The 57,671-nt window shown below is 43.1% G+C and carries 52 protein-coding genes and 1 riboswitch (2 of these 53 cut by a window edge); of the genes, 18 read left to right on the top strand and 34 right to left on the bottom strand.

Annotated elements, in window-relative coordinates; translation table 11 throughout:
- On the bottom strand, positions 1–1,695 hold the 5' portion of the coding sequence (gene glgB, locus M0C34_RS09265) for a 1,4-alpha-glucan branching protein GlgB (RefSeq protein WP_248715341.1). 516 nt of this gene lie to the left of the window's left edge; the window shows 1,695 of its 2,211 coding nt (coding positions 1–1,695); the start codon lies at positions 1,693–1,695; its stop codon lies beyond the left edge, outside the window.
- Positions 1,696–1,864: 169 nt separating this feature from the next.
- Entirely contained in the window at positions 1,865–4,060 is a 2,196-nt protein-coding gene (gene malQ, locus M0C34_RS09260; RefSeq protein WP_248715340.1) for a 4-alpha-glucanotransferase, read from the bottom strand.
- A 317-nt stretch (positions 4,061–4,377) separates the two neighbouring features.
- Here malQ and gap point away from each other — a divergent pair, with 317 nt between their 5' ends.
- Entirely contained in the window at positions 4,378–5,373 is a 996-nt protein-coding gene (gene gap, locus M0C34_RS09255) for a type I glyceraldehyde-3-phosphate dehydrogenase (protein ID WP_248715339.1), read from the top strand.
- A gap of 65 nt (positions 5,374–5,438) precedes the next feature.
- Positions 5,439–6,287, top strand: a complete 849-nt coding sequence (locus M0C34_RS09250; RefSeq protein WP_248715338.1) for a D-hexose-6-phosphate mutarotase — start codon at positions 5,439–5,441, stop codon at positions 6,285–6,287.
- Positions 6,288–6,348: 61 nt separating this feature from the next.
- Here M0C34_RS09250 and M0C34_RS09245 read toward each other — a convergent pair whose 3' ends face one another.
- The 4 genes from M0C34_RS09245 to udk all read right to left on the bottom strand — a co-directional run bounded on the left by M0C34_RS09245 (position 6,349) and on the right by udk (position 10,789).
- Entirely contained in the window at positions 6,349–7,398 is a 1,050-nt protein-coding gene (locus M0C34_RS09245) for a GMP reductase (RefSeq protein WP_248715337.1), read from the bottom strand.
- Between the two features lie 226 nt (positions 7,399–7,624).
- Entirely contained in the window at positions 7,625–8,098 is a 474-nt protein-coding gene (locus tag M0C34_RS09240) for a low molecular weight protein-tyrosine-phosphatase (RefSeq protein ID WP_256469362.1), read from the bottom strand.
- 50 nt (positions 8,099–8,148) lie between these two features.
- Entirely contained in the window at positions 8,149–10,014 is a 1,866-nt protein-coding gene (locus tag M0C34_RS09235) for an AsmA family protein (RefSeq protein ID WP_248715336.1), read from the bottom strand.
- 130 nt (positions 10,015–10,144) lie between these two features.
- Entirely contained in the window at positions 10,145–10,789 is a 645-nt protein-coding gene (gene udk / locus M0C34_RS09230) for a uridine kinase (protein WP_248715335.1), read from the bottom strand.
- Between the two features lie 203 nt (positions 10,790–10,992).
- Between udk and metG the strand changes: the two genes are divergently transcribed.
- Complete coding sequence (gene metG / locus M0C34_RS09225; RefSeq protein WP_248715334.1) at positions 10,993–13,044, top strand: methionine--tRNA ligase; 2,052 nt, start codon at positions 10,993–10,995, stop codon at positions 13,042–13,044.
- 34 nt (positions 13,045–13,078) lie between these two features.
- Here the strand turns inward: metG and M0C34_RS09220 are convergent, their stop codons facing one another.
- Together M0C34_RS09220 and M0C34_RS09215 are read right to left on the bottom strand one after the other, a co-directional pair.
- The gene (locus M0C34_RS09220; RefSeq protein WP_248715333.1) at positions 13,079–13,360 is read right to left on the bottom strand and encodes an acylphosphatase; all 282 of its coding nucleotides are present in this window, start codon (positions 13,358–13,360) and stop codon (positions 13,079–13,081) included.
- Between the two features lies 1 nt (position 13,361).
- Positions 13,362–13,961, bottom strand: a complete 600-nt coding sequence (locus tag M0C34_RS09215; protein ID WP_248715332.1) for a hypothetical protein — start codon at positions 13,959–13,961, stop codon at positions 13,362–13,364.
- A gap of 359 nt (positions 13,962–14,320) precedes the next feature.
- Between M0C34_RS09215 and moeA the strand changes: the two genes are divergently transcribed.
- A complete protein-coding gene (moeA, locus tag M0C34_RS09210) occupies positions 14,321–15,553 on the top strand; it encodes a molybdopterin molybdotransferase MoeA (protein ID WP_248715331.1) in 1,233 nt (410 codons plus the stop codon).
- Here the strand turns inward: moeA and M0C34_RS09205 are convergent, their stop codons facing one another.
- From M0C34_RS09205 to moaA, 15 genes are all read right to left on the bottom strand, one after another.
- Positions 15,554–16,591 carry an ATP-binding cassette domain-containing protein gene (locus tag M0C34_RS09205; protein ID WP_248715330.1) on the bottom strand — a complete coding sequence of 346 codons (1,038 nt, stop codon included), beginning with the start codon at positions 16,589–16,591 and terminating at the stop codon, positions 15,554–15,556.
- Positions 16,578–17,270, bottom strand: coding sequence for a molybdate ABC transporter permease subunit (gene modB / locus M0C34_RS09200; RefSeq protein ID WP_248715329.1), 693 nt, complete (start codon positions 17,268–17,270; stop codon positions 16,578–16,580). The genes M0C34_RS09205 and modB overlap by 14 nt, the downstream gene beginning before the upstream one ends.
- A 3-nt stretch (positions 17,271–17,273) precedes the next feature.
- Entirely contained in the window at positions 17,274–17,993 is a 720-nt protein-coding gene (gene modA, locus M0C34_RS09195) for a molybdate ABC transporter substrate-binding protein (RefSeq protein WP_248715328.1), read from the bottom strand.
- Positions 17,987–18,427, bottom strand: a complete 441-nt coding sequence (gene moaE / locus M0C34_RS09190; protein ID WP_248715327.1) for a molybdopterin synthase catalytic subunit MoaE — start codon at positions 18,425–18,427, stop codon at positions 17,987–17,989. Before moaE ends, modA begins: the two co-directional genes overlap by 7 nt.
- A complete protein-coding gene (moaD, locus tag M0C34_RS09185; protein WP_248715326.1) occupies positions 18,428–18,676 on the bottom strand; it encodes a molybdopterin converting factor subunit 1 in 249 nt (82 codons plus the stop codon). It lies immediately after the preceding gene.
- Positions 18,677–18,689: 13 nt separating this feature from the next.
- Positions 18,690–19,169: a cyclic pyranopterin monophosphate synthase MoaC gene (moaC, locus tag M0C34_RS09180; protein WP_248715620.1), complete on the bottom strand. Its 480-nt coding sequence runs from the start codon at positions 19,167–19,169 to the stop codon at positions 18,690–18,692.
- A complete protein-coding gene (gene moaB, locus M0C34_RS09175) occupies positions 19,166–19,684 on the bottom strand; it encodes a molybdenum cofactor biosynthesis protein B (protein WP_248715325.1) in 519 nt (172 codons plus the stop codon). The genes moaC and moaB overlap by 4 nt, the downstream gene beginning before the upstream one ends.
- Positions 19,681–20,268 (bottom strand): molybdenum cofactor guanylyltransferase, encoded by a 588-nt coding sequence (locus tag M0C34_RS09170; RefSeq protein WP_248715324.1) that lies wholly within the window; start codon positions 20,266–20,268, stop codon positions 19,681–19,683. The genes moaB and M0C34_RS09170 overlap by 4 nt, the downstream gene beginning before the upstream one ends.
- A gap of 78 nt (positions 20,269–20,346) precedes the next feature.
- Entirely contained in the window at positions 20,347–20,478 is a 132-nt protein-coding gene (locus M0C34_RS09165; protein WP_248715323.1) for a TIGR02808 family protein, read from the bottom strand.
- A gap of 14 nt (positions 20,479–20,492) precedes the next feature.
- The gene (locus tag M0C34_RS09160) at positions 20,493–21,068 is read right to left on the bottom strand and encodes a NapC/NirT family cytochrome c (protein WP_248715322.1); all 576 of its coding nucleotides are present in this window, start codon (positions 21,066–21,068) and stop codon (positions 20,493–20,495) included.
- A gap of 26 nt (positions 21,069–21,094) precedes the next feature.
- Positions 21,095–21,544, bottom strand: coding sequence for a nitrate reductase cytochrome c-type subunit (locus tag M0C34_RS09155; protein ID WP_248715619.1), 450 nt, complete (start codon positions 21,542–21,544; stop codon positions 21,095–21,097).
- Positions 21,545–21,628: 84 nt separating this feature from the next.
- Entirely contained in the window at positions 21,629–24,118 is a 2,490-nt protein-coding gene (gene napA, locus M0C34_RS09150; protein ID WP_248715321.1) for a nitrate reductase catalytic subunit NapA, read from the bottom strand.
- Positions 24,115–24,375, bottom strand: a complete 261-nt coding sequence (locus M0C34_RS09145; protein ID WP_248715320.1) for a chaperone NapD — start codon at positions 24,373–24,375, stop codon at positions 24,115–24,117. Before M0C34_RS09145 ends, napA begins: the two co-directional genes overlap by 4 nt.
- On the bottom strand, positions 24,372–24,860 hold the full coding sequence (locus M0C34_RS09140) for a ferredoxin-type protein NapF (protein WP_248715319.1): 489 nt from the start codon (positions 24,858–24,860) through the stop codon (positions 24,372–24,374). Before M0C34_RS09140 ends, M0C34_RS09145 begins: the two co-directional genes overlap by 4 nt.
- Before the next feature lie 169 nt (positions 24,861–25,029).
- Positions 25,030–26,004 carry a GTP 3',8-cyclase MoaA gene (gene moaA, locus M0C34_RS09135; RefSeq protein ID WP_248715318.1) on the bottom strand — a complete coding sequence of 325 codons (975 nt, stop codon included), beginning with the start codon at positions 26,002–26,004 and terminating at the stop codon, positions 25,030–25,032.
- Positions 25,993–26,133, bottom strand: a riboswitch (molybdenum cofactor riboswitch). (Overlaps the previous gene by 12 nt.)
- Positions 26,134–26,233: 100 nt before the next feature.
- Here moaA and M0C34_RS09130 point away from each other — a divergent pair.
- Genes M0C34_RS09130 through M0C34_RS09120 form a run of 3 tightly spaced genes read left to right on the top strand, consistent with a single transcriptional unit; the run spans position 26,234 to position 28,821 of the window.
- Positions 26,234–27,940, top strand: coding sequence for a type IV pili methyl-accepting chemotaxis transducer N-terminal domain-containing protein (locus M0C34_RS09130; RefSeq protein ID WP_248715317.1), 1,707 nt, complete (start codon positions 26,234–26,236; stop codon positions 27,938–27,940).
- Positions 27,937–28,572, top strand: a complete 636-nt coding sequence (gene narL, locus M0C34_RS09125) for a two-component system response regulator NarL (protein ID WP_248715316.1) — start codon at positions 27,937–27,939, stop codon at positions 28,570–28,572. The genes M0C34_RS09130 and narL overlap by 4 nt, the downstream gene beginning before the upstream one ends.
- Positions 28,573–28,587: 15 nt before the next feature.
- Positions 28,588–28,821, top strand: a complete 234-nt coding sequence (locus tag M0C34_RS09120) for a hypothetical protein (protein WP_248715315.1) — start codon at positions 28,588–28,590, stop codon at positions 28,819–28,821.
- A 259-nt stretch (positions 28,822–29,080) separates the two neighbouring features.
- On the opposite strand, the gene M0C34_RS09115 is transcribed toward M0C34_RS09120, so the two are convergent.
- The gene (locus tag M0C34_RS09115; RefSeq protein WP_248715314.1) at positions 29,081–31,222 is read right to left on the bottom strand and encodes an alpha-amylase; all 2,142 of its coding nucleotides are present in this window, start codon (positions 31,220–31,222) and stop codon (positions 29,081–29,083) included.
- 384 nt (positions 31,223–31,606) lie between these two features.
- On the opposite strand from M0C34_RS09115, the gene leuC reads away from it, so the two are divergent.
- The 3 genes from leuC (at position 31,607) to M0C34_RS09100 (ending at position 35,281) form a co-directional block, all read left to right on the top strand.
- Positions 31,607–33,010 (top strand): 3-isopropylmalate dehydratase large subunit, encoded by a 1,404-nt coding sequence (leuC, locus tag M0C34_RS09110; protein ID WP_248715313.1) that lies wholly within the window; start codon positions 31,607–31,609, stop codon positions 33,008–33,010.
- 49 nt (positions 33,011–33,059) lie between these two features.
- Positions 33,060–33,677, top strand: coding sequence for a 3-isopropylmalate dehydratase small subunit (gene leuD / locus M0C34_RS09105; RefSeq protein ID WP_248715312.1), 618 nt, complete (start codon positions 33,060–33,062; stop codon positions 33,675–33,677).
- A gap of 95 nt (positions 33,678–33,772) precedes the next feature.
- The gene (locus M0C34_RS09100; protein ID WP_248715311.1) at positions 33,773–35,281 is read left to right on the top strand and encodes an alpha-isopropylmalate synthase regulatory domain-containing protein; all 1,509 of its coding nucleotides are present in this window, start codon (positions 33,773–33,775) and stop codon (positions 35,279–35,281) included.
- Positions 35,282–35,326: 45 nt separating this feature from the next.
- Here the strand turns inward: M0C34_RS09100 and M0C34_RS09095 are convergent, their stop codons facing one another.
- The gene (locus tag M0C34_RS09095; protein ID WP_248715310.1) at positions 35,327–36,430 is read right to left on the bottom strand and encodes a M20 family metallopeptidase; all 1,104 of its coding nucleotides are present in this window, start codon (positions 36,428–36,430) and stop codon (positions 35,327–35,329) included.
- Positions 36,431–36,692: 262 nt separating this feature from the next.
- On the opposite strand from M0C34_RS09095, the gene M0C34_RS09090 reads away from it, so the two are divergent.
- The 3 genes from M0C34_RS09090 (at position 36,693) to M0C34_RS09080 (ending at position 41,675) form a co-directional block, all read left to right on the top strand.
- Positions 36,693–37,685, top strand: a complete 993-nt coding sequence (locus M0C34_RS09090) for an ATP-grasp domain-containing protein (protein WP_248715309.1) — start codon at positions 36,693–36,695, stop codon at positions 37,683–37,685.
- On the top strand, positions 37,663–38,862 hold the full coding sequence (locus M0C34_RS09085; protein WP_248715308.1) for an ATP-grasp domain-containing protein: 1,200 nt from the start codon (positions 37,663–37,665) through the stop codon (positions 38,860–38,862). The genes M0C34_RS09090 and M0C34_RS09085 overlap by 23 nt, the downstream gene beginning before the upstream one ends.
- A 146-nt stretch (positions 38,863–39,008) precedes the next feature.
- A complete protein-coding gene (locus M0C34_RS09080; RefSeq protein WP_248715307.1) occupies positions 39,009–41,675 on the top strand; it encodes a M14 family zinc carboxypeptidase in 2,667 nt (888 codons plus the stop codon).
- An 86-nt stretch (positions 41,676–41,761) separates the two neighbouring features.
- Here M0C34_RS09080 and M0C34_RS09075 read toward each other — a convergent pair whose 3' ends face one another.
- Positions 41,762–42,958: an MFS transporter gene (locus M0C34_RS09075; RefSeq protein WP_248715306.1), complete on the bottom strand. Its 1,197-nt coding sequence runs from the start codon at positions 42,956–42,958 to the stop codon at positions 41,762–41,764.
- 200 nt (positions 42,959–43,158) lie between these two features.
- Between M0C34_RS09075 and M0C34_RS09070 the strand changes: the two genes are divergently transcribed.
- Positions 43,159–44,049 carry a LysR family transcriptional regulator gene (locus M0C34_RS09070; protein ID WP_248715305.1) on the top strand — a complete coding sequence of 297 codons (891 nt, stop codon included), beginning with the start codon at positions 43,159–43,161 and terminating at the stop codon, positions 44,047–44,049.
- Between the two features lie 97 nt (positions 44,050–44,146).
- Positions 44,147–44,542 (top strand): carboxymuconolactone decarboxylase family protein, encoded by a 396-nt coding sequence (locus M0C34_RS09065; RefSeq protein ID WP_248715304.1) that lies wholly within the window; start codon positions 44,147–44,149, stop codon positions 44,540–44,542.
- A gap of 30 nt (positions 44,543–44,572) precedes the next feature.
- Here M0C34_RS09065 and M0C34_RS09060 read toward each other — a convergent pair whose 3' ends face one another.
- From M0C34_RS09060 to M0C34_RS09050, 3 genes are all read right to left on the bottom strand, one after another.
- The gene (locus M0C34_RS09060) at positions 44,573–45,151 is read right to left on the bottom strand and encodes a DUF6151 family protein (protein ID WP_248715303.1); all 579 of its coding nucleotides are present in this window, start codon (positions 45,149–45,151) and stop codon (positions 44,573–44,575) included.
- Positions 45,152–45,177: 26 nt separating this feature from the next.
- Positions 45,178–46,323 carry a GNAT family N-acetyltransferase gene (locus M0C34_RS09055; RefSeq protein ID WP_248715302.1) on the bottom strand — a complete coding sequence of 382 codons (1,146 nt, stop codon included), beginning with the start codon at positions 46,321–46,323 and terminating at the stop codon, positions 45,178–45,180.
- Between the two features lie 124 nt (positions 46,324–46,447).
- A complete protein-coding gene (locus tag M0C34_RS09050) occupies positions 46,448–46,921 on the bottom strand; it encodes a P-loop nucleotide/nucleoside kinase family protein (RefSeq protein WP_248715301.1) in 474 nt (157 codons plus the stop codon).
- A gap of 261 nt (positions 46,922–47,182) precedes the next feature.
- On the opposite strand from M0C34_RS09050, the gene M0C34_RS09045 reads away from it, so the two are divergent.
- The gene (locus tag M0C34_RS09045) at positions 47,183–48,805 is read left to right on the top strand and encodes a phospholipase A (protein ID WP_248715300.1); all 1,623 of its coding nucleotides are present in this window, start codon (positions 47,183–47,185) and stop codon (positions 48,803–48,805) included.
- 61 nt (positions 48,806–48,866) lie between these two features.
- Here M0C34_RS09045 and M0C34_RS09040 read toward each other — a convergent pair whose 3' ends face one another.
- The 5 genes from M0C34_RS09040 to M0C34_RS09020 all read right to left on the bottom strand — a co-directional run bounded on the left by M0C34_RS09040 (position 48,867) and on the right by M0C34_RS09020 (position 54,840).
- The gene (locus tag M0C34_RS09040) at positions 48,867–50,777 is read right to left on the bottom strand and encodes a methyl-accepting chemotaxis protein (protein WP_248715299.1); all 1,911 of its coding nucleotides are present in this window, start codon (positions 50,775–50,777) and stop codon (positions 48,867–48,869) included.
- A 257-nt stretch (positions 50,778–51,034) separates the two neighbouring features.
- Complete coding sequence (locus tag M0C34_RS09035; protein WP_248715298.1) at positions 51,035–51,649, bottom strand: bifunctional 4-hydroxy-2-oxoglutarate aldolase/2-dehydro-3-deoxy-phosphogluconate aldolase; 615 nt, start codon at positions 51,647–51,649, stop codon at positions 51,035–51,037.
- Between the two features lie 16 nt (positions 51,650–51,665).
- A complete protein-coding gene (kdgK, locus tag M0C34_RS09030; RefSeq protein WP_248715297.1) occupies positions 51,666–52,610 on the bottom strand; it encodes a 2-dehydro-3-deoxygluconokinase in 945 nt (314 codons plus the stop codon).
- 12 nt (positions 52,611–52,622) lie between these two features.
- Positions 52,623–52,958, bottom strand: a complete 336-nt coding sequence (locus M0C34_RS09025; protein ID WP_248715296.1) for a cupin domain-containing protein — start codon at positions 52,956–52,958, stop codon at positions 52,623–52,625.
- A gap of 115 nt (positions 52,959–53,073) precedes the next feature.
- Positions 53,074–54,840 carry a sodium:solute symporter family protein gene (locus M0C34_RS09020; RefSeq protein ID WP_248715295.1) on the bottom strand — a complete coding sequence of 589 codons (1,767 nt, stop codon included), beginning with the start codon at positions 54,838–54,840 and terminating at the stop codon, positions 53,074–53,076.
- A gap of 301 nt (positions 54,841–55,141) precedes the next feature.
- On the opposite strand from M0C34_RS09020, the gene M0C34_RS09015 reads away from it, so the two are divergent.
- Positions 55,142–57,280: a heparinase II/III domain-containing protein gene (locus M0C34_RS09015; protein ID WP_248715294.1), complete on the top strand. Its 2,139-nt coding sequence runs from the start codon at positions 55,142–55,144 to the stop codon at positions 57,278–57,280.
- A 2-nt stretch (positions 57,281–57,282) separates the two neighbouring features.
- Positions 57,283–57,671 carry the beginning of a heparinase II/III domain-containing protein gene (locus M0C34_RS09010; protein WP_248715293.1) on the top strand. 1,759 nt of this gene lie beyond the right edge of the window, so 389 of the gene's 2,148 nt are visible here — the first part of the coding sequence; the start codon lies at positions 57,283–57,285; the stop codon falls past the right edge of the window.

Here is a 57,671-nt window from a genome sequence, read left to right as displayed (position 1 = left end):
AGCGGTATATGCTCTTAAATTAGCGGCCTGTTGCCATTCGTCACCCGGCATTTTCCCTAATAACGAACCTTTACCGTGAACCACCTCATCATGAGATATCGGTAATACAAAGTTCTCGTCGTAGTTATAGACCATTGCGAAGGTAATTTCGTTGTGATGGTATTTTCTAAAAGCCGGATCTTTTTGCATATAAGTGAGAGAATCATGCATCCAACCCATATTCCATTTAAAGCCGAAGCCTAAACCACCAGTAAAAGTAGGACGTGATACCCCTGCAAATGCTGTCGATTCTTCAGCTATCGTCATCGCATGCGGGTACTGACGGTACACTTCTTCGTTAAACCACTTCAGCAAGCTAATTGCTTCGTAGTTGTGGTTGCCACCGTCAATATTAGGCACCCACTCTCCCTCTTCACGAGAGTAGTCCCAGTACAGCATCGATGCAACGGCGTCAACACGTAAGCCGTCAACATGAAATTTATCTAGCCAAATCAATGCACTAGCGACTAGGAATTGACGCACCGTATCGCGACCAAAATCATATATGTATGAGTTCCAATCGTTATGCCAGCCACGACGTGGATCTTCATACTCATACAGATGGGTGCCATCAAACTGGGCAAGACCATGCGAATCACTCGGGAAGTGTGCAGGAACCCAATCAACAATAACGCCGATACCATTTTGGTGACATTGATCAACTAAGAATTTGAAATCATCTGGGTTGCCAAATCGACTGGTTGGAGCAAACAAGCCAATTGGTTGATACCCCCAAGATCCGTCGAAGGGAAACTCTGAAATAGGTAAAACCTCAATGTGGGTATAGCCCATTTCTTTAATGTAATTAACTAACTCTACGGCAAGCTCTCGATAGCTGAGATAATTGTTACCGGTATCTTCTATTTTACGCTTCCAAGAACCTAAATGGACTTCGTAAATACTCATTGGCTGATAGCGTTTATCGGTTTTTTGAGACTCGATCCAGGCTTGGTCACCCCATTGGTATTGATCGTGATCCCATACTACCGAAGCAAAAGAAGGATATTGCTCAGAACTAAAACCCACCGGATCTGTTTTATGCGGTAGTGAATGACCGTGCCGATCCTTCAGTTCATACTTGTACTTAATGCCTGCCGATAAACCAGGTACAAAAAGTACCCAGTGGCCATCTAGAGAGCGTTGCATTGGCAAACAACGTCCGTCCCAGTGATTGAAATCACCAATCAAACTGACGCTTGAAGCACTCGGAGCGTAAACCGCAAACCTAACACCCTTTACGGTTTGTCCTTCAAACTCATAAGATTTAACTTGAGCGCCTAAAACCTCATAGAGATTTTGCGGGGCGTGGGTCATTGTTGCTAGGCCATCGTAGGCCTGTTCAGTAAATTGATAAGGGTCGATAACGGTGGTTTTGGTATCACCATAATCAACTTCAAGCTGATAAGTAAATCGTTGACGATTGTCTAGTTTGAGCTCGAATAAGCCCTGAGTCGACAATTGCTCCATGGTGCCTATAACTTCGCCAGCTAAGCTCATTACAGTGATGGCTTTGGCGTCGGGTTGCCAAACTCGAAGCAGCATACCCTTGCCATTTTTATCGTCTAATAAGCCTAAAGCATTGAAAGGCTCACCTAAGCGAACACTAGATAATTGTTGAACTAATTGAGAAACATGTGAAGACAAAGATCGTTTCATTGTTTACTTACCTTAAGATCCTGAGAATAAGGGGATTTGGTCATTAAACTTAGGTTAGCGCAACTGAGCAATGTTTTCTGCTTTTATGGCCACTAAAGTGAGATAGAAAACATTTTCATGGCAAAAAAAAAGCGCTCCGAAGAGCGCTTGCTTATATTATGAACAATAACTAACTAGCTTTGTTACGAGCATCGGTCAGTGACTGCATTAATTGTTGGACATCGTTACTCGCAAACAAGTCACTAAGATTCCAAGTTAGCTTACGTCGCCAGTTTGGATATTCAGCTGAAGTGCCAGGTACGTTAACAGGCTTGTCCATCTCCATCCAATCTTCTAATTGGACAGACAATAGGCTACAACTGCCCTTTGCCATATGCACTTGAATACCGAAGTTCAAGCCACGATCCATACCAACCCAATTTACATCATGTGAAATATAATCAGGAATGCTTTGATGACCATGTAAGGTATCTAGTAGCTTCTGTTTATTTTCATGGCGATCTTTATAAAGACTTTGCAATACGTCTTCGTCAGGGTAAATGCCTAACTCGCGACCTAGTGCTAAATCATCACAATGCCAAAAACCACGTAGGGTTGGCATATCGTGGGTTGTCACTGCAGACATCGCCTGAACTGGATAATGAGCCGGTGAAATGAAGCCACCATCTTCAGCTTGTTCAAAGAAGAATATACGGTAAGAGTGAACACCGTTCTCTTGAAGTATTTCAAATATGCCGTCAGGCACCGTGCCTAAATCTTCACCAATGATGAGACATTTATTTCTGTGGCTCTCTAGAACCAAAATGCCTAATAGATCTTGGATGGGGTAATAAAGGTAAGCACCTTTATCAGCAGAATCTTCATTAGGGACTAACCAAAGTCGTAACAGCGCCATTGCGTGGTCAATACGTAATGAACCACATGAACGCATGTTTGAGCGGAACAAATCAATCATGGGTTGATATTGCTGTTCCTCAAGCACTGCTGGGTCCATCGGAGGCAAGCCCCACTTTTGACCTAATGGACCAAGAATATCTGGCGGAGCGCCTACACTTGCGTCTAGCGAGTAAAGGTCACCATTTGCCCAAATCTCTACACTACCTTCACTAACACCTACGGCTAGGTCGCGGTAAAGGCCCATTGCCATACCAGAATCTTTAGCAACAGCATCAACCGCAGCTAATTGCTCATCAGCCATCCACTGTAACCACAGATAAAAATCTACCGCTTCCTGGTTAGCTTTAACCCACTCTGCGACTGCTGGTAAATGGTATTCTTTATATTCGTCTGGCCATGCTGGCCAACCCCAAGCGTTACCAATCGCGTCATACAAGTGAGCTTGTAATGCGTCGTAAGTTGCCTGAGCAGCTAAGCTTTCGCCGCCTTCTTTAACAAAAGAACGGAAAGCATTAGCGCGTTTAGTGCGGCCTTTTTGAACAGTTTGGAACTGTTTAAAGACAAGTCTAAGCGCTTCTAACTTGGCTTCAGTGACACCAGTGTAATCTACCCATTCGCTACTGCGAAGTTGCTCTAAGCGATTCTGAAAAGCACTGCTAGCGACTAATTCAGCCGCTTCAGAAGCTTCAAACTCGGCAATGGCTTTAACATCGATGTAAACTACGTTTAACCAGCGACGCGAAGACGGGCTATAAGGGCTAGCAGCTTCTGGGTTTGCTGGGTACAAAGAGTGAATTGGGTTTAAACCAACAAAGTCACCACCCTTTTCAGCAATATTTTTAACTAATACTTGTAAGTCACTGAAATCGCCAATACCCCAGTTTGTTTCACTGCGTAGACAGTAAAGTTGAACGCTAGGGCCCCAAACTTTTTTACCGTTGGCAATACTAGGTTGAATATATGCCGCTTGTGGCGCAACAATGTAACGTGTTTCAGCCAATACTTTGCGTCCGCCCTTTAACGAGATACTTAAAGAGTGGTAACCAATAGGTAATTCTAGCTCTAGTGGAACTTGATAAGCTTGGTATTCTGCTTCATTAATGGCATGAGCTTCGATAAGCTCACCATCAACAGGAACGATTTGCCCCTTGAATTCTTCACCCTGCTCAGTTTGCAGCTTCCAATTAAAACTCTTATTGGCTAGCTCAATAGGAACACGAATTTCCAGAGGATATTGCGGAGCGACTCTCACTACTTTTACTACTGGCATTACTTGTTGCCAGTAATTCAGTACGTCCTCTTCATAACGTTGGGCTAATTGCTCTGCGTTATCTACAGGGTAACCGAGTGCTTTCAATAATTTTAACTTGCTTTCAGGCACGACTTCAGCCGCATTACCCCAAGCATCTACGTAGCTGGTTTCGATGCCGCGAAGCTTTACCAACTGTTCAATGATTTGATCTGACATAACATTTCCCGAGTTATTGCTTTGTATAGAACTAATTATTATTTTTTTGCGCGTGTATTGTACTCATCCTAAAGCTTGTTTTATCGATCTAGCACAAACTTCACCAAATTAATTTTATCTGAGATTCACTGATATTGATTGTTTTTTTTTAAGTCTACGTCAATACTTCTTTCTGCAAATTGTAGCTTGTACATTTTTGAATCATTAATTGATGTTGCGCAAATTAATTGTCGATTCGACTTGAACAAATTTCAGAATGTTGTAAGTTTACAACCAAATTATACATCTGTTAACAACTAGGAACATTAGGTATCACTATGACAATTAAAGTTGGTATTAACGGTTTTGGCCGTATTGGACGTTTCGTATTCCGTGCATCTGTTGAGCGTAACGACATCGAAGTCGTAGGCATCAACGACTTAATCGACGTTGAATACATGGCTTACATGCTTAAGTATGACTCAACTCACGGTCGTTTCAACGGTACTGTAGAAGTAGTTGACGGCAACCTTGTAGTAAACGGCAACACTGTTCGTGTTACTGCAGAGCGTAACCCAGAAGAACTAAAATGGGATGCTATTAGTGTTGATGTTGTTGCTGAAGCAACAGGTATCTTCCTAACCGACGAGACTGCTCGTAAGCACATCACTGCTGGCGCTAAGAAAGTAGTATTAACGGGTCCTTCTAAAGACGCGACTCCTATGTTCGTAATGGGCGTAAACCAAGCGTCTTACGCTGGACAAGACATCGTTTCTAACGCTTCTTGTACAACTAACTGTTTAGCACCTATCGCTAAAGTACTAAACGACAAGTGGGGCATTGAATCTGGTCTTATGACTACTGTTCACGCTACTACTGCAACTCAGAAAACTGTTGACGGTCCTTCTGCTAAAGATTGGCGCGGTGGTCGTGGTGCTTCTCAAAACATCATCCCATCTTCAACTGGTGCAGCTAAAGCTGTAGGCGTTGTACTTCCTGAGCTAAACGGCAAACTAACGGGTATGGCTTTCCGCGTACCAACTGCTAACGTTTCTGTAGTTGACCTAACAGTTAACCTTAAAGAAGCTGCAAGCTACGAAGAAATCTGTGCTGCTATGAAAGCTGCTTCAGAAGGCGAAATGGCTGGCGTTCTTGGTTACACTGAAGACCAAGTTGTTTCTCAAGACTTCATCGGTGAAACTCAGACTTCTGTATTTGATGCAAAAGCTGGTGTTGCTCTAACTGACAAATTCGTTAAAGTTGTATCTTGGTACGACAACGAAATCGGTTACTCAAACAAAGTTCTAGACTTAATCGCTCACATCTCTAAATAAGAAATGTAGCTTTAAGCTAGACTAATAAAGCGACCTTAGGGTCGCTTTTTTTATAGGTGCAATTTATGGTCCTTGAAAGATTACAACTTAAAGTCGTTAAACAGCTAGATAACGCTGTATTTGAAGTGCGTAACGAAGAAGGTATGCTGTTTTATTGGGTCGATCATCCACAAGCAAAAGCACTTATTGCCCAGCAAGGGGCTCACTTAGTCAGTTACCGACCTAATCCCGGCAAAGAAAAATTATGGCTTAGCGACAGTAGCGAATTCACCAGGGGAAAAGCGATTCGCGGAGGCATTCCTATTTGCTGGCCCTGTTTTGGTACCTTGGGAGGTGACACCTACCCAAGACATGGCTTTGCTAGAACCAGCCAATGGTCACTAGATACCATTAAAACAACCGAGCAATACTGCCAACTGATACTTACCCTGTGCCATGATTCAACACCAGAAATTGCCTTAAGCTGTAAATTCACCCTCGGTGAACAAGCTAGCATTGAACTAACGACCACCAACAACAGCCCGACCGAATTTGAAATCACTGGCGCATTGCATAGTTATTTCATAACTGATGTAAAAAAATTACACATCGGATCACTTGGCGATCAATATATTGATTCTGTCAGCCAACAGACAAAATACGATGTAACACAGTTTGAACTAAGTGAAGAAACCGACCGAATCTACCTAAAGCCCAAAAATATTAGTCATTTAAGCTGGGATAATTCAACAGTAGAGATTGAACACCGCGGTCATGACAGCGTAGTAGTGTGGAACCCCGGTAAAAAATTAGCTGACAACATGGCTGACCTACATAGTGCTGACCACTTCATTTGCATTGAAACCGCTATCACTCAGTCACCCGTCAAAATACCGGCTAAGCATTCGCACCAGTTAATTCAAGTTATTCGCTAAATAAAAAAGACCCTAAAAGGTTTCCTTTAGGGTCTTGTGTTCATTTTGTGAACCCACAAATTTATACTTTGGTAATACCAAACACTTGATTTTCTTGTTCTTGAACTCGAATAAATGTGGTGCGCTTAGTTAACTCTTTAAGTTCAGACGCCCCTACATAAGTACACGCAGAACGAACCCCGCCCAATACGTCTTGTACGGTAAGTTGAACACTGCCTTTATAAGGAAGCAAAACTGTTTTACCTTCAGAGGCTCGATATTCTGCCACCCCACCGGTGTGCTTATCCATCGCTGTTTGTGAACTCATGCCATAAAATTTCATGAACTGCTGGCCGTTCTCTTCGACGACTTCGCCGCCATTTTCTTTATGCGCAGCCAACATTCCACCTAACATCACAAAATCAGCTCCGCCGCCAAACGCCTTGGCCACATCGCCCGCTTGAGTACAACCACCATCACCCACTATTTGTCCACCAAGGCCATGAGCCGCATCGGCACATTCAATAATGGCTGACAGCTGCGGGTAACCTACACCGGTTTTCACCCGAGTGGTACACACACTGCCCGGGCCAATGCCCACTTTAACAATATCGGCACCGCTTAAGATGAGCTCTTCTACCATTTCACCGGTAACCACGTTACCCGCAACAATAACCTTATCAGCAAAGGTGTCACGCATCTTACGAACAAAACTCACAAAATGCTCTGAGTAGCCATTAGCAACATCAACACATATAAACTGAAGATGCTTATTAAGAGCCAAAATTTGCTTAGTTTTTTCAAACTCTGCGTCTGAAGTACCGCAACTTACCATCAAGTATTTGATTTTCTCAGGCGCCATATTCGCTAGAAACTCAGACCACTGAGCAATCGAGTAATGCTTATGTACTGCCGTCATCATTTTATGTTCAGCTAAGGCTGCCGCTAAGCCAAAGGTTCCCACAGTATCCATATTTGCGGCAATAACAGGCACACCTTCCCATTGACTACCGGTATGTTTAAAGGTAAACTTCCGATCAAGTACAACCTGAGATCTACTCTTCAGTGTTGAACGCTTAGGTTTGATTAAAACGTCTTTAAAACCAAGCTTTATATCTGTCTCAACTCTCATCTATTTCTCTACTACTTATTAGGCACAAAACCCAAAGAGTATAGCAGCAAAGCCATAGTAACAAAACCATTAATAATCGATTGCTGTAACACAGAGCCGCATAGCTTTCTGACACGCGCTATCTCATTGGCTGATCAGGTAAATTTGTACCGTGCAATAAAATAGCCTTAAAAAGGCTTAGGACAAAATAGAAAGCAATATAGCGTTTAGCGAATTGGGGGGGATTTTAGGGTGTTAAGCGTTCAATCAAACCGTCACTTGCTTGTTCAATTAAATCCAGCACCGTTTTAAAACCCTGCACGCTGCCGTAGTAAGGGTCAGGAATTTCTAAGGTATCACTTCCACCTGATGGCAGATACAATGCCAGTTTGCTACTAAACTGATGAGGGCAGTGTTTCTCTAGGTAAGCTAAGTTCTTATTATCTGAAGCAAGTATCAGGTCAAATTTGGCAAAATCTTTAATCAAAACCTTTCGAGAGCGTATACCTTTAAAACTATAGCCTTTATCTTCGGCAACTCGAACCGCTCTGGGGTCGGGTTTATCCCCATGGTGGTAATCGGTGGTACCCGCAGAGTCCACTTTTATTTTCAGTTTTTTCTGCTTAAGCTTGGTTCTTAATACAGCTTCGCCTGTGGTCGACCTACATATATTGCCCATGCAAACCACTAGAATAGATTTAACTCCAGGTATTTTATTCACTATGCATCCTTCGCCGTAAAACAAAGGGGCCAACTAAAGCCCCATCATGTTTAATTGAAAAAACCACCTAAGCTATCCAGTAGCTTTTTACTATCTTCATTATCGCCTAACGCTTTATTTAATTCTTTATTAACCGCGTCTTTTGCTTGGCTTTCAAATAGCTTCTTCATATCTAGGTTTATTTTGGGTTCCGACCAAGTACCTTTTACATTGATAGGAATATCTAATCCTGCCAAATCATTGTCGGCGCCCTGCCCTTCTAAACTGGCAACGACTTTGGTGACGAAACTAAAGTCTAAACTTTCTTTAATAAGATGCGAGTTGCCTTTGCCATCAATACGTAACAGCGGCGAAGACATTTGCATTTGCTTTACACTAGCCAAGGAATTTCCCAACGTCGCCTTGACTAGCAGCTCACTAAAATCGGTTTTTTGTTCTTGCTGAGCTTGCTGTTTATCCCCACCTTTCATTGATGCTTTGGCACTACGGATCATTTGTGGAATATTCACTCCATACACTGCACCGTCAGTAAAGGTGGCGTTTATCGGACCAGAAATTTTTTGTTTTACCGCCGTAGGCGTTAAACCCACACCTTTCAGATTGAGGTCGACGTTTAAGCCTCCAGCAATAAATTCGAAATCAGCAGCATCTGTGAGCAAAGGCCTAGCTTGGACACCTGACAAAGTAGCCTTCATAGAATAACTGGCTACAGGTTTTTGGGCATTAATAACTGCACTGCTTGCCAATTTACCATCATACAAATCGGCGCTTAGCTCTTGAACACGTAAGATCCCTTTATCAATGCTCAACTGTTGCTTGATATTTTCTATATGCAATTTTTGATGTTGAAATTGAGTTATTCTCAGAACGCCATCCAAATTGATGGTGTTAAGCGCACTAAGGTCAGGTTCTTGTTCTGGTTCATTTTTTGGTTTGGCGGAATCATTACTGTCATTATTAGATGTTGTGTTATCAGTCTCAGCAATAAAGTTAGCGGTATCTAGTAATGGAATAGTTAGGTCGAATGAAATGTCGGGAATTTCATTTAACACGACCCGGCTACTGCCGTTTAGTTGAGTGTTACCATCGATATCTACCGCAAGATCGCTCAATTCGACAGTTTTTGCTTCAACAAGATAAGCAAGACTAAAATCGGTTTGAACTTTCATCGCACCATTAGGAATCGTTTCCCCTTTTAGTGAGATACTGTTACTGACTGCTTTTAAAGCTACTTTGCTAAAGTCACTTGCGACAAACAGTAAACCCTCAGCCTGTTGTTCTACCGCCAACTGGCCATCACTGAAGTTTAACGAAAAAGTAAATTTGTTATCTTGGTCGAGCTCCAAGCCTTCAAGGGCAAAGTTTACTGGGCCAAGCTTCTGCGTTTTGTTTTGTTTAAGATCGATGAGCTCGATATTGGCGTCACTGAGGGTAATACCTGACAGGCTAATGCTCCATTCGCTCGTAGCCGAAGAAGCTGAAGTGTCAGCTGTTTCCCCAGTTGTTGGCGCGGGTTGTGCGTCACCCTTAGTTAAATCATCAAGATTACTAGAGCCATCAGCGTTGGTTTGATGGCGTAAGCGTAAACCTTCAACTGAAATATCGCCAACTTCTACGTTTTTACTAAACAAAGGCATCAAAGCCACTGACATTTCGGCACTGTTAATACTAAAAGTATCACCATCGCCAAACTCAGGGTGATCAAGTAAACGTACTTCTCCAAGCTCAAAACCAATGCTTGGGAAGAACCGCCAGCCTAAATCACCTTCAATGATCAGCTCGCGCCCCGTTGCTTGTTTAGTTTTTTCTACAAGCAACTGCTTGATGTCATCGGTATTCACTAAGGAGACGGCTATAACCACCGCTAAAATAATTACAACAAATACAATGGCTAGTCCATATAGCAGCTTTTTCATGATCTTCCCTATTTATCAAAATCGTTGAATAATATGTAATTAATTTATAATAATCACATTCAGCTGGGTTTGCGTTGTTTTTCGCTTGATTAGATAAACTTTCTTACCCTGTAGCGTCTACTAAACAACTCTACGACGCCAGCAGATGTCTTATTTTTGCGTTAATGATGTCAATTGCAATTCGATTTTTTCCGCCTCGTGGGACGATTACATCAGCATACTGTTTTGAGGGTTCAACAAACTGTAAAAACATAGGGCGAACCGTATGGTGGTATTGAGACAATACTGAATCTAATGTTCTACCGCGCTCTTTAAGGTCACGTTGAATGCGACGCGCCAAACAAATATCGAGGGGGGTATCAACGAAAATGCTAATATCTAATTGGTCACGTATCGCCGGGTCGGTAAATAGAAGGATCCCCTCCAGAACTATTATTTTTGTGGGTTGAACGGTTTTAGTTTGTTCCATTCGGTTATTTACAGTGTAGCTATATTGAGGCTGCTCAATCGTAAGCCCCTGTTTTAGCTGTTTAAGGTGACTGACTAATAGCGCGTGGTCCATCGACTTTGGGTGGTCATAATTGGTTTTTTTTCGTTGCTCAGGGGTAATATGACTTTGGTCGTTGTAATAACTATCTTCATTTATAACGGCAATACAGCTATCACCAAGCTCACTACGAATGTCGTTTACAATGGTTTTAGAAAAAAGGCTTTTACCTGAGGCTGAAGCTCCAGAGATGCCGATAACGACAGTATTATGATCTTGATTTTTCATAGAATTAACCTAGTACTTTTGCGGCAATTATAGGTGCAAAGCCACTATTAGTCATTACTGGATTAGACTACAAATAAATATTTGATGCTGATTAGCCATAAGTTATTCAGCTGGCTACTCACCCACTAGGCATCAACAGCCGCTTAGGGTAAGATTGGCTCCCTAGAATCACCTGTTAATTGACTGAGCTTACAGTAGATCACATGACAAACGAACAACGAAAAATACTGGTCACCAGTGCCTTACCTTATGCAAATGGTCCTATTCACTTAGGACACTTACTGGAATATATTCAAACTGATATTTGGGTTCGTTTCCAAAAACTTCGTGGTAATACCTGCACCTACGTATGTGCCGATGATGCCCATGGCACTCCGATCATGCTTAAAGCTCAGCAAATGGGAATTTCACCCGAAGAAATGATCAATCAAGTTCACCTTGAACACAGTGCTGACTTCAAAGAATTTAATATTGAGTTTGATAACTATCACTCGACCCATAGCCCAGAAAACCAAACCTTATCTGAAGGCATTTACAATAAGTTGAATGAAGCTGGGCATATTAAAACCAGAACCATTTCTCAGTTATTTGACCCTGAGAAAAACATGTTTTTGCCCGACCGTTTTGTCAAAGGAACATGTCCCAAATGTGGCAGCGAAGACCAAAATGGCGATAACTGTGATAATTGCGGTGCAACCTATAGTCCAACCGATTTGGTATCGCCAAAATCGGTTATCTCTGGCGCTGAACCGGTACTGAAAGATTCAGAACATTACTTCTTTGATTTGCCTGCATTCCAAACAATGTTAAAAGACTGGACTGTTTCAGGGTCTTTACAAGACGAAATGTCAAACAAACTAAACGAATGGTTTGAGCAAGGATTACAACAGTGGGATATTAGCCGAGACGCCCCCTATTTTGGTTTCAAGATACCAGGTACAGAAGATAAATACTTCTATGTATGGCTAGATGCACCTATCGGCTATATGGGGAGTTTCAAAAATCTTTGTGACAAACGTGACGATCTAGATTTCGATAGTTACTGGAATAAAGACTCTGACGCAGAGGTTTACCACTTCATCGGTAAAGACATCATTTACTTCCACAGCTTATTTTGGCCAGCAATGCTCGAAGGAGCCGGATACCGCAAACCAACGAGTGTATATGCACATGGTTACGTCACGGTAAATGGCGCTAAAATGTCAAAGTCTCGTGGCACCTTTATTAAAGCACGCACTTACCTAGACCATTTAGACCCTGAATACTTGCGTTATTACTACGCGGCCAAATTGAACAACAGAATTGATGACTTAGATTTAAACCTAGAAGACTTTGCTCAAAGGGTTAACTCAGATCTAGTCGGTAAAGTAATCAATATTGCTAGCCGCACAGCTGGCTTCATCAGTAAGCGTTTCAACTCTACCTTATCAAATGAAGTAAGTAACCAAGCGCTATTAGATGAATTTATTGCAGCTGAGCAAACCATCGCCTCGTTATACGAAGGCCGTGAGTTTGGTAAAGCCATGCGCGAAATCATGGCGCTAGCAGATAAAGCTAACCAATACATAGCAGAAGAAGCACCTTGGCAATTAGCGAAAAATGAAGAAACCTTAGAACGTGCTCACCACGTATGTTCAATGGGTATTCACTTATTCCGCGTTCTGATCACTTATTTAAAACCGGTGTTACCAGAGTTAAGTGGCAAAGTTGAGCAATTCTTAAACATAGAGCTAAAATGGTCTGATATTGGTAATACCTTGGTAAACCATGAAATCCAAACTTTTAAAGCCTTAATGCAACGCATTGATATGACGAAAGTTGAAGCAATGGTAGACGCGTCAAAAGACAATTTGCTTGCTGCTCCGGCTGCAAACGAACAGAAACCTCAAATAGACAAAACTGAAAAAGCCGCGTTCGAACCTATCGCAGAAACAATTAGTTTTGACGAATTTGCAAAAATTGATTTACGTATCGCCCGTATCGTAAAAGCTGAACATGTAGAAAAAGCTGAAAAACTACTTCGTTTAGAGCTAGATATAGGCACCGAAACCCGCCAAGTATTTGCAGGCATCAAATCTGCCTATGCGCCTGAAGACTTAGAAGGTAAATTGACGGTGATGGTCGCAAACTTAGCGCCGAGAAAAATGCGCTTTGGCGAATCTCAGGGCATGGTATTAGCGGCGGGACCTGGAGGTAAAGAACTATGGATATTAAGCCCTGATGACGGCGCCCAGCCCGGTATGCGAGTAATGTAATTCAGCACTAAAAATGGCGCCAATGGCGCCTTTTTTAATAACTATTAAACTGACTAAACGTTAAGGTATCTAGCTTAATTAGCTCTTCAGTGACGATATCTTCAACCACCGAAGACGGAGAAGCTGTTTGCAGAAACCCCATTAAAACCATCACGTCTGTTTCATTACCTTCAGCGACAATTTCAACATCACCATCACTAAGATTTTTGGCATAACCGGTTATTGATAGCTGATTTGCCTTGAGCATAATATGGTATCTGTATCCTACGCCCTGTACTTTTCCTTTGGCTAAAACAGTTAAGCGGATTAACGACATATCACCCCATTAATGGTTTTGGTTTACCTAAAATAGAAAAGTCAAAGCCTATCGATTCAAGGGGTAAAGCGTCTAGAGGTACTTTGCAATGATCCAGCTCTAAACAAAAATATCGTTGCAATTGATATTGCGCATTGAGTTGCTCAACCTCTTCAAAGCCAAACTGACTCAATGTCCAGCGTAGCCTCTCATCTCGACAATTGCAGATTAAGCTAAGCAAACTATAACCTTGCTTTAATGCATAACAGCGCGCCCAGTCGACCATCAGCTTTGCTAGACCTTGCCCCGCACTATTACGGCAAACTGTAAGTTTATGCATAAATAGGCTTTCATTTTTTACTTCACTGTTTACTTCAATGGCTCCACAACGAGTATTCAAAATCATTGCTGCTACCGGCCTACCAGCCACATATCCCATAAACATTTCATCTAATCGATGATTAGCGAGTAAGGAATGAGGGGTTATTTGATTTAACTTCCACAGTGGCTCACCTCGTGATTCGAACCAGCTAGCGGCCTCCATAAGTAACTCACAAAATTGATATAACTCTATACTTGATATAGCACGAACCACCATGTGGCTTGTGGCTTTTGAAGACATATCAACTCCCTTGATAAACGCCCAAACTGTGACCAACACCCAGTTGTGAAGATTATGTTACACACATTAAGTATAAGTTAAAAGAACTGTGAGCTTAAATAACGTTGAGATTTGCTATTTCTAATATTACCAACTAAATGGGAAAATCAGTAAATTCAAGCTAAAACCAATAAAACGGCTAAGCTATGCTTATATTGCAGACTAAATGTGATGTCTGAGCGTACCTATAAAACGCAATCATCTGTCGTAAATATTGCATTTTGTAACTGATAATATTCAATAAAAATGTGATAATTCAGTCTTATATGTAGTAAGTGTCGCTATTAGTACCACTCAACAACACCGAGGTAACACACTCAATGGATTGCTGCAGTCAGCCAGGCCTTATGCCAATAGAACAAGCCAAATCAACGCTTACCAACAGCGTTAACATCAAAACAACACCACAAACAATTGGTGTAGATGAGGCCTTGGACAGAATTTTGGCTGAAGATATTGTTTCTCCATTAGATATTCCTCCATTTGATAACAGCGCAATGGATGGATACGCTATTTGCGTTGAACAATTACCAGAAGATAAGCAACTCCCTTTAAGCCACAAAGTATTTGCCGGCGATACGCGCAAACTTAGTGTAGAAGCCGGTCATTGTGTAAGGATTATGACAGGAGCCCCTTTGCCGACGGACTGTGATGCGGTCGAAATGCAAGAAAACACCGAAACAGTCGGTAACTTAGTTCATTTTAAACAGCCAATTACCAAGGGGAAAAACGTTAGGTTTGCTGGAGAAGATGTCAAGCAAGGGCAGGTCGTTATCCCTGCGAGAACACGCCTAAATTCAAGCCATATTGGATTACTTGCAACCTTAGGTATTAAAAATGTTGTTGTTCAAAGCCTGTTGAAAGTTGCCATATTTTCTAGCGGGGATGAACTAATCCAACCAGGGCTGCCACTTAAACACGGCCAGATATACGATAGCAATCGCTTTGCAATAAGAGCGCTACTAAATAAATTGCCTGTAGAAATCATCGATTTAGGGGTGATACCCGATGATAAACAGCAGGTAAACGAGGCTTTCATTAATGCTGATCAACAGGCCGATATTGTTATTTGTAGTGGCGGAGTATCCGTTGGCGAAGCTGATTACACTAAATTAGTACTGGATGAAATTGGCGATATTGGTTTTTGGAAATTAGCCATTAAACCTGGAAAACCTTTCGCATTTGGACAGTTAGCAAATTCTTATTTCGTCGGCTTACCAGGTAATCCAGTGTCAGCCTTCGTTACGTTCTACAAACTTGCGATGTTGGTGATAGCAAAAGCCAGTGACTGGAACTACCAAGAACCATTAAGTCTAAAAGCTACGTCTTTACAAAGTTTTAAAAAGTCTCCTGGGCGCACCGACTTCCAGCGGGGTTACGCCAGTATCAATGAACAAGGTCAGCTCCAAGTACGCTCAACGGGTGCTCAAGGAAGTGCCATTTTCACCAGTCTCACCGACGCCAATTGCTTTATTGTTTTAGAAGAAACCCGCGGTAAAGTGAGTGCTGGCGAACCAGTGAATATCGAAATGTTCGCCAACCCAATGACCTAGTTAAAACTGATTATGTAATTTTACAGCCTTATGCAGCAAAAACACCATTTGGTCTTTAGCCAAGCATAAGGTTTGTTGGGCTCTTGGAGAGATAGGTACAGAAAATACCAGCCCCTCTAAATCCACTTCGATTAAACATTCATTCGCTCGTTGACTAAGCCCCACAACCTTTGCTTGCCACTGGTTTTGCGCACTGCAGTTTTCTACAAAGTGACTAGAAATCACCAAATTTTTAGGTTTAAAGCTAACTAAATGAAAGCTTTGATCTAATAGCTGATCGCTCTCAGCGAGTAGGTATTGTTGTCCGAACTTAAACCATCGCCAGCCGCGATCGGCTTTTCTATCCGATTGAACCACCTTGATAACTAAAGCCTGTTGCTGCTGATCGTTGTATCGATTAATCATCTGTAAACTATCACCCAGTGCTACGGGCTTGTCCGCAGTTAACAGCAATACTTTGTCGCTGAAATAGACTAAGTCCTCCGGGTTATGCGATATCATTAAGCAATCAATGTGGCGAGCGGTTAACCACCTTTTTAAACCTTTGAGTAAAGCTATCGCGCTGCTCCTATCCAGTGCAGAGAATACTTCGTCTAGCAACAACAATTTGGGTTGGCTAGCTAACGCTCTCACTAACGCCACCCTCTGTGCTTGTCCACCCGATAACTGAGTCGCTTTTTTATCCAATAAAGGGACTAATTCAAATAAATTGATAAGCTGTAACAGCTCTTCATTATTGACGCGTTGTACTAATTTTATATTCGCTTTAACACTTAAATGAGGAAATAGATGACTGCCTTGAGTCACAAAGGCTATAGGTCGACGGTGGGGTGGGATATTACAGGAAGCGTTTAACCAGCTTTGCCCATTAAACTGTATCTCACCACGAGATGGCGATTCTAAGCCAGACAATATTCGTAGTAAGGTTGTTTTACCCACTCCAGAGGCGCCAAAAACGCCAGTTAAAGAGGGTAAATCTAATTTACTTGTTTCTAAAAGAAAATCTTCTCTGCGGTAAACTAGGCTAAAACTTAACACCGATGCTCCCTACTCGCTTGCTTTTAGCAGAGAAAAAATAAGTCATCAGCAAAGCAACAAACGAAAAACCTAGCAACACAATAGCGAGACGATGAGCAGCCGCAAAATTCAGGCTTTCTACATGGTCAAATAAGGCGATTGCAATAACTTGGGTTTCACCAGGAATATTACCGCCAATCATCAATACCACCCCAAATTCGCCTAAAGTATGAGCGAAGCCTAAAACCATTGCCACCAAAAACCCATTTTTAGCTAAGGGCAATTCTACTGCGACTAGTTGCTTCCACTTGGCCATTCTCAGCACTTTAGCGGCATCTAATACGCCAGGTTCTATTTGTTTGAATGCACTTTGTATGGGCTGAACCACAAATGGCAAGGAATAGAGACAAGAAGCAAATACCAAACCTGAAAAACTGAACGCGAGTTGATTGCCGGTCAATTGCAGCCACCATTGGCCTAGCATGCTATCTGGGGCGAAACCAATAAGTAGATAAAAACCGAGGACGGTGGGTGGTAACACAATCGGTAACGCGACAATCGCTTCCACAATATGCTTTAACTTAGATTCGCTTCTCGCTAGCCACCAAGCTAAAGGCGTACCAAGCAGCAGCAATATTAAACAGCTTAGTGAAGCAAGTTTAATCGATAATAGGATGGCTTGAAATTCTGCTTCGGTCATTGCTTAAGGTAATAAATATCCGTTGTCAGTAATAATAGTCTGCGCCTTAGCGCTCGATAAATATTGATAAAAGCCCAAAGCTTGTGGAGTATCTTCAAGCAATGCAACATGTTGAGCAAGCCTTTGATGAAAGTGGGTAGGCACCAACCAATAAGAACCATCAAACAACGCGTGCGTTGAGCGAGCGACAAAACCGCCCGCTACGTTACCGGTTACAATAAATTGATAAACCTGTGAGACATTGTTAGCGAGAATAAGCTTGCTGGTTAGGCCTTTTTGTTTCACTAATTGATCTGCTGCTAAGCCGTACGGCGCCAGTTTAGGATTGGCATAAGCAACACCAAATTGCCACTCTCGCCATAATTGTTCGCCCATTACAGGCTGCCCGTAAGCATTGGTATAGTTAGGGGCCCAAAACACTAACTGACCAACAGCGTATGGTTTCTGTGCTAATGCGTATTGGTTTGTAAACAGCAATTTGGCACGCTGCTCATCTGCTGAAAAAAACAAGTCAAAGGGCGCGCCATGCAGCACCTGATTATACAGTACACCAGTAGACGCACTGGAAATGCGGTAAACAAAATTGGAATTTACTGCTTGGTAATCTTTCGCTAGCAATTCTAGCGTGGCTTTGAAGTTAGCAGCAACCGCCATCGTAACCGGAGCTGCATTGACGATGTTAGCCATGACCATGAGTAACACAGTAACCAACAGTTTTACCATTTGTTCTTCGCTTTTAGATCAGACTCTCTAGCATCTAACCAAATATCGCCTTGTGAAGTACGTTCTTTTTTCCAAAACGTTGCCTGAGTTTTTAAGTAATCCATAATGAAGTGGCAGGCTTCAAAAGATGCTTCACGGTGCGCACTGTTAACCCCAACAAATACTATTTGCTCGTTAACATCTAAATCTCCCACTCGATGCACAACACTAGCATCTTGAATTGGCCACCGCGTTCGAGCTTGATCTACAATCCGAGCTAATTGTGATTCAGTCATGCCAGGATAGTGCTCTAGGTGCAAGCCTTGTACTTGTTCACCCAAATTCATGTCCCTGACTAAACCAACAAAAAACACTATCGCTCCCGCACTGGCTCGATTTCTTAAGCGTTGATACTCCTCGCCAACATCAAAATCTTGTTGTTGTACACGAATCATTTAGCCTCCTGTCACCGGGGGGAAAAAAGCGACCTCATCACCATTTTTAAGTCGCTGTACATCATTTATCTGTTGTTGATTTAGCGCAACAAGCACGGAATCATCAGCTAACACCGACCAAGCGGAGCCAGTGTTAATTAACTGTTCAGTTAAATTTTCAGTATTACTGCCTTCTACCAGCTCTATATTTATACTTGAGCAGCCAAGCTGTTCTTTTAGCCGAGCAAAAAATAGTACCTTGATTAACATAAGCTCACCTTAATTATTGGGCGCAAAAAGATCCTGATTTTCCACCATGCTTCTCCAGAAGCTTAATATCTTTAATCACAATATCTTTTTGGATCGCTTTACACATATCGTAAATGGTTAAAGCTGCAACACTGGCGGCCGTAAGTGCTTCCATTTCTACGCCCGTTTGCCCTTTTAATTTGGCTGTACTGATTACGGTGATAAGTCCTGCAGTTTCGTTCAAGTCCAACTCAACCGTGACTTTACTCAGCATCAAAGGATGACAAAGCGGAATTAACTCTGAGGTTTTTTTAGCCGCTTGGATACCCGCGATACGCGCACAAGCAAATACATCACCTTTATGTTGCTCGCCACTGATTAAGCTAGCCACTGTTTGTTGATTAATTTCAACTAGAGCTTGAGCCTTGGCTATTCGGCTTGTTTCTGACTTATCAGAAACATCGACCATAATCGCTTCTCCTGATGCATTGATATGGCTAAAGTCGCTCATTATTTTTGCCCTATGTGCGGTACGAAGTTACAGGGCTTGTGAGTGCTATTCAGTTGCTCTAACAGTATTTTTTGCCACGCTGTTTTACACGCATTGGTTGAGCCGGGTACACAAAAAATGACGGTTTTATTGGCAAAGCCACCCAAGGCTCTACTTTGAACGGTGGATGTTCCTATTTCGGTATACGAGATATAACGAAACAATTCGCCAAAGCCTTCAATGTCTTTATCAAATAACACACTCACCGCTTCAGGCGTATTATCTCTTGCTGTAAACCCTGTACCGCCGGTCGAAATAACGCAATCCACTTCAGGGTCTGCGATCCATTGACTCAACACAGCTCTTATTTTATACACGTCATCGATTACAATTTGCTTATCGGCTAAGTTGTGCCCAGCCTGTTGCAATGCACTGACTAAGTACTGTCCAGAGGTATCTGTTTGTTCATCTCGAGTATCTGAAACCGTCAGTACGGCAATATTTAGGAATGTTTGAGTATTATTCGCCAAATGGCTCATGAATTTTCTCCAAGTGAATTTACAACGAACTGCCATTGCTCGGGTGTATTGGTGTTTATCAAAGAAGCTTGCATAGCTTGGGGTAAATCTACGGCAGTTGCTTGAATAAGTGACAAAAATGCTTTAATTGACCGCTGTTTTTGCTCTGAATAATCAAGAACATCTTTCAGTAATTGAATATTACTAGCGTTCGCTTGAACGACTAAAGGGAAAACGCTATTCAAACAAGAATAGTTAGCTGGTTGGTCAGTGTAGTGCTGAACTAAACAGTCGATAACCTGATTACTTAGCAAAGGCATATCAACCGGTACAATCAAACAGGCATCGCCCTCTAAGGTTTCTAAACAACTTAATATACCGGATAGAGGACCATGTGACTCCCCTTTATCCGCGATGCAGCGAAACGCTGGATAATAACCACTAACATAACAGGGACTAGCCAGTACCGCTTCAAGTTGATTCACTTTCGTCGCCAATAGGGTTTTGCCCTTTAATGAGAGCATTGCTTTGTCGGTGCCCATACGGCGAGATTGTCCGCCGGCTAACACCACCCCATGAATGATTGTATGAATTTTTTTTTGCATGCTCTAAAAAGTAAAAACACTTAGTAGGCCAATAATGCCTACTAAGTGTTAGGATGAAAAGGCTTAATCAAGCCTAAGTTATTGGTCTTTATCCCATTTAGATAGAATAGCTAGAGAAATAACCGCAACTCCAACAAAACCCATCACAAAAATAGTCGGCATAGCGGCATAACCTAACACATGCCAAAAAACTGATTCTAAAGTACTCATGTGTTTTCCTTAATTTACTGCCAACCTTCAACGCCACTCATATCGGGTAAGCGGTGTGCAATTCCTTTATGGCAATCTACACAGGTTTTCTCTCCGCTAGCTAAAGCGTCTGAGTGTTGCGCCACGCTTCGGGGGCGTTGTTCAGAAAAGTCCATAAATTCAAACTCATGACAGTTACGACATTCCTGTGAATCATTTTCTTTCATACGATGCCATTCTCTGCCAGCTAAGTAACCGCGCCGTTCCTCAAATTTCTCTTGGGTGCTAATTGTTCCCATAGCAAAGGCTATCAACTCTTTACTGGCTTGTACCTTACGAACAATTTTATCGGTCCAATTATGTGGTACATGGCAATCGGAACAGATAGCCCGCACTCCTGAACGGTTAGAGTAGTGAATAGTTTCTTGAATTTCAGCAACAATCGGCGCATGACAACCTGAACAAAAAGCCTCGGTATTAGTGGCTTCCATTCCCGTGTTAAAGGCACCCCAAAATAGAATACCACCGGTAAAACCGAGCGCTAACACTACACCCACAGCAGCTTTGCTGGGTGTACTGAGTTTTCGCCAAAATGCTTTTAGTAACTTCATAATTTAGCCTCTGGTTAAACTTGTATTTAGCGTAATGACTCAACACGTTGGTAATCATTTTCTATCAACGGCGCGGCTTCATTTTGAGGCACATGGCACTGTAAACAGAAATAACGACGAGGAGACACATCCGCTAACACTTGACCATCTCGAGCTTCATAGTGAGTCACACTGATCTTAGTTGCTCCACTTTCGCGAGCATTCTTCCAACTATGACAAGACAAACATTTATTGGCGTTTAAACTCATTTCATAGTGACGTATTTGATGCGGTATCAACGGTGGTTGAAACACATAGTCACTTTCGTAAGGTTTATCCTGTTCTACGACATGTTTTAGATTGGCGGCCTGTTTCTGAGTATTTAACTCAGTATCACCTCTTAATGAGGCGACCCCACCATTACTTACGTAATCATTGGCTACAACGGCTCCGCAAAGCAGAAGGCTGGTTATAAAGCCGGACATTAATACTCGCATTTTCATAATACTCTCTCCGCCACCTTGGCAAACTTTTCTAACGAAGTATTAACAGCGAGGGGCTCTCAATACTTCTCAATTGCGTTAAACCTTCACTAACTTCACGGCACACTTTTTAAAGTCAGTCTCTTTTGAGAGAGGGTCTGTGGCATCTAAAGTGAGCTTATTGGTTAGCTGCTTGGCATCGAACCAAGGCATAAATACAAGGCCTTTTGGCGGACGGTTTCGGCCGCGAGTTTCAATACGTGATTTAACTTCACCGCGGCGTGATTGAATGAGTACTTCATCACCTCGTTTAAATCCACGTTGCTTTGCATCCTCTGGATGAATAAATAACACTGCATCAGGAAAGGCTCGATAGAGTTCCGGTACACGTCGTGTCATCGACCCAGAGTGCCAATGCTCCAAAACACGCCCCGTGCTTAGCCACAAATCAAACTCTTCATCTGGAGACTCTGCAGCAGGCTCAAAAGGCGTAGCAATAATGAACGCTTTACCATCTGGCTTACCATAAAAGTGTACTTCTTGACCTGGTTTTACATAAGGGTCTGAGCCTTCACGGAAACGCCACCGCGTTTCTTCTCCATTCACGACGGGCCAACGTAGTCCACGCACTTTGTGGTAGGTATCAAATGGGGCTAAGTCATGGGCATGGCCACGGCCAAACAAGGCGTATTCTTCAAATAACCCTTTTTGCAGGTAAAAACCAAAGTCTTTTGATTCATCATTTAACTTAGCATCAACCTGTTCGACTGGATATTGATCCACCACACCGTTACGGTAAAGCACATCATAGAGGGTTTTACCTTTATACTCAGGCTTCTTAGCTATTAGCTCAGCTGGCCATACTTCTTCTACAGTGAAGCGTTTCGAAAACTCAACTAACTGCCATAAATCAGATTTAGCGTCACCTGGTGGTGACACCTGTTGATGCCAGAATTGAGTACGACGTTCAGCGTTACCATAAGCGCCTTCTTTTTCAACCCACATGGCGGTTGGCAAAATCAAATCCGCGGCTTGAGCTGTCACCGTGGGGTACGGGTCAGAGACCACAATAAAGTTTTCAGGATTTCGGTAACCGGGTAAACCTTCCTCATTAATATTGGGTGCGGCCTGCATATTGTTGTTACACATGACCCAATATGCGTTAAGTTTACCGTCTTTCAGCATCCGATTTTGTAATACGGCGTGGTAGCCAGGTTTGGGCGGAATAGCACCTTCGGGAAGCTGCCAAATATCTTCTGCAATTTTTCTATGTTTGGGGTTATTCACCACCATATCGGCAGGTAAACGATGCGAGAATGTTCCCACTTCGCGTGCAGTGCCACAGGCCGATGGTTGCCCTGTTAACGAGAACGGGCTATTACCCGGCTCGGAAATTTTGCCCGTTAACAAATGAATATTGTAACAAGAACAGTTTGCCCAAACGCCACGGGTATGCTGGTTAAAGCCCATAGTCCAGAACGACGTCACTTTGACATTGGGATCGGCGTAATCTTTTGCTAACGCTTCGAGTTTTTCTGCTGGTACGCCTGACAGTTTAACCACCGCGTCTAGATTGTAGTCTTTTAGGAACTCGCGATATTCATCGAAACTCATATCGGTCATTTTTCCAGAATCGGGGTTCGCAGCGGCTTTCTGCAAGGGATGTTCTGGGCGTAAACCATAACCGATATCCGTTTCACCGCGTTTAAAATGAGTATGTTTGTTAACAAAATCCCAGTTAACTTTGTCATTCTCAATTATGTAATGGGCGATATAGTTGAGAATGGCTAAATCTGTTTGCGGGGTAAATACCATCCCGTTATCCGCCAACTCAAAACTACGATGTTCAAAGGTAGATAAGACATGAACTTTAACGTGAGGAGCAGATAAACGACGATCGGTTAATCGTGACCATAGAATCGGATGCATTTCGGCCATATTCGAGCCCCAAAGCACAAACGAATCAGCCGCTTCAAGATCATCGTAACAACCCATCGGCTCATCGATCCCGAAGGTACGCATAAAGCCCCCTACTGCTGAAGCCATACAATGGCGTGCATTAGGATCGAGGTTATTGGTTAAGAACCCCGCTTTATGTAACTTGGCGGCAGCGTAACCCTCCCAAACAGTCCACTGGCCTGAACCAAACATACCGACAGAGGTTGGCCCTTTATCAGCAAGCGCCTGTTTCCATTTTTCAGCCATAATATCGAAAGCTTGGTCCCAAGAAACCGGAGCAAACTCGCCATTTTTGTCAAATTTACCGTCTTTCATACGCAATAAAGGCGTAGTTAAGCGGTCTTTTCCGTACATAATTTTAGAAAGGAAGTAACCTTTAATACAGTTTAAACCTTTGTTTACCGGCGATTCAGGGTCACCTTGGGTAGCGACTACTTTGCCATTTTGCGAGCCGACTAACACACTACAACCAGTACCACAAAATCGACAGGCGGCCTTATCCCAGGTCACTTTTGTTTCTTCAGAAGTGGTAATTAGATTTGTCGCACTGGCCGGTATAGTGATACCGGCCACGGTGGCGGCGGCACTGACCGCATTCGCTTTAACAAATTGTCGGCGTGTCCATTTCATGATGCGTCCTCATTGGCTGATTCAAATTGGTGGAATACTAAATTACTGCTTAGCACCGCTTCCAACTTTCCGATATCTTCTAGGGTCGTTACGATGTTGTTGCGCATTTCACTTTCGATAGAGACAACAATTTTTCCCTCGGGGTTAAAACCATGTACCTCTAATCCAGCTAAACTGCTTATTTGGTCGATAACTTCAGTGATTCGGTCAGGCTGACACATCACCACTGCGCTACTAATGTGGTACTCGTCGTTCATCCAACTTCCTTAATTTCAATGGCATTGCTGGGGCATACAGAAATACAAGCACCACAACTATTACATTCTACCGAGTCGATATTGACCTCAGCTTTTCCGGCTAACAATGGTTTAATCGATATCGCTCGTTGATCACAGCTATCACTGCAAGTACGACAATAAACGCCATTTTGAGCTAAGCAGTTAGCGCCATTAACCACGACTGAATTAGTCCAAGCGGGGTGTTCTTCAAGATGAAACAAAGATTCAGGGCAAGATTCGGCACACTGGTAACAAAACGTACATTCACCTTTTGTAAAATCAATGGTAGGAAAACCACCACTTCCTTTGACAATAATCTTCTCTGGGCACGCTTTTGAGCATTCTCCACATTGGCTACAGCCCTTGTCGATTGCTTCGATTAACCAAGGCAAAGAGTGATGTTGTTTATTGTGAGCCGTTGGACTGCTTCCAAACATACGCCGTTTAGACAGATCTACCGACATCCTCGTTCCTTTCCAAACTGGGCTTTACCCAAACGACAAAACCCCTTAGGTTTCTATTGGAATAAGCGTAGAAGTTATTAACATTCAATAACATACCTCTAAAGAGGTGTTTGTGTGAATGATTGACTTAGATCAAGTATAGTGCGTGATTTCTATCACGCACTTAAACTTAGCCGCCGATAGAAGCGAGGTGGGGAGTAGCGCCGGTGTTGCCGTCGTGAAGGAAATGACTCACTTTTTTGGTTTGCAAGGCGGTTTCAATTCGTTGCATTAACTGATCTTGCTGGGCGCTATTTGACAATAAATCTCGTAAGTCGACGCCCTCTTCACCAAATAAACAAAGGTGTAATTTTCCAAGTGATGAAATTCTTAAGCGATTGCAGCTGGCACAAAAATCGTTAGAGTATGGCATGATTAAACCAATTTTACCGGCGTAATCGGGGTGATGAAAAACTTGAGCAGGGCCGGCATTGTGAGCTCTAATTTGCTGCTCCCACCCCTGTCGTAGCAAGAGAGTTTTGAAGCCATCCCCTGCTATATGGTGCTGTTCAAAATACTCTGGGTGATCACCCATTTGCATCAATTCAATAAAACGAACCTCTACGGGGCGGTGTTTAATCCACTCGAGATACTTTATAAAATTCGTTTCAGCCATGTGTTTAATAAGAACGGCATTAAGCTTAACCGCTTCAAACCCTTGATTTAAGGCTTCGTCTACTCCTCGCATTACTTTACTAAAGGTCTTAGTCCCAGTTATCAACTCAAACTGGCGAGGGTCTAAACTGTCAACACTAACATTCACATGGCTTAAGCCTGCTTCTTTCCATCGCTTGGCATGACTGGCCAATTTAAAACCATTAGTGGTCATGGCGAGTTGCTTAATACCTTCGGTTTGAGAGCAAATTTGCATTACCTCAACGAGGTCTTTGCGCAAACTAGGTTCGCCTCCGGTTAAACGGATTTTATTGGTACCTAACTTCGCAAAGCAACGAGCGAGTAGTTCGATCTCTGATAGAGACAAATTGGCATGGGGTGTTTCACAGTGATAACCGTCGGGCAGACAATAATCACACTTAAAGTTACAGACGTCAGTCAGAGAAAGACGCAAATAGAAAAACTTTCGGTCAAACGAATCCGATAACATAAATCAACCTTTCCAAATGCGGGAGGCAAAGCCATTTCTGAACTCTACCCTGCTTAGTCTATTGCTAAGGGTCTAAACGCCATATCATTCTGACTTAGGTCATTTTAGACTTCGGTGATAGGTTTAATGCTATGCAATAAAACCGGATTTGTTAAGTGCTTTGTGTTCAAGATACAATTATAAATCTTGATACTGCTAGCTAATCTCTCATAAATACAAGGATTTCAGCTTGAAACGTTTTTTTGGCAAACGCTCTATTGGCATAGCGATTATTCGCTTACTTAGCCTGATGATGTTTTTATTTGCATTGGTAGCGGTAAGTTCATTAACCACTTTGGTAAACAGTTTAAAAGATGCCGAAGCAATCAACGTTGCCGGCTCACTGCGCATGCAAAGCTACCGTATGGCGCACGCTTTAAATATAGGCGCTACCGATATTAAGCCAAAGATCAGCCAATTTGAAAACTCTCTAAACAGCCCTTCGTTGAAAAAAGTTGCCAAACAAGACGATACGATTTTGCAACATTATCAAGCCGTACAAGACAGATGGAAACAATTGAAGCCAGTGGTAAGCTCTCGCGATGTAGCCGCTTTTGATTTAGAAATCGTCGCTTTTGTCGACCTTATCGACGATTTTGTAGCCCAAACGCAATATAGCTCTGAACAAAAAGTGTTCTCTTTAACCTTGCTACAGCTCATCGCCTTCGCAATTATCACCATTATTGCTATTTATACCTTGTGGTATATGCGAAGAAATATCTCCAAGCCTATATACAAGCTAGTTGAAGCAGCTAAGCAAGTGCAAAACGGTGATTTTAAGTTAGATTTAGCAACCCGTTATGACAGTATCGAAATGGAAACTTTGTCTAAAGCCATCATTTCTATGTCTAAAGACTTAGAACGTTCTTACCAGAACCTAGAAAACCAAGTAAAAGATAAAACCAAAGAATTGAGGCACGCAAATCGCGACCTAAACTTCTTATACCAACTAGAACAAGAGTTGTTTAACAGCGACTTAAACCAACAGCATCTAGAGCGATCGTTAAAATTACTATGCGAAACCTTAGCGGTTAGTGATGCGAAGCTTTACTTAGAAAAATTGGATATAAGCATAGAAATTGGTGAAACGAATGAAAGCTTGGTATCGCCTAGAGAGTTGAGACTTGAAAACGAACATTACGGGTATTTACAGTTACCCGCTATTGCCCATAGCCAACAAGCTATTGTAAATAGCTACAGTCGAACCGTGACCAAAGTTTTAAGATTTGAACAGAGCTTACTGCAAAAACAAAAATTATTGTTAATGGAAGAACGTGCCACTATCGCGCGTGAGTTGCATGATTCACTCGCTCAGACTCTATCTTATTTAAAAATACAAACCAGCTTGTTACAGAGGCAACTTAAAAACCACCCTGCAGATGTCGAGCAAAGCTGGATCATCAGCGAAGAAATAAAAAATGTACTTGGCGCGGCTTACGCTCAGCTACGAGAGCTACTGTCCACTTTCAGATTGACCATTAAGAATGCCTTACTTACCGAATCTCTAAAAGTATTAGTGAAAGAGCTTAACAATCAGCACCCCCAAACCATTGTATTATCCAGTGATCTGAGTAATGACATGGTGGAAGCAGATAAACAAATCCATATTATCCAAATCGTTAGAGAAGCTATCATTAACGCTCTCAAACATGCTGATTGTGATACAATTTCAGTCACTTGTATTGGTGATACTGAACAAATAACCTTAGAAGTCTCTGATGATGGACTACGAGGAAATAAACTAAAACAAGTTAATGACCATTACGGGCTGCAGATAATGCAAGAACGAGCTCAACGTTTAAACGGTCAAATTAATTTCGATCAATCTTTAAGTGGCGGAGTTTCCGTTAAACTAAGTTTCCCGCTTCTCAGTAAACAAGGAACTACCGAACTATGAGCAATACTATTAGCATTCTTGTTGTCGACGACCACCCTCTTATGCGTAAAGGGATCGTACAATTTTTAAGTATTGAACCTGACTTCAATGTAATCGCTGAAGCAGGAAGTGGCGCTCAAGCAGTCGAGTTATGTAACGAATTAGAGCCTGATGTAATATTGTTAGACCTCAATATGAAAGGCCTGTCTGGCTTAGACACACTAAAGCTATTACGGGAAAAGCAAATATCATCTACCATCATTATTTTAACCGTGTCCGATGCAAAACAAGATGTGATTAAATTGATTAATGCTGGCGCCGATGGCTACTTGCTAAAAGATATGGAGCCAGAACAACTTCATGAACAGCTGAAGAAAGCCGCAGCAGGGCAACAAGTCCTTAGCGACGAATTACTCCCTTACTTAAATTGCTTGCACGAGAATGATGAATTTGCAGACAAATTGGCTACCGTAACCAAACGAGAACTGCAAACACTCAATGAGATAGCTAAAGGAGCGAGTAATCGAGAAGTGGCATCTAGCCTCAAAATAACCGAAGGTACTGTCAAGGTTCACGTAAAAAGTTTACTCAGAAAACTTAACGCTAAATCTCGGGTAGAGTTAACGGTTATGTACCTAGAGCACATGGCTTAAGCGGTTAAGGTGCTAATGAACAAGCTTATTTTAGGACTAGAAGTTGTTCTAGTTGCGCTTTCAACAGCGTGTTTCTTGCAAGCAATATATTGGCACTCTCAACGCCACCAAGAGTGGCTGCGACCTTTCTTGGTTTTTTTTAAACCTGTTAACGACCTCACTGCCAGAGAATACCAACGCATTAAATATGGCCTATGGTTAGTCATCGCGTTGGTGGTTATTGACCTACTGAGAAACGGCTTAATTTAGCAAAATCAACGGCCTTTAAGAAAACCGATCGTTTATTTACCCTCGGTTTGGCCGGTCCACCCCGGCTTATAGTGAGCCACAAGTACCCCTATCCCCCGTCTAATGATGCCCTGTTCGTCGCTACATCTATGGGGTCGCCCAGATCGAAATTTAGTCGACACGAACCCGTTGGCCTTAGTCTTACTAACAACCAAACACAAAAAAAGCGACGCTTGTTTTACCAAGGCGTCGCTTTGCTATTACCGTTTACTATTTGCTGTTATTGTTTATTACCTGCGAATACGACGACCACTTTATCGTCGCCTTTAACGCGGCTAAAGGCGTAAGGTTGGTCACTAATCTTATTATGCTCACCTGCGCCAATCGCTACGTGACGGTCGCGGAACTGACCTACTTTTTGCCAGTGTTTAACCAAGGCTTGGCGATCCGCTTCTTTTTCTATTTGCGCCCAGTTCATAAAAGAACGGGTCGGCGAATCGAAAGCGTCGGTTTGAGGGCCACGAGGCCTTGCGCTTTCATCGCCATAATACAACTGCACACCACCCGGCATCATCAACAAGGCGGTACCCGCACCCGCTTGTAGCGGAATATCTTCGTAGTTCGAGTAGAACAACTTAGTATCGTGTGAGCTAATGTAAGTTAACAAATTGAAAGTAGGGTCACTATTAATGTCTTTCGCATAAGTAGCGTACATATTTTCGTTTTGCGCTAAGCATTGTGAGCCTTTCAGTGCTGCACTGTCACCCGCGTACTCAAAGTTGATTAAGCTATCCATGCCATTGTCAAAGTAGAAGTCTCGATAAGCTCCGTGGTGCCATACTTCGCCTACCATCCAAAATGGCTTGTCATCTAAGGCTTTTTCAGGATTATTCTTCTTCCATTCTGCCAAGGCTTCAGTAGCAGTGTCTTTTAGCTGCGCCCACACTTCGGCTTCTACGTGTTTTACTGTGTCAGCCCTAAAGCCATCAATACCGTAATCTCGAACCCAGTTGGTATGCCACTCAACCAAATAATCTAAAACTGTATAACCTTCACGCTCTACCGCTTTAGTATCTTTCTTGTTTTTCAAGATTGGCGGCAAACCAACATGCTTAGTACTTTCTGTTAATAGGTCTGGTAAGCCCGCTAAATTCATGGTGATATCGTCGCCGCCAGGAGGAGTGTATCCAGCCATACCACTGCGCACCCAATCAGGGCCCCACCAATTTTCTACCCACTCGCTCGAGCTCCAGCGAATGAAGTTGTTATAACGATGCCAGTTATGGCCTTTATCAAAATCGGGTTGCCAATCAGTCCATTTTTTGGGCACTGGGGCACCAGGCGCCATAGCGTTAATACCAAACGTTTGCATGTCATCCATGGTTGGATAACCCACATGGTTTACCACTACATCGACCAATACGCGTATTCCACGCTTGTGCGCTTCATCTACAAATCGGCCAAAATCTTCTTCACTACCCAAATTAGGATCAATCTTAGTAAAGTCTAATGCCCAATACCCATGGTAGCCATAAAACGGAAAGCTGCCCTTTTCACCACCACCAATAAAGCCATGAATCTGCTCTACTATAGGGGTTACCCATATAGCGTTCATGCCAAGATCTTTAATGTAATCTAGCTTGGCTGTAATACCGCTAAAGTCTCCACCTTGGAAAGTTCCGGTTTCTTGCTTGCCATCTGCTTTACGGTTTAACGGAAAATCATTACTGGTATCGCCGTTATTAAAGCGATCAGTCATGATGAAATAAACGCTAGCGTTATCCCAAGAAAACTCACTGGCTTTAGCGTCGGCGGCTTCAAGCAACAACACGCCACCGCTGGCTGGGTCTGGTTGCATACTGACTTGGCCGTTAAGTACTTTTTGAGTTTGGCCTGAATAGAAGTCTTTAACGGTTTGGCCATCTTTAAAGGTAGAGCTCACATCAACAGTTACTGGCTTTCCATCCCAAGCGATACACTCAACCGCTGGTGGTTTACGTTTAAACGTCGAAGCTTGCGCCTTACGGGATACTTGTAACGTAGGTTTGTCGGCGTCAGAGTTATCCAAAATTAACTCATAATCACCCGCAAACCGAATATTCAACTCAAAAAACTTGTCTTTAGCACAATCATCAAGGCCTTGCGCTTTTGAGAAGCGAAGCTTGCTTTCGTCTACAGGGCCATAGCGTAAACCACATTGTTGCCCTTCATCTGAGATTTGGATGTTGTAGATACGTTTCTCTAAAGGAACCGTGATTTTATAGCGACTCTTACCTGCAAACTTTAAACGTTGTTCAACATTTACGCCGCTTTCAGCATAATTCATGTACAAAGGGGTTTTGATCATCGCTGCCGACACACCCGCCGAACCACCCGCCATAACTAGCGCCGCACTCAATAAACCTAGTTTAAAACCTTTCATTCAACCTCCATGGAATTTGTACATCGCAAACCGCGAGTAAACCCCTCGTTCAACTAATTGAATTGATGAAAACAAAAGCTACTGAAGTTTTCACTAACAAAGCATGATTATTTGTTAATTTTATGACTGACAGCGCTTTCATTTGGCAAAACAACAAGTTCGCCATCATATCGACACTGATTCCCTCGTGCCCCTTGCTGGACCTAAGATGTTGTTTTATGATGTTGGGTCTTAATTGTGGTTATTTGAGTGCTTAGTGTTGGTTCAGAAACCGTAATGTGCAAACAAATAAAAGAAACAGTTTACGATAGTAGTCGCTTAAATCTTGACAAAGAAATAGAAACAGCGCGAGTAGAGAGCAACAGACAGGGTGTAAAGGAAGCAATGAAAAAAACAATGTACGAAAAGATCTGGGACGCGCATGTAGTCCACGAACCAAAAGGTAGCGCATCTATCCTTTTTGTTGATCGTCACCTCATGCACGAAGTAACTAGCCCGCAAGCATTTGAAGGCTTGCGCATTGCTAATCGCCCGGTTCGCAACCCCCATAGCATTCTGGCAACAATGGACCACTGTGTGCCAACCAAAGCTGCCGACCGCATCAACTTGCCAGATCCAATCGGCAAGAAACAAATTGAAGTTATGGCGCAAAACTGTGCCGATAACAGTATTAATCTTTACGACATGAGCAGTGTCAACAACGGCGTTATTCACATCGTCGTACCAGAGCACGGCTTCGTTCACCCAGGTATGGTAGTGTGTTGTGGTGATAGCCATACAGCTACCCATGGTGCTTTTGGTGCCCTAGCCTTCGGTATCGGTACTTCTGAAGTAGAGCACATTATGGCTACTCAGACTATCCAGCAGCAAAAGTCAAAAACCATGTTAGTTAAAGTAGATGGCGAACTGTCGTCATTTGCTACCGCCAAAGACATAGTGTTAGCCATTATTGGTAAAATTGGTACTGCTGGTGGTACTGGGTACGTTATTGAATTTGCCGGTAGCGCTATTGAAGCCCTTAGCATGGAAGGTCGTATGACCGTGTGTAACATGGCTATTGAAGGCGGCGCACGTGCTGGCCTTATCGCTCCAGATCAAAAAACCTATGATTTCTTAGCAGGTAAAGAATTTGCGCCAAAAGGCGAGCACTGGGAACAAGCAGTTGCTTACTGGGAATCACTAACCACCGATGAAGGCGCAGAGTACGACGCAGTAGTAGAATTAGCTGCCGCTGACATCGCTCCGCAAATCACTTGGGGCACTTCGCCTGAGCAAGTACTTCCAGTGGATCAAGCCATTCCAGATCCAGCTCAAATCGAAGACTCTATCAAGTCACTCGCCGCTAAAAGCGCCCTTAACTACATGGGCCTAGAAGCTGGCAAGAAAATGACAGATTTCTCAGTTGATGTGGTATTCGTAGGCTCTTGTACTAATGGTCGCATCGAAGACTTCCGTGCAGCCGCTGAAATGACCAAAGGCAAAAAGGTTGCCCAAGGCGTACAAGCTATTGCCGTACCAGGGTCTTACCCAGTAAAAGAACAAGCCGAGAAAGAAGGTTTAGATAAAATCTTCATTGATGCGGGTTGGGAATGGCGTGAGCCAGGTTGTTCAATGTGTTTAGCTATGAATGGTGATTACCTTCAGCCTGAGCAACGTTGTGCTTCTACTTCAAACCGAAACTTCGAAGGACGACAAGGCAAAGGGGGTCGTACCCACCTTGTTTCACCAGCCATGGCCGCAGCAGCTGCCGTAGAAGGTAAGTTCGTCGATTTACGTACTTGGAAATAATGTAAACACATTGAGTTAATCGATGTGAGTTAAATTTTTGGAGTTAGATATGCAACCATATGATAAACACGATTCTATTGCCGCGGTAATGAACCGCAGCAACGTTGATACCGACCAAATTATTGCAAAGCAATTCTTGAAAAAGGTTGAGCGCACCGGTTTTGGTATCCACTTATTCCACGATTGGCGTTACCTAGAAGACGGTTCTGACAATCCAGAATTTGAGTTAAACCGCCCTGAGTTTAAAGGCGCAAAAATCCTAATCGCTGGTGATAACTTTGGTTGTGGTAGCTCACGTGAGCACGCACCTTGGTCAATTGCCGACTATGGTTTTAATACCATCATTTCAACTAGTTACGCTGACATTTTCTTTAGCAACTGCTTTAAAAATGGCATATTGCCAATTAAAGTTGATGCCGAAACACTGCAAGCATTAATGGATGAAGTAGAAGCTGCACCGGGAATTTCAATTACTATCGATCTAGAGAATCAAGTGATTAAAACCCCTGCCGGTAAAGAGATTGCGTTTGATGTTGACCCCTTCCGTAAAGAGACCTTGTCAAAGGGTCTTGATGACATCGGTTGGACTTTAAAATTCGAAGATAAAATTACTGAATTTGAAGCAAAACACAAACAACAACTACCTTGGTTGTGGCCAAGCGCCTAGTTGTAATTTAGACGCAGCTTAGGCTGCGTCTATTTTTTAGCAATTTTCATTACTGCGAGACATGGTTTATGGAGCAGAACCGCTCAATACAACTCATGGACACTACCCTTCGCGACGGCGAGCAAACTCAAGGTGTGTCTTATTTCCCCCAAGAAAAAGTAGCCATCGGCAAAGCCCTTCTTCAGTTGTTAAAAGTCGATCGTATTGAAGTCGCTTCTGCACGTGTTTCCGACGGTGAAAAAGCCGCCGTGCAACAACTCACCGCTTGGGCTAAAGATGCGGGCCACTTAAATCAAATTGAAATTCTTGGTTTTGTTGATAACACTAAAAGTGTTGACTGGATCGTACAATCTGGCGCTAAAGTGATTAACTTACTCACTAAAGGCAGCTTAAACCATTGCACTAACCAGCTCAACAAAACCCTTGAGCAACACATTGTCGATATTAAACAAACGGTCACTTACGCGAAAAAACAAGGTTTAAACGTAAATGTCTACCTTGAAGATTGGTCAAACGGTTACGCCAATAGCCCCGATTATGTCTATCAGCTAGTAGCAGCGTTAAAAGACTTAGGCATACAGCACTTCATGCTACCCGATACCCTCGGTGTGATGGCACCAAAAGAAGTGTTCGATAGCTTAAGCGACATGATAGCTCGTTTTCCAGGTATTCAGTTTAACTTTCATCCACATAATGATTACGGCTTAGCGACAGCCAATAGTATGGCAGCCGCCCAAGCTGGCGTAGCCGCTTTGCACTGCACCATGAACTGTTTAGGCGAGCGTGCCGGTAACGCTTCCTTAGCCGAAGTCTCGGTAGTGCTAAAAGATAAACTTGGCTTTAAGTTAAATATTGATGAGAAAGAAATTCACAATATCGCCAAATTAGTAGAGAGCTTTTCTGGTAAACGCTTAGCGGCCAACACGCCGATTGTGGGCGCCGATGTATTTACCCAAACAGCGGGAATTCACGCCGACGGTGATCAAAAAGGTGGCCTATATATCACCGAGCTTAGCCCAGAACGCTTTGGCCGTGAGCGCAGTTATGCTTTAGGTAAATTGGCTGGTAAAGCGTCGGTATTAAAAAACCTTGAAGCCATGGAGATAGAGCTGTCTGCTGAAAATCAGCAAAAATTATTGAAAAAAATCGTTCAATTAGGCGACCAAAAGGCCACGATTACCCAAGAGGATCTCCCCTTTATTATTGCCGACATTATGGAAAGCAACGACTTTGCCCACATTGAAATGCTAAACTGTTCAATAACCAGTGGCTTAGATTTAGAATCTTCGGCTAACATTCGTCTGCGTATTGGTGATGAAGTTTACAAAAGCTCCGGTCATGGAAACGGGGGCTTCGATGCGTTTATGAAAGCCCTAGCTTATCCCTTATCAGACGCTGATCTCTCTTTGCCAGAATTGATTGACTACGAAGTGAGAATTCCACCCGGTGGGCAAGCCAATGCCTTAACCGAATGTGTCATTCAATGGCGTGATGAAGGCAAACAATTCCACACTCGCGGGATTAACTCCAACCAAGTATTTGCCGGCATTCAAGCTACCCTACGTATGCTTAATGTGCGCTTACATCAACGTCAGACAGTTTAGTCCCGTTAAAACGGCAAGCTAAGACTTGCCGTTTTTATAAAAACCTTAAGCTGATACTTCAGCATTAAAGGCTAAGAGTATTTGGGTAACTTCGCCGATGCGCCTTACAAAACTCTGTTTATTCGCTCGCTCATGTATCGTATGGTCACCGTCGCCAAAAGGACCAAAGCCATCTAAGGTTGCCACCCCCACCGAAGACACTATGTTGGCATCACTCACCCCTCCTCGTTTTTCAGTCTTTAGTGGATAATCCAAGATCTCAGCAATGCTTGACAGCAATGCAGCTTGTTTAGCGGATGCCTGCATAACGTCTCGTTGAATGCCTCCTTCAAGCTCAGCGCTCACCCCGCGCACTTTAGGTGTAGCTACAATCTCTTTGAGTGCGGTTAACAAGCGATCTCTTTCTTTTGTTTGGGTATAGCGAACTTCAACCACTATCGAGGCTTTAGGGGAAATCGTGTTGGCACCGATGCCACCTGAAAATTTTCCCGCATTTACGGTGCTGCCCTGCGTTAGATCAGTGAGCTCAGTCAACGCTATAATCATATGGGCAGCCGCTAAATTCGCGTTACATCCTTGGGCATAGTGATTACCGGCATGCGCGGCTTTACCTTCTAATGAAATGGTAAAAGTGCCCACGCCTTTGCGCTCTATCACGACTTCATGGTCTGGCCCAGCGGCTTCAAACACTAAACAGATATCATACTCTTTGGCTAATTCGGCACTTAAGTACTTGCTGTCATCACTGCCACTTTCTTCATCACTCACTAATAACATATCAATGTTTGCGATGGTCCCACGTGTTTGTTTCACCGCTTTTAAGGCTTCCAATGCGACAATATTGCCTCCTTTCATATCGCAAACACCAGGTCCATAAACCCACTCGGCATCTTCACGAAAGCCTTCAAAGGTCTTTGGTGGAAATACGGTGTCTAAATGACCAAGCAGCAATACCCTTGGTAATTTGGGATTATATGCACTACGAAAATGTAAGTGATTACCAATATTTTCCCGGACAAATACTTCGGTGCAGTAGCCTAACTGCTCCATCCAAGAACGGAACATTGCACCATTTTGGTCCACACCCTGTTTATTTTTGGTATATGAGTTTAAATCAATGATGCTTTTTAGCTGGGTAAAGTTAACCATAGCGCAGTAACCCTTATCTCTATTCAATGCTTTCAAACTTAGTCAATACCCCTTATGAGGTAGCACAGCAGCGAGTTCCACTCCCTACAAACACATTATGCTGCAAGTGATTATTGCCACCGAACAACACAGTGGCGGTGCAAAAAGTGAACCAGTGAAATACTAACGACATCTGATGGCACTAATATTGCTGTTTTAGATACAAGGTTTAAAAGGGGTTAAGCCTTGTAACTACGAAATATTTTGGTCTTAAGGGGTGTGTATGAATAGAACGCTAATAGCTAATAGTGGCCCTACTATAGGGATGTGGATGTACCAAAATAGTGGCGGCGAAGATATTCAAAACCAAATAATTAGCAAGCTAGCCAAACGAGGCATTAGTGTCATTACCGGCTTAGATTTAGCCCACGCATCAGCAAAAAATGGAGAGATCATTTGTAACGGCATAGCCATGGAACAGCTCGATTTATTTTTTTCTTATAATGCTGGTGAACAAACACCTTATCAATTGTACTTATACCAAGCGATAAACAAGCTAGTGCCAACGATTAATAACTATGAAGCCTTCTCACTTTGTGAGGACAAGTTTCTAACCGCTTATGCACTTAACCAGGCGGGGATCCGCAGCCCCGATTATCGACTGTTTAACCGAGATGATATTTCAGGTTTACGTGAAACAGTAAGAGAATGGGACGGCCGAGTTGTCTACAAACCTACTGACGGTTGGGGTGGCACTGGCATTGTAAAAATAGAAGATGAGCGCTCTTTAGACGTATTAGTCCCCTTCTTAAATCGTTTAGATGTTCCGCATTTCTATCTAGAGAAGTACATTAATTATGATAAATCTGACTATCGAGTAGACATTGTCGATGGTCAGTATATCGGTTGCTATGGCAGAAAAGCCCCTACCGACAGCTGGAAAACAAACATCACCAGCGGCGGCAGTGTGATTACACGCCACCCATCAGATGATGTGATAGAACTGGCAATACAAGCGGCCAAAGTAACCGGCTTGGAAGTGGCCGGCGTAGATCTACTCTATGATCTTGATGCCGAAGAGTACGTGGTGCTAGAGGTTAACGGCATCCCCGCCTTCGCCACACCAGAACAAGAAAAGTTAGGTATTGATTTTAACCCGAAAAAAATCAACGCCATTGTTGAATTAATAGAGCGTACCGTGTTCACCAAAGCACAGCCTCTCCCCTTATTAGACCGAATAGAAGACAGCATATATGAGCAACAGCAAACTGCCTAAGTTAGGTTTACTTTACCTTGATCACGTCTTGCGATTTTTTGATAAGTCGAACTTCAAAGGATGGCCAAATAAAATTGAAACAGTGGTATATCACTGGGGCAATGACAAACAACGATTCATCGAAGAAGTAAAACAAAAGAATATTGAGGTATTAGTGGGTAATATCCCCGCTACAGCCTATGAAACCTTTCGAGAAATTGCTCGGGCTCTACCCGAGGTAAGATTTATCCCCTCTCTTGATACCCAATTTAGCAACAAGTCTAAAGAAAATGTGACTCACTTTTGCGAAAAGTACCAGATCCCAATCCCCCCTACTAACATTTTTTATGAACCCAAAGACGCGGATGCTTTCTTACAAGCAACCACCTATCCAAAAATCATTAAAAAATCTTACGGACCGTCTAATTATGGCGGCTATTTTGTACATAAAGTTGATAGCTACCAACAAGCAACCCAGTTGTTAGAACAGAAAAAGTATTACCCAGTCTACTTGCAAGACTTTGTGCCAATGAGCGCGGATATTAGAGTGATGTTAATTGGCCATAAACCAGTTTGTGCCTTTTGGCGTAGACCACCGGAAGGCGATTGGTTAACCAATACTAGCCAAGGTGGCAGCATGGACTACCAAGATGTTCCCAAAGCGGTATTAGATTTAGCCGTTAAGGTATCAAAGGCGGCTAACGCTGAATATTGGGCTTGTGATGTGGCAGTGGGTATAGATGGAAAATTGCGTATACTCGAATGCGCCACGGCTTTCGCGGCCTTCCCTTATATTAGAGATTGGATAGGCCAATATCTGATGTGGCATTTATCTGAGGGACAATTCAAGCTACCGAACATCCCCTTATATAACTGGGAAGAACTGGGCAAAATGAGCTCATCTATTCTACGAACCATGCGATATATTACCTTTGGAAAAGAAGTATTTCCAAGCTGTGATAGCGGTGAAACCTTTAACCAGCTTAGCGAAGACAATTACCCAATCGTTTCATTAGATACCGCGCCTGTTGATGAAGAATGGCCCAGTGAAACATGGAATAGGCAAGACAACTATCGGCTAATAAAGCCCCATAACCAGTCCACGGTAATGACCCAAATGGCTGAGAAACCAGACCAAGGAGACATACCCTCTCTAGAAGAAGCTGATGAATCAAGTCCTTTACATCCATCTAGCTAAAAAGTTAACTATCTGCTTCCCTTATTCTATAAAATAGGGGATGCAAAATAGTAAACCTAGCAACAGACAACTACGCTGCGCTAGGCCATGCGACATATTCAAGGAAAGAATACAGGCTTTGCGAAAATCCTGGCAATAGGCCAACTATGAAAAAACAATATACTTCTTACAAAGAAACCATGGCATTTCTCGATCAAGCTATGGCTGAATATCCCGACTTAATCCGGGTGCAAAGTATCGGAGAAACCTGGGAAGGTAGACCAATATTACTTGCAACGATATCTTTAGGCTTAGCCAATGCGGACAGCAAACCCGCGCTTTTGTATACTGGAACTATTCATGCGCGCGAATGGATAGGTATTGAGCTGGCCAACAGCTTTATCAAATACATCCTTGATAATCATCAGTTTAACCCTAAGTTACAACAAGCCCTAAGTCGCAATACTTTATATATAGTGCCCTGTCTTAACCCCGACGGTTTTGAGTTTTCGCGTACTCACTTCTCTTTTTGGCGAAAAAACCGTCGGAATAATGGAGATGGTACCTTTGGCGTAGACCTGAACAGAAATTTTGGCACACGCTTTAAACGCCGTAACGATACCAACGCCACCACCTACGGTGGTCCAGAGGCTTTTTCTGAACCAGAAACACGGGCCATTAGAGACTTTGTCGATGCCCATAGCAATATTACAGTGGCCTTAGATTACCACTCTCAAGGTAACGTATTTTTCCCAGCGCATAAGTTTAATCATGAAGCTGAAGTTGACACCACTGATCTGAATACCCTTTGCGCCAACATGGCCCACGAAATTAACAAGGTCTCGGGCACTAAATACGGTATTCATCGAGGTAAACCCCCCACCAATTTAATCAACGGCAGTGGTCGCGAGTATTATTATGATAAAGGCATCATCGCCACTGTTGTAGAAGTGGGCACCCGTAACATCCCCGACTACATGGAAAACATGGCGCAAAGTGTTAATGAGAATATCCCTGCACTGGTGCATGCTCTCGATTGTGCGATTAGCTATTCACCGCTAGCACCCGCTCGCGTAACCAACTTTACCATTAAAGACATTGCAGACAACCAAGCCACGTTGGAGTGGGAATATCCAAACGATGAGGACGTTTTCTTTGAAGTTTATCGTAATCAACAACATAAAAGCCCTTGCACCGACGACAACTTGGTGGGCTTAACCAAGTCTACCAGCTTCACCGATGTACAATTACAAAGTGGCAGTTACTATTACTACAAAATAAGAGCCGTTGATGCCAGGCAAAAAATCAGCGGACCTTATGCACCAGAAGTCAAACTAAAAACCAATCTTGCTCATCACCAATTTAGTAGAACCTTATTTCCACTGCGCAGCGATGTTGGCTATGTAGGAGAATATACCCTCGACAAAAACCGCGATCACTTTGGTAATAACTCTTTATTCATTGGCGTGAATAAATCGCGAGGCATTTGCTATGGGGTTATCGAGTTTAAATTAGACCGGATACCCGACGACGCACAAATCGAAGCCGCATCATTTTCGCTCTACCCACTTAATCGAGTAGGCGCAAAAATTGAGAACTATGGAGAATGGGGGATATCCATACTTGACCCTACAAGTGTCTCTGACATTCGCGATTTCGATGCGATCCAAAATGCGAAGGTATTACATACAGGCCAAGCAATTGAATCAGATAAACTCACCCAAGGCGTTTGGAGTAATTGGTCGTTTAACGGCGCAGAGCGTAAACTGTTCGAGCAGCAGATAGAGCAAGGCAGTGTGCTTATCCGTATTGATGGCCCCAACACCCTTCCGCGGGGTCATGAGTCGCAAATGATGCAATTTGACATCGGTTTTGGCCGCTTCGGATCAGGAATCCATTACCGACCAAGCATAGAATTGACCTATACACGACGCCCCCAAGTGGCTGAACTTTACCCCACAATGGTCAACAGTATTTACCAAGCTGGCACCGAAAGCGGAAAGTTGTCTGCGGGTTACGATCCGCAAGGTGAAAAAGTATATGGGCAATTGGCCTTTGCGATGCAAGCAATGCCAGATCCACAGCGCACCATAATTACTGATGCCTATTTACTGCTACAAAATACCAACTCTTTGGCGGCCAAAAAGGATATTCGTTTCACCGTAGAACTGGCTGAGTTCGATAACTTGAGTTATGAAGCGGTGAAACAACGCCAACGCATCCAGTACATTGGTTATGAAGTCAGCAATTCAGAGCTACGGGATAAAAAGCCGCAAGTGTTTAACTTCGACAGCTTTAGCCGAAGTGAACTAGAACGACTGTACAGTGAACATAGCCCTATTTGTTTTTTGATCCGCTCAACATCAGCGAGCAAAAAAGGCCAAGATGACTTAATTCACTGGTTAAATAAGCCCAGTAAACAACAGCAACCCAAGCTGGTCATTGAATATATAGAAAGACCTAAAACACCCTTAGACGCGCCCACTAGCTTCACTGTTAGCCTAGAGAAAAACTTGGCAAAACTGACCTGGAAGAACCCAGATGACGCGGATTTTGTCGGTGCTTTTGTTGTTCGAAATCGATTTCATCCCCCTAGATCGCCTCAAGATGGCGTTAAAATTTACGGTGGTAAAGACGAATATACCTTTGATGATTTTGGTAACCCGAATATTCCTAAGTACTATTCAGTATTCTCTTATGATGGCGTGCCATTATATTCAGCCCCAGCTTGCATTTTCTTTAGTGCCAACCAAGCAGTGCCAGTAGTGGAACTGGATCCCGAAGATTGGGAACCACAACAAGATGAGTATTTTCAAAGCTTAGATAATCCATAACTCAATCCCCCTTTAAGCCAAGAACCTTAAAGGGGGATTGAGTTCGCGTTATCTAGCAGTCAATCGACTGAAACCTTTATCAAAAATTAAGCCTGAGGGCAAAGCTTAGAGGCGTTTAGCTGCTTAGCCCGTTTATCCAATGCCCCGCTGACCAGAGTCAATAACAAAGCCACTAACACTATTAGTGAACCCGCCCATGGCGTGTGCATGACGCCAGCGTTGGCAACAATCATCCCTCCCCCCCAAGCACCTAAAGCAATCCCTACATTAAAGGCCGCGATATTCAATCCCGAAGCTACATCAACGGCGTTCGGTGTATATTGCTCTGCCAGTTTTACCACATAGACTTGTAGGCCAGGAACATTGCCAAAAGCAAAGGCACCCCATATTAAAATAGTAGCGACTGCGGCTACTGGGTTATAAGCAGTAAAATTAAACACCATCAACACCATAGCCAAACCCAAGAAAATCCAACTAAGCGCTTTAACCGGGCCAAGTTTATCAGCCATTTTGCCCCCCCAAATATTGCCCACCGCAACCGATACACCGTAAACCAACATAATTAAGCTAATCGCGCTGGCATCAAACCCGCTGACATCCTGCAAAATTGACGCTAAAAAGGTAAACGCCGTAAACGACCCGCCATAACCTATGGCTGTAATTGCATATACCAATAACAATCGCGGTTGCGTTATTACACTGAGCAGATCCTTGAGTTTGGTTTCAGGCGCTTGCTTTAGGTTATTGGGTACCAAAAAAGCACTGCCTATCAAAGCAATAAGGCCGAGTATAGCCACCACCAAAAACGTAGTTTCCCAGCCAAAATTTTGACCGATATAAGTACCTAGTGGTACCCCAGTGACTAAGGCAACCGTTAATCCGGTAAACATAATTGCGATCGCACTCGCCGCCTTTTCTTTCGCTACTAATCCCGTTGCTATCGTTGAACCAATTGAGAAAAACACACCATGAGCTAAACCGGTAAGAATTCGCGCCCCCACCAAGGTTTCATAACTTGGCGCCTGCCATGCTAACAGGTTACCGGCGACAAACAGGCCCATCACCGCCAGTAGTACATGTTTTCGATTCCACTGACCTGTCAGTGCAGTTAACACCGGCGCACCAATCGCCACGCCCAAGGCGTATAAACTCACCAATAATCCGGCGGAAGGTACCGATACGCCAAGGTCTTGAGCCATGGTCGGTATAAGCCCCACAATAACAAACTCAGTGGTCCCTATGGCGAAAGCACTTAAGGTCAGTGCAAATAAAGCTAATGGCATAATAGTAATCTCTACTCATCTCTAGGTTAATGTTGCTATCAGCAACCATTGAAGGTAAACATTATTTGCCAAAAAACCATTGTAAAAAATAGCGGTTAATACAAAATACTTTTGTATAATTTATAGGTAATCGTAAAAGCTTGGCCAAAAAGGTCACTGGCTCCCCTTAAAATTGACCATACATATAAATAGGAAGTGAGATGTTCTCTCTCAAGAACCGTTCAGATGAATTGGAAATATTACTCGCAGTGGTAGACCACGGTGGGTTTTCTGCTGCTGCTGAAGCGTTGGACATTCAAGTCGCTAAAGTTTCACGGGCAGTGAAAAGAGTAGAGGTAAAGTTAGGCACCAGCATTTTAAATCGAACCACCCGCCGGATTGAGCAAACCGACGAAGGTCGTCACTTTATAGCAGCGGTTCGCCAAGGACTCGCGCACATACAGCAAGCGGAAGAAGACATCATTGCGCGCGGAGAATTACCCAAAGGTAGCTTACGAGTCGATGCCGCCAGCCCCTTTATACTGCACCAACTAATACCGCTAATCAGCGAATTTAAACAAACCTTTCCAAACATCGACCTCGTGCTAAGCTCGAATGAAGGTTATGTAGATTTATTAGAAAAGAAAACTGACCTTGCTATTCGTATCGGTAAATTAAGCGATTCGACCTTACATGCCCGCCCATTAGGTACTAGCCCCTTATACATAGTGGCGTCAGCAGACTACTTAAGCAAACGAGGCCTTCCTCTTCGCGTTGAGCAGCTTAGTCAGCATGATTTAATTGGTTTTAGCGGTGCGAAGGTACTTAATCAATGGCCGCTAAAAGGCTTTAGTGCGTTTACGCCTAGCATCAGTGCCAGTAACGGTGAAGCGGTTCGCCAGCTAGCCCTAAGCAATAATGGCGTTGCGTGTTTATCTGGCTTTATGGTGAAGCAAGATATTGCTCAAGGTCGACTCATTTCATTATTAGAAAACCAACAACTCACCCATACCAGCCGCGAACAAATAAATGCGGTTTATTACAAGTCTTCTGCTGTAGCCCGTAGAATCAGCGCCTTTATAGAATTTATCCAGCCAAGGTTAAGCCTATAATTTGTAAGCGAAGCAAGCCGACCAAAATCTGGCTTGACTGGGAGTAAGCTCCAAGGTTTACACTATTTATTTAGTCAATAAATAGTAGGACGTTATTATGCAACAAACTAGATACCAACAAGGCCTAGATAAACTCAGTGAAATTGACGGAGATGCAGGCCATAAGGTGATAGAAAGCCTCGCTAAAATATCTCCAGACTTGGCCAAATATACCATCGAATTTCCGTTTGGCGATATCTATAGCCGCCCAGAGCTTGACTTAAGATCCCGAGAAATAGCAACGGTAGCGGCCCTTACAGCGATGGCCAATAGCGCCCCGCAACTAGCAGTACACATACATGGCGCGCTTAATGTAGGCTGTAAGCCTACAGAAATAACCGAAGTGATACTTCAAATGGCGGTATACGCAGGTTTTCCTGCTGCGATTAACGGCATGTTAGTCGCCAAACACGTTTTTGAAGAAAGAAACATCGACCTAGCTGACAACCGCTAACAGCGTCAGCCAGGATAGGAAGTGATCTAACTATTGTTTTTCAAGCACTATCGGCTTAACAATGGCTTTACCCGAAGCTTGATAAAATGGGCTTGGTTTACCTTGCCCTGTTAGTTTCCACAAAAATAACTTGGTAAGCACTTTAGCTTTTAGCATGAACGATGAGGTGGTCACTTGTTGCTCGCTCGGGATCGGGGTGAGAGCTTGTTCAGGGTACAACATGCCAATTACCGGTCCCAAAACCTCCTCTGCATTCGGCTCAGAAACAATAAAGTTATGATAAATGGCTACAAAAGGCACCTTTAAGCCAACCGTATTGGCAATAGGAGTATTACAACAAGCACTATACCAACGATAAATGCCCTTACTGGTTAACCTTGCGCACCTCAGTTGTTCAATACCGTGCTCGATGTGTATAGAGCTCGGAGCGAGTTGATAAACCTCTGTACCGCCATAAGCATCTAAAGTCGTTGTTTCACTGGATAGGTAGTGAGCAAACTTTTGACAATCTTTGCAATAACATACTATTCGGTTGCAACAGCTACGTTTAACCTTGCTCACCGAACCGGCCACTTTTCCACATTGACACTGTAAAGATAAATCCGTCATTAGTACCCCATTTTTATGAATGTTAGTTAACTGCTCACAGACTTGAATGGCAGTAGCTGTAAACATTGCTGTTTATATTGGAAAATTTGTTGCTTTTCTTGCTGACAAAAGTTGTTAATAGCTGCAGCAAAATCAGGCTGCTTAATATAGTGAGCTGAATAAGTGGTGGTCGGCTCAAACCCCCTATACAACTTATGCTCCCCTTGCGTACCAGGATTAAAGCGTTTAATTTGGCGTGATATGGCAAACTCTATCCCTTGGTAAAAACACAATTCAAAATGCAACATATCGATGTCTTGTATACAGCCCCAATAGCGCCCATATAGGTTGTCTTTGTCAAAGAAAAACAACGCTGACGCAATGGTTTTTTGGTTTTTCTCAGCGGTGACTAACAACATGGAGTCGCCCATCCGTTTACTTAACTGATCAAAAAACTCAAAACTTAGATAGCCTTGCTGCCCGCGCTTCAAATAGGTTGATTGGTAACACAGATAAAAGGCCTCTAAAGAGGTCTGGCATATATCCGCACCTATTTTCCAGTGTATTTGGTCAACACTAGCCTGAGCTATACGTCGCTCTTTATTGGTGTTTTTTCGTTTGCGAGAGGTAAAGGTTGCAACAAACTGGTCAAAATGTTGATACCCCTTGTTGTACCATTCAAACTGCACACCATGGCGAATCATACAACCTGACTCTGCCAACTCATTCGCCAGTTGTTGGTGAATGAAATTACAATGCCAAGAGCTGAGTTGCTGTTGCTCACAGATAGCAAACACACTGTCAGCCCAAGCTTTTATGGCTTTACTGTTTAAAGTTGGACCAAAGTGCTTAGCATTGGTGATAGGGGTGAACGGCTGCATCGTCACCAACTTGGGATAATACTCTAGTCCATGCCGCTGATAGGCATCTGCCCAGGCCCAATCAAACACATACTCTCCATAACTGTGGTGCTTCAAATAGCTGGGAATAACAATCTGATGATCGGGTAACTCAATATGATTGGCAACCCATCCGCTATTTTCACCTACACACCTCTGCTCTTCTAAAGCGATAAGAAAAATAGGGTTACTAAACGGAGAGCTAGGCTCAACTGACTGAAGCGCGACGCCACTTAGATTAGCGTGCACCTTAAAATCACTTGCTTGGGCGGTGTCGTTAGGTTGTTTAAGCATCAAAGTCGTTTTCTAATCAGCAGCAATACAACTAAATTACAACATCTGTAACATTAAAGCTAAATGTCTGTATCGCTGCTTTGTAAAACGACATGAATGTCGCTTATGTCCCGAAGCTTACGGCTTATAGTTCAAGCCAAGTTATTTTCTCATTGGCAGAGGGTTTTTCAAATTTATCCCAAAACATGGCCATCATTTCAGGGGTCATTTCGTAGGCTTGGTCGCCCCTTTTTAAGTTGCGGGAGTAGGCTCTTTCACAACACGCCTGATAACTTACATCAAGATAAATCATCTCATACTCCACATTAATTGACTTAGCCCAGCAAGACATCGCCCGCCTTTCAGCCTCGCCCCACAACCCAAAGTCAAAAATTACCGAGGTCCCTAAACCGAGTAGTTCTTCGGCCGACGCTTTGAACAACGCAGTGAGAGTGTCAAAACGCGCGTCAAACACTTCGCGTTCCATATGTTCACCATAAAGGGGGATCATCCACTCATCGATGGTAAAGCGAAAAGCCGGTTGTTGTTTCGCTAGTTTTTTAGCGTAAGTGGTTTTGCCTGATCCAATAAATCCACAGATAAAATAGATTTTTGCCATTATGTCCTTAAAACGTGAGTTGTTTGATAAGCGCTAAATATAAGGGTTAGTCAACGCTAAGAATTAACCCTCCTTCATGATACGCTCTTTTTACTCTCTATGACTTGTGGTCTTAGCAAGATGAGCGATAAACTTTATAAGCTTAGGTTTTCTCGCTTATTTGGTTATATATCGCTAACATAAAATAAAACAAACGCGCGATGCAAAAAACATTTCGTTGAGTAAACGCCATGTAAGGCTTATTAAGTATTTAGGGACGATATGAAAAAATGCTATTTAGCACTGGCTGTGTTTGGTTCCACTTTGGCTCTCTCTGTTGAAGCCGCGGGACCCAGACTGGTAGCTCATCACGACACCTATATTCTGCTGGCGAAATACAACCCTAACCCTCCTTCTTTAAGTGAGTATTCAAGCGTTTTTGCTACGAAAGATGGCAGTGACGGTCAACGACTAGATAATCTTGAAGCAGAATTTCAAATTAGTGGTAAATTGATTGTCGCCGAGGGCATGTTAGCTAATCGTGATTATTTAAGCTTTGCTTATACCCAACAAAGCTTTTGGCAAGTCTACAACAAGCCATTCTCTTCTCCTTTCCGAGATACCAACTACGAACCCGAGCTTATTTATACATGGCGCCCTTCAGAGTTCGCGATAAGCCAAAATAAATTACACTTCCGTGCTGTTAGCATTGGTTATAGCCACAAAGCTAACGGCTCATATGATGAATTCGACCGCTCATGGGACAGAATTTACGCACAGTTAGATGCCAACTATGATAGTTGGCTTTTTCGCGTGAAACCTTGGCTACCCGTTGGTCCAGAAATCAACGCTGGCGAATCATTCACTGACTATTATGGCTATGGAGAGGTGTCTGTCGCTTATCTGTTTGGCGACGACCAGTGCAACCACGCGATTAAAGCGATGGGGCGCAACAACCTCAAGTCTGATAACAAAGGGGCGATTGATCTGCGCTTCTCCTACTGTATGTCTCCAACTATTTCGCTGTATGCTAAGTACTTCAACGGTTATGGCGAATCAATGATTGATTACAATATTCATAATCAATCTTTTGGTTTAGGGGTATCCTTAAATCGAATCGGCGACAGGCGAGAAATGGCATCGCAAAGCAGCAAATGGACCTTTGCCGGCATGAGCATATTTAGAGACAATTATATACTTCCCGTAAAGTACAACCCTTCACCTGCAGCGCCAGATCTAGCCGGAGGGCTTACAGGTGACACGCCCGAGAAAGTTGAGCTTGAGTTTCAGTTGAGTTTTCGACTCACGTTTCCTTTTACCCTATTTACCAGCAGTGACAATCTAAGCTTCGCTTATAGCCAGCAAACATTCTGGCAACCTTATGGCCGCGATGGAGATGCCATTAGAGAAACCAACTACGAACCAGAATTGTTTTACCAGTGGAATGCCCAGCAACAGCAGCAGGACAGTTCCGTGTGGCTTCCAGAATGGGTAAGGTTTGGATTCGTACATGAGTCAAATGGTCAAACTCAGATACGTTCGCGCTCTTGGAATCGTATCTATACCGAACTTAGCTTTGATGCCAAGCCGGTCACTATTGGCATTAAACCTTGGTACCGACTAAAAGAAGATGCCAGCGAAGACGACAACCCTAATATTGAAGATTATTATGGCTACGGAGAATTAACCGCAAATTGGCAAATAAACGACAATCATCGCTTAAGCTTGATGGCTCGCAACAATCTAAAAACAGATAATAAAGGTGCTATTGACGTGAGGTGGGCCTACCCAATCACCAAAGAACTGGCCTTATACTTAAAATATTTCAATGGTTACGGTGAATCGCTGATTGACTACAACAAACACAACCAAAGCTTAGGTATAGGCTTTGCGCTAAATAATTAATCGCGAAATAAACAAAGCCTATGTGTAGCAACATTCACTACACATAGGCAGTTGTGATTTTTTATAGTCTGAATTTTCCGATCATGTCGCTTAAATCACGATTGATTGTGGCGATATTTTCAGTTTCAACGCGTTGTAAGCTCCCTTCATTATTCAGTTTTTCAACCATGTCATGGATTTGGTGCATGCTTTTGTTGATGTCTTGAATAACCACATTTTGCTCATTAGCTGAGGTTGATACTTGTGAATTCAGTTCGTTGATTTTAGTAACAATAACGCTCATTTCCTGTAAATTATCAGAGGTATTAGCCGCCTCTCCTACCGTGTCGTTACAAGTGTGCTCAGTGCTACCAATAGAAGAGACAACTAACGACGCTTCATTTTTAAGTTTTGAAAGTGCGGTTTCAATCTCACTAGTGCTGGTTTGAGTGCGGCTTGCCAATGCACGAACCTCATCTGCAACTACCGCAAAACCACGGCCTTGATCGCCCGCTCTGGCCGCTTCAATGGAAGCATTCAAGGCCAATAAGTTAGTTTGTTCTGCAATACTACCGATCACCTCAACAATACTTTGAATACTGCTGGTCTCATTGTTCATGTTCTCAATGTTGCTAGAAGTTTCATGAATTTGTGCTGCCAGCGCTTGAATTTTTTGCTGGGTAGATTTGATAGTATCAATTGACAACTCACCCGTTTGATTGGCATCACTGGTATATTGCGCTGCAGAGCTGGTATGTTCGGCAACCATCACCGCGGTGTTTGATAACTCCTCTATGGCAGTCACAATTTGTGTTGTTTCACTAGAGTGTTGTACCAAAATTTGCTCACTACTACGACTATACTGTTGAAGTGTATTAACGCCATTAGACAGTTTTAATGTGGCATTATTGATATCAACTAACATGGTTTGTAATTGAGAAATAAAGTTGTTGATGCCCGACGCTATTTTGCCAATATCGTCGTCGTTATTGACCTCTAGTCGCTGTGTTAAATCGGCATTACCTTGGCCTAACTCAGTCACTAAGTCTCTCAGTTTATTTATCGGCTGATAGAGTTTATTCATGACAAACAGCAAAATTAACACCGATACGATCACTGCTAAAGCGATGATCATCGCTAACTTATAGGTTGCAGCCGTTAATGGAGCAAACGCCACGGCTTCATCTACAACCGTAACCACATACCACTCGTTGTCGCCAAGTAATGGTATTTTCTGACTAGCGATCAAAGTGGCAATGCTTTCAATTTCAACGGTCTCAAACGATTCATCTCTACCAACCACCGCAGAAAACACATCGAGCAAATTTTCACTTTGCTTAATATTGTCTTTCTGGTTTATAAAACGGGTATTCGAAGCGAGTACCAAGCCCTGCTTGTCGATGATAAAGCCAGTGGCACCCTCAATCTCACTTAAAGAATCTAGTTGCTGCTGTAATTGGTCAAAGCGCAGATCAGCCATGATAATCCCATCTTGAATCGGGTGCATTACGCCCACCATCGGGATCCCCTCTGAGCGAGTGAAAAAAACATCGCTCAAAGACAGTACACCATTACGTTTGCCTGCTTGGTACCAAGGTCTTGAACGAGGATCGTATTTACTCGGAATGCCAACGCCATCAGGAAATGACTCAGAAGCTTTAGATACAAAAGACGAACCATCATCAAAACCTATAATAACTTTAACTACTCCGCCTAATTTTGCAGTGTATTGAGTCATCTTTACATGGTCGTTGCTATGTTCACCTTGCTTATACAAAGCTGCTAGCTCAGTTACCGCAGCAGTGGTTCTACTAAAGGAGGCCTGAATCTCACTCACCTTAGTATCAATTGTATGATGTATATCATCTGTTAAGCCGAGTGTTATTTGCTGTTTTAATAGACTATAAGACAAATAACTACTTACTAAAAGCGATAAAATCATCAAACTGGTTATTGCGGTTAATAGGCTAGCCTTAAATCCCAATTGCTTCATACACCCTCACATTTGTATTATTATATATCCAGCAATTGTATATCGGATAACTGTTGAAATACTGCTAACTTGCTCAATAAAATGACATTACACAACGATGATTTTTAAACATTCTTTGACATTGTTAACATAATGTCAGCTTAATAATCACCACACCTAGCCAAACAATGTGTGGGTACATGAAGCTCAAACGGCAGATATGAAAAAGCTCTAAAGGGCTAACCTTTAGAGCTTCTGAAAACGAAGAATTAGCGTTGTTAACTTAAGTCGATAGCTTTAACCAACTCCGCAATGGCATCCCAGTTTTGTTCTTTAATTAAATTGGCCGGTACCATCCACGTACCACCGCAAGCAAGAACTGCATTAATGCTTAAGTAGTCGTTAATGTTTTTTACTGATACTCCGCCCGTAGGCATGAACTTAACAGGATAAACCGCAGTCAATGCTTTCAACATGCCTACGCCGCCAGAAGGCTCAGCAGGGAAAAACTTCAAGGTATCTAAGCCCATTTCCATCGCTTGCTCAACCAACGAAGGGTTATTTACACCTGGAATAATTGGCATATTTCGTTGTTGGCAGTAAAGAACGGTGGTCGGGTTAAAACCTGGGCTTACAACAAAATCTACACCCGCATCAATAGCTTGGTCTACTTGCTCACTCGTTAACACCGTACCAGCACCGATTAACATATCAGGGTAGGCTTCACGCATATTGGCAATGGCTTGGGCTGCAGCAGGAGTTCTAAACGTAATTTCGGCACAAGGTAAACCGTTATCAACCAAAACTTTTGCTAGCGGTACTGCATCATCGGCGTTATCAATGGCAATAACAGGAATTACTTTAAGCTTCTGAAGTTGTTCATTTAATGTCATTTTTCTATCCTAATAGTTATACCGCATCTGCGGTAGATAATAGCTGAATGGTAGGCATGTGCTTAGCATCAATAATGGCACCTTTATGCTGTATAACGGTTCCTGCCATTTTATGGCCGGTTAACGCTGCTTGTTTAGCGTTAGCACCTTGCAGACGAGCCGCCAAATAACCAGCTGCAAAAGAATCCCCTGCTGCATTAGTATCCACTACATTGGCTACCTTGGTGGCAGGCACACTAATAGCACCCTCTTCAGTGACAATTAGGCAGTCTTTGCTGCCACGCTTTATCACCAACTCACTGACACCTAGCGCTAAGGTACGTTCAATACATTGTTCTATGTGTTCATCACCATAAATAGCTTGCTCGTCATCAAAGGTAAGCATCGCTGTATGAGTACAAGCTAAAATTTTTGCGTAAGCATCAATCGCCTGTTGCTTACTTTGCCAAAGTGCTGGTCTGAAGTTGTTATCAAACATTACTTTAGCTCCATTAGCTTGGCACTGAGCTAAAACATGGTAAAGTTTCTCGCGCATCCCTTCAGAGAGAATAGCGACACTGATCCCCGATAAATACACAACATCGTAAGCATACAATTGTTCTAACAATGCATCACTTACATTATCCAGCCAGTATTTGGCCGCAGAATCATTTCGCCAGTATAGAAAGCTACGCTCACCGGTCTCATCAACCTGCACCATGTAAATACCAGGTAATTTGTCACCCAACCTCTGTACCAATTGAGTGTCAATTTGCTCTTGATGCCATATAGCAAGCATCTGGTCGCTTAATTGATCGGTACCTAAGGCAGTAACATAACTCACGGTAGCACTGTTCACTAACCGCGAAAAATACACCGCTGTATTTAAGGTGTCACCACCAAAGCTTTGGCGTAAGCCCTGCTGTTGCTGTTGTAACTCAACCATGCATTCGCCAATAAAAGCGACTTTTAACTCAGTCATGAATGTTTCCTCTTAAGCCAAGAAATCCTCACGCGGGGGTGAGAAACAATCTACTAGTACACTGCCTTCTTCAAGCGCCACGGCCCCATGCATAAAGGTTTTTGAAGCGATATAGGCATCGCCTTTTTTAACAATTTTCTTTTCGCCGTTAACTTCAGCTTCAAAGCTGCCTTCAGCAACGTAACCAATTTGATCATGTAGTTCATGAGCGTGAGGTACACCAATGGCCCCCTTCTCAAAGCGAACATGAACAACCATTAACTGCTCGGTATAACCGACAATTTTACGGGTGATGCCATCGCCAAGGTCGTCCCAAGTGGCTTCTGCTGAATTAAAAAATGCTGTCATAGTGTTTCTCGTTATTATCTAATTGTACTTACTGCCTATCAATAGATAGACGGCTATCTAATTATCGAATCGCAAGGCCGCGCGCGACCTTGCTGCTCGATTGTTGTTAATTGAATTATTCAGTTGCAGGTTCAACGGTTAAGGTTTTATTAGGTTTACGTGCTGCTTGAACCAACAGTATCCCCGCCGTTAACACGATAGTTCCACATAATACGAATAAAGCTCTGCCTGATATATCGTTTGGAATCAAAGCCATCGCGATAATTCCGAAGCCTGCTACGCTAATGAGGTTGCCCAACATTGAACGTTGGCGAGTATCAAGGTTTTGTTGCTCTTCGCTTTCTGCATAAACCGGCGTATTCCAATCACGAAATAGTTCATCAACCTCAGCTTGACGCTCAGGGGTGCGGCCACGGTAGAACTTGGTTGTTGCAAGGAAGAATCCACCGGTAACAATTACGTGTGCAGCCAAGCTTAAGCCAACTTTAAGGTCTGCCCATTCGCGGCTTGTTAGTTGCTGCTCTAAACCGAACCAGTTTTGGATATCATCTGCTGTAAGTGCCACACCGAATACGTAAGACACCACACCACCAACTATCAAGGTGGCCCATCCAGCCCAATCAGGCGTGTTACGCACCCACATGCCTAATAACACAGGAATTAACATTGGGAAGCCAATTAGAGCACCAATGTTCAACACAATATCGAACAAACTTAAATGACGTAATGAATTTATAAACAAGCCTATTGCGATAATCACAAAGCCCATAAATATCGTGGCTAACTTACTCGCTACAATCAGCTCTTTTTCACTGGCCGCTTCTTTTCGTACGATCGGCGAATAGAAATTACGTATAAAAATGCCTGCATTACGGTTTAAACCTGAATCCATTGAGCTCATCGTAGCCGCAAACATTGCCGACATTAACAAACCTACCATGCCCGCAGGCATCACATTTTGAACAAAGGCTAAATAAGCTGCATCACTGCCCCCCACCGAGCCATAAGCTTCGGCAAAGTCAGGCATGAACGCGTTCACATACCAAGGCGGTAAGAACCAAATTAGCGGACCAACAATCATTAAGATACAAGCAAGACCTGCAGCTTTACGCGCATTGTCACTGTCTTTGGCACACAAATAACGGTAGGCATTAATGCTGTTATTCATGACACCGAATTGCTTAACAAAGATGAACACGATCCAAAGTAAGAAAATACTAATGTAGTTTAAGTTACTGCCTACAACGAAATCGCCATGGAAATTACTAACGATATTGGTTAAACCGCCGCCATGGAAGTAAGCGGCAATAGCACACGTAATTGTCACAGCCATAATCACTAACATCTGCATAAAATCAGAAGCTACAACGGCCCAAGATCCACCAGTTACGGCCATAATCACGAGTACTACACCGGTAAAGATAATGGTTGTTTCCATCGGGATGTTAAATACGGCGGCAACAAAAATGGCCAAACCGTTCAACCAGACACCCGCAGAAATCAAGCTGTCAGGCATACCTAACCAAGTAAAAAACTGCTCAGAGGTACGGCCAAAGCGCTTTTTAATCGCCTCAATGGCCGTAACAACGCGAAGCTGCCTAAACTTAGGTGCGAAATAAATGTAATTCATAAAATAGCCAAACGCGTTGGCCAAGAACAAGATAACGATGGCAAAACCATCGGTAAATGCTTTCCCTGCTGCTCCAGTAAAGGTCCATGCTGAAAATTGAGTCATAAATGCTGTCGCACCTACCATCCACCACAGCATTTTACCGCCGCCTCTAAAGTAATCACTGGTGGAAGAGGTAAAAGTACGAAACATCCAGCCTATCGCAATCAAAAATACGAAGTAGGCTAGTACAACAACGATATCAATACTCATAACTGCCTCTGAAGGTTAATTGAAACTGAAAATTAAAGAACAGACGTAGTTTAAAAGCAATATCATCTTATTGTAATACAAAAGCACATTATATGTGATGGAGATCGAATTGTTTTTAATTGTCAGAAAAGTTATTTGCAATCAAGTACCGTATAAGCCCCGTATAAAAGGGCTTAGAGACAGCTCGAAGCTCCCTGTTAGATATATTGTGAGTAAGCTCACTCTTTTAAATCTTTATGCTGACTAGTTGGTCTATTTGTATTACTTTATAGCCAATAGATATGAGTATTACGAGGTTACAATGCTTGAGAACGTAAATGCAGTGTTAATGAGTCATCACGAAATATTAGATATGCGTAATCAACTGGGGCGCGATAGCTTAATGGGTAAAACCTTAGCTAGCATGATTAGCGATACCCAAACTTACATGGCCAATCCTATTGAAGTGCCTGGACACGGTGAAGCTGGCGGGTATGAGCATAACCGCCACAAACAGAACTACCAGTATATTAACCAAGCAGGCCGCCTATTTCTAATTACAGGTGAAGACCAATACGCTCATTACGCAGCTGATATGTTAAGTGAATACGCTGACAAATATTTAGGTTTTGGTTTCCATATTCAGCGTAATACTAATCCTCCTGGGCGCTTGTTCCACCAGATCTTAAACGAACACGTTTGGCTTTTATATGCCAGCCTAGGATACAGCTGTATTAAACATTGGTTAAACGAAGAACAGCGCCAACACATCGAAGGCCAGTTATTTCAACCGATGCTGGACATGTTCACCGACAAATATGGCTTCGACTTTGACCGCATTCATAACCATGGTTTATGGGCTGTTGCCGCCGTCGGTATATGTGGGCTCGCCATTGATAAACCCGAATACATAGAGATGTCAGTGCATGGCTTGAAAGGCGATGATGTGACTGGCGGTTTTCTAGCTCAAATTAGCCAACTATTTGCTCCCTCTGGCTACTATATGGAAGGCCCCTATTATCACCGTTACGCCATTAGACCACTGTGTTTATTTGCCGAGGTATTACACCGCCACCGCCCAGAACTAAATATCTTTGAATATAAAGATCAAGTCATCGGCAAAACCATAAAAGCGATGCTTGCTACCGCCTACCCTAATGGCGTATTCCCTGCGCTAAATGATGCTTCATTATCAATGGATATCAAAGATCAAGGCGTGGTGGTTGCCGTCAGCTTAGCCTACAAACATTACGGTCATGATGAACGCTTATTAGCTATGGCACAGATTCAGCAAGGCGTTTGGCTACATAGTTGTGGCTTAACACTTTCCGATGCTTATGAGCAAAGCACCAACCCAAGCCTGCCACACTGGCCAAGCGTAGAGTTAAACGAAGGCCCCAATGGCGACCGCGGAGCTCAAGGTTTTGTTCGTATGCAAAGCAAAGGTGGTGACGTTAGCCAGTTAGTGATGAACTATGGCCAACATGGCATGGGCCATGGCCATTTTGATACCTTGGGTATTAGCTTCTTTAACCGCGGCCAAGAAGTGTTAAAAGAATACGGATTTGGTCGCTGGGTAAATGTAGAGCCTAAATTTGGTGGGCGTTACCTAGACGAAAATAAATCTTACGCACGCCAAACCATAGCCCATAATGCAGTAGCGGTAGATCAAGGCTGTCAAAATAACTTTGACGTTAAGTTAGCCGACAGCAAACATGGTATTCCCCATTTCTTTAATACAGACAATCAAGACTTACAGGCCGTCAGTGCCTTTGCCGATGATTTCTACCCCGGCGTTCAACAACAGCGCAGTTTAGTACTAATTAACGATGAAGCCCTTGAAGCTCCCTTGCTAGTTGATGTATTCCGTTTAAGCAGCGAACAAGAACATAGCTACGATTACGCCCTGCAATACCAAGGGCAAATTGTACGCTGTAATAGCGACTACCAAACCCACACTGAATTAGCCCCAATGGGTGACAATTATGGTTATCAACACCTGTGGAATGAAGCGCAAGGTAAAGCCGCGGATAACAGCTTAGTTAGCTGGCTACAAGGCAGCAGTTATTACTCGTGGATTAGTGCGAGTGAAGCCAACGATGAACTGTTTTTTACGCGTGTTGGCGCTAACGACCCACAATTTAACCTGCGTAACGAAACCAGTTTTATCTTACGCCGTAAGGCTAAATCTACGGTATTTGCTAACGTATTAGAAACCCACGGGTACTTTAACGAAGCGGTAGAAGCAAGTACCAATGCTCGCGGTAAAGTAAACCAAGTGACGGTGATTGTTAGCAATGACATCGGCAGTGTTATTACTGTGCAGGGGGAAGACATCAACTTCACGATTATGATAAGTAATCAGCGCGATGTTACACCCAATACACAACACTCTATTGAATTTAATCAACAAACCTATTGCTGGCAGGGATCTCTGGCTTTACTAAAGAACCGAGGTTAATCATGACTTACCAACCCTTATTGATCAGCTTTGAAGAAGCAAAAGAGCTCGCTAAGCACCTAAATACCGACACGCTAATCGGCCAATCGATTGCAGCCGAAATGGCCGCTTTAGAAGCCTACATGCCTATTGGCATTGAGATCCCAGGCCACGGTGAAGCTGGCGGTTACGAACACAACCGCCACAAGCAAAACTACATCCACTTGGATTTAGCGGGCCGTTTGTACTTGATTACCGAAGACCAACGCTACCTTGATTATGCGCGTAGCATGTTGGTTGAATATGCCAAGGTGTACCCTACTTTAGAGCTAAACACTAGCCGAGATTCAAATCCTCCTGGGCGTTTATTCCACCAAACGCTGAACGAGAACATGTGGATGTTGTATGCCTC

Source organism: Agarivorans sp. TSD2052 (assembly GCF_023238625.1).
Classification (GTDB): domain Bacteria; phylum Pseudomonadota; class Gammaproteobacteria; order Enterobacterales; family Celerinatantimonadaceae; genus Agarivorans.
The sequence above is the reverse complement of the archived record's forward strand: the minus strand, read 5'-3'. Positions and strand labels throughout refer to the sequence as shown.

Coding starts and splice junctions, on each gene's coding strand:
- malQ (WP_248715340.1), bottom strand. CDS start 4,060: ATGTCAGATCAAATCATTGAACAGTTGGTAAAGCTTCGCGGCATCGAA.
- gap (WP_248715339.1), top strand. CDS start 4,378: ATGACAATTAAAGTTGGTATTAACGGTTTTGGCCGTATTGGACGTTTC.
- M0C34_RS09250 (WP_248715338.1), top strand. CDS start 5,439: ATGGTCCTTGAAAGATTACAACTTAAAGTCGTTAAACAGCTAGATAAC.
- M0C34_RS09245 (WP_248715337.1), bottom strand. CDS start 7,398: ATGAGAGTTGAGACAGATATAAAGCTTGGTTTTAAAGACGTTTTAATC.
- M0C34_RS09235 (WP_248715336.1), bottom strand. CDS start 10,014: ATGAAAAAGCTGCTATATGGACTAGCCATTGTATTTGTTGTAATTATT.
- udk (WP_248715335.1), bottom strand. CDS start 10,789: ATGAAAAATCAAGATCATAATACTGTCGTTATCGGCATCTCTGGAGCT.
- metG (WP_248715334.1), top strand. CDS start 10,993: ATGACAAACGAACAACGAAAAATACTGGTCACCAGTGCCTTACCTTAT.
- M0C34_RS09220 (WP_248715333.1), bottom strand. CDS start 13,360: ATGTCGTTAATCCGCTTAACTGTTTTAGCCAAAGGAAAAGTACAGGGC.
- M0C34_RS09215 (WP_248715332.1), bottom strand. CDS start 13,961: ATGTCTTCAAAAGCCACAAGCCACATGGTGGTTCGTGCTATATCAAGT.
- moeA (WP_248715331.1), top strand. CDS start 14,321: ATGGATTGCTGCAGTCAGCCAGGCCTTATGCCAATAGAACAAGCCAAA.
- modB (WP_248715329.1), bottom strand. CDS start 17,270: ATGACCGAAGCAGAATTTCAAGCCATCCTATTATCGATTAAACTTGCT.
- modA (WP_248715328.1), bottom strand. CDS start 17,993: ATGGTAAAACTGTTGGTTACTGTGTTACTCATGGTCATGGCTAACATC.
- moaE (WP_248715327.1), bottom strand. CDS start 18,427: ATGATTCGTGTACAACAACAAGATTTTGATGTTGGCGAGGAGTATCAA.
- moaD (WP_248715326.1), bottom strand. CDS start 18,676: ATGTTAATCAAGGTACTATTTTTTGCTCGGCTAAAAGAACAGCTTGGC.
- moaB (WP_248715325.1), bottom strand. CDS start 19,684: ATGAGCCATTTGGCGAATAATACTCAAACATTCCTAAATATTGCCGTA.
- M0C34_RS09170 (WP_248715324.1), bottom strand. CDS start 20,268: ATGCAAAAAAAAATTCATACAATCATTCATGGGGTGGTGTTAGCCGGC.
- M0C34_RS09165 (WP_248715323.1), bottom strand. CDS start 20,478: ATGAGTACTTTAGAATCAGTTTTTTGGCATGTGTTAGGTTATGCCGCT.
- M0C34_RS09160 (WP_248715322.1), bottom strand. CDS start 21,068: ATGAAGTTACTAAAAGCATTTTGGCGAAAACTCAGTACACCCAGCAAA.
- M0C34_RS09155 (WP_248715619.1), bottom strand. CDS start 21,544: ATGCGAGTATTAATGTCCGGCTTTATAACCAGCCTTCTGCTTTGCGGA.
- napA (WP_248715321.1), bottom strand. CDS start 24,118: ATGAAATGGACACGCCGACAATTTGTTAAAGCGAATGCGGTCAGTGCC.
- M0C34_RS09145 (WP_248715320.1), bottom strand. CDS start 24,375: ATGAACGACGAGTACCACATTAGTAGCGCAGTGGTGATGTGTCAGCCT.
- M0C34_RS09140 (WP_248715319.1), bottom strand. CDS start 24,860: ATGTCGGTAGATCTGTCTAAACGGCGTATGTTTGGAAGCAGTCCAACG.
- moaA (WP_248715318.1), bottom strand. CDS start 26,004: ATGTTATCGGATTCGTTTGACCGAAAGTTTTTCTATTTGCGTCTTTCT.
- narL (WP_248715316.1), top strand. CDS start 27,937: ATGAGCAATACTATTAGCATTCTTGTTGTCGACGACCACCCTCTTATG.
- M0C34_RS09120 (WP_248715315.1), top strand. CDS start 28,588: ATGAACAAGCTTATTTTAGGACTAGAAGTTGTTCTAGTTGCGCTTTCA.
- M0C34_RS09115 (WP_248715314.1), bottom strand. CDS start 31,222: ATGAAAGGTTTTAAACTAGGTTTATTGAGTGCGGCGCTAGTTATGGCG.
- leuC (WP_248715313.1), top strand. CDS start 31,607: ATGAAAAAAACAATGTACGAAAAGATCTGGGACGCGCATGTAGTCCAC.
- leuD (WP_248715312.1), top strand. CDS start 33,060: ATGCAACCATATGATAAACACGATTCTATTGCCGCGGTAATGAACCGC.
- M0C34_RS09100 (WP_248715311.1), top strand. CDS start 33,773: ATGGACACTACCCTTCGCGACGGCGAGCAAACTCAAGGTGTGTCTTAT.
- M0C34_RS09095 (WP_248715310.1), bottom strand. CDS start 36,430: ATGGTTAACTTTACCCAGCTAAAAAGCATCATTGATTTAAACTCATAT.
- M0C34_RS09090 (WP_248715309.1), top strand. CDS start 36,693: ATGAATAGAACGCTAATAGCTAATAGTGGCCCTACTATAGGGATGTGG.
- M0C34_RS09085 (WP_248715308.1), top strand. CDS start 37,663: ATGAGCAACAGCAAACTGCCTAAGTTAGGTTTACTTTACCTTGATCAC.
- M0C34_RS09080 (WP_248715307.1), top strand. CDS start 39,009: ATGAAAAAACAATATACTTCTTACAAAGAAACCATGGCATTTCTCGAT.
- M0C34_RS09075 (WP_248715306.1), bottom strand. CDS start 42,958: ATGCCATTAGCTTTATTTGCACTGACCTTAAGTGCTTTCGCCATAGGG.
- M0C34_RS09070 (WP_248715305.1), top strand. CDS start 43,159: ATGTTCTCTCTCAAGAACCGTTCAGATGAATTGGAAATATTACTCGCA.
- M0C34_RS09065 (WP_248715304.1), top strand. CDS start 44,147: ATGCAACAAACTAGATACCAACAAGGCCTAGATAAACTCAGTGAAATT.
- M0C34_RS09060 (WP_248715303.1), bottom strand. CDS start 45,151: ATGACGGATTTATCTTTACAGTGTCAATGTGGAAAAGTGGCCGGTTCG.
- M0C34_RS09055 (WP_248715302.1), bottom strand. CDS start 46,323: ATGCTTAAACAACCTAACGACACCGCCCAAGCAAGTGATTTTAAGGTG.
- M0C34_RS09050 (WP_248715301.1), bottom strand. CDS start 46,921: ATGGCAAAAATCTATTTTATCTGTGGATTTATTGGATCAGGCAAAACC.
- M0C34_RS09045 (WP_248715300.1), top strand. CDS start 47,183: ATGAAAAAATGCTATTTAGCACTGGCTGTGTTTGGTTCCACTTTGGCT.
- M0C34_RS09040 (WP_248715299.1), bottom strand. CDS start 50,777: ATGAAGCAATTGGGATTTAAGGCTAGCCTATTAACCGCAATAACCAGT.
- M0C34_RS09035 (WP_248715298.1), bottom strand. CDS start 51,649: ATGACATTAAATGAACAACTTCAGAAGCTTAAAGTAATTCCTGTTATT.
- kdgK (WP_248715297.1), bottom strand. CDS start 52,610: ATGACTGAGTTAAAAGTCGCTTTTATTGGCGAATGCATGGTTGAGTTA.
- M0C34_RS09025 (WP_248715296.1), bottom strand. CDS start 52,958: ATGACAGCATTTTTTAATTCAGCAGAAGCCACTTGGGACGACCTTGGC.
- M0C34_RS09020 (WP_248715295.1), bottom strand. CDS start 54,840: ATGAGTATTGATATCGTTGTTGTACTAGCCTACTTCGTATTTTTGATT.
- M0C34_RS09015 (WP_248715294.1), top strand. CDS start 55,142: ATGCTTGAGAACGTAAATGCAGTGTTAATGAGTCATCACGAAATATTA.